This is a genomic window from Halomicrobium sp. HM KBTZ05 (assembly GCF_041530035.1).
In the GTDB taxonomy this organism is placed as follows: Archaea; Halobacteriota; Halobacteria; order Halobacteriales; family Haloarculaceae; genus Halomicrobium.
This window is the reverse complement of the sequence record NZ_CP168057.1, coordinates 1-52,930: the sequence shown is the minus strand read 5'-3', so window position 1 is coordinate 52,930 and position 52,930 is coordinate 1. Positions and strand designations below refer to the sequence as shown.

The following is a 52,930-nucleotide window of genomic DNA, read 5'->3' as shown; positions in this document are numbered from 1 at the left end:
TGGCGGCCGTCGGGCGCACCGCCTTCACGAACTACCTGTTCCAGACGGTCCTCGCCACGTCGATCTTCTACGGCCACGGGCTGGGGCTGTTCGGGCGGCTCGACCGCGTCGAACTGCTGGGCGTGGTCGTCGTGATCTGGGTCGTCCAGATCCTGCTGTCGGTCGTGTGGCTCCGATTCTTCCGCTTCGGTCCGGTCGAGTGGTGCTGGCGGACTCTGACCTACGGCGAGCGCCAGCCCGTGTGGCGCGGCGAGTGAGCGACCGCCGGAGTCTCACAGGAACCGGTCGAGTCCCGACTGTCGACGCGCTCGCCCCTCCGGCTCGGGGTCCCAGGGCGTCCGCTCGGCCCGCAGTCGGTCGGCGTCGGCCTCGGGGGGCTCGGCGGGCTCGAACCCGCCACAGTCGCTGTCGCACTCGCTGTTGGCGTGGACCGGTCGCTCTTTCCACTCGCAGTAGGGCAGGCCGTCGTCGTCGGGCGAACAGCGCGCACACGGCGGCAGGTCGTAGGACCGCCATCCCTTCCCGTAGGCCCGCTCGGCGATGCGACGGCGCAGTCGCGCCTTCTCGGCGGCGCTGACGATCCGGATCTCCGTCCGTCCGGGCTCCTGGGCGACGAGTTCGACGCCGGGCTCGTCGACCGGGAGCTGGGCGGGCTCGCGGCGCACCTCGCGGTCGCCGGTCTCGGGATCGAACCGCCAGACGCCGACTTCCGCTGGCAGTCGGTTGAGGTGGGCGCGGGTGACGTGGGAGGCCGTCGCGAGGACGACCGCGTCGACGGCCGCCAGCGACACGTCGGTTCGCAACTGGCGCTCAAGGTCGCCCGGCCGATCGAGGTCGGGCTTGTTCTCGACGGCGACGAGACGGTCGAACCAGTCGGGATAGCGCGTCGTCTGGCGGACGTACGTGCGACCGTTGCGTCGCTCGCGCTCGAAGAAGCCTCGCTCGCTCGCCAGTTCGAGGGCGCGCTCGGCCCGCTCGGGATGGCAGTCGAAGGCGTCTTTCCAGTAGCGGGCCCGGCCCGGCCCCACGTCGGCCTCGACGGCCGCGCTCGGGAGGCGTTCGGGCGTGATCGCCACGCGCTCTTCGAACGCCGGACCGGGCTCGACCTGGACGACATCGAGCACGCGGCGGCCGTGGACGCTCGCCCCGAGCTGGCGGGCCACGATCCCGTCGCGCTCGATCGCCCGACAGAGCCCGACCTCGAAAGCAAACTCGCGCACACCGTCGTCCAGGGCGGCGACGGTCAAAAACGGCGCGGCGACCGCTCCACGCAGCATGGTATTTTATACCGTGGCGGAGAATAGATGGGGGGAGATGGCACCCGTGGGTGACGGCGGTGGGAACGCGAGCGCGATCGACGTACTGGTGGTCGACGACGAGCCACAGATGGCAGAGCTGGTCGGGACCTATCTCGAACGGACCGGCGACGACCTCGACGTAGCGACGGCGACCAGCGTCGGCCAGGGGCTCGACGCGCTGGACGACCGCTTCGACTGCGTGGTCAGTGACTACCACATGCCACAGATGGACGGGCTGACCTTCCTCGAACGCGTCCGCGAGCGGCTCCCCGACGCCGTTCGCATCCTCTATACGAGCGACGGCGACGCCGAGTTGATGATCGAGGCACGCGACGCGGACGTCGACTACGTCCACAAGCAGTTCTCGACCAAACAGTACGCGGCGATGGCGACACACATCCGTCGGCGCACGGCCGCCGACTCCGTCTGACAGCCACGTCCGGTCGAATCGTGCGTCGTGCTCCCAAGCGACCGTTGTGTGGCCGAAACAGTAGGTTTATCACTCGCAGGGGGCGAACCACTACCAAGATTACTCCCGAGATGACATCGCACAACCAACCGGAGGTGAACATCGGACTCGTCGGCCACGTCGACCACGGAAAGACGACGCTGGTCCAGGCTCTCTCAGGCGAATGGACGGACCAGCACTCCGAGGAGATGAAACGTGGTATCTCTATCCGTCTGGGCTACGCAGACGCCACGTTCCGTCGCTGTCCCGATGCCGACGAACCCGACGCGTTCACCGCGGCCGAGCACTGTGAAGAACACGACGTCGACACCGAACCGTTGCGAACGGTCTCGTTCGTCGACGCGCCGGGTCACGAGACGCTGATGGCGACGATGCTGTCGGGTGCCGCCATCATGGACGGTGCCGTCCTCGTCGTCTCCGCGACCGAGGACGTGCCACAGGCACAGACCGAAGAGCACCTGATGGCACTGGACATCATCGGCATCGACAACATCGTCATCGCTCAGAACAAGGTCGACCTGGTCGACCGCGAGCGCGCCCAGGACAACTACGAGCAGATCAAGGAGTTCGTCTCCGGCACCGTCGCCGAAGACGCACCGATCGTCCCGATCAGCGCGGGCCAGGAAGTGAACCTCGACCTGCTCATCGACGCGATCGAACGCGAGATCCCGACGCCGGAGCGTGACCCCGACGCCGACGCACGGATGCTCGTCGCACGGAGCTTCGACATCAACCGTCCGGGAACGACCTGGGAGAACCTCAAGGGCGGCGTCCTCGGTGGTTCGCTGGTCGACGGCCAACTCGAAGCCGACGACGAGATCGAACTCCGTCCCGGCCGCGAGGTCGAGGAAGGCGGCCAGAGCGAGTGGCAGCCCGTGACGACCGACGTGCGATCGCTCCAGGCCGGCGGCGAGTCGGTCGACGCCGCCACCCCCGGCGGACTGCTGGGTGTCGGCACCGGACTCGATCCGTCGATCACGAAAGGTGACGCGCTGGCCGGTCGCGTGGCCGGACCGCCCGGCACGCTCCCGCCGACCCACGAGCGCTTCGAGATGGACGTCGATCTGCTCGAACGCATCGTCGGCGAGGACGGCGGCGAGGTCGAAGCGATCTCGACCGGCGAACCGCTCATGTTGACGATCGGGACCGCGACGACGGTCGGCTCGGTCACGAGCGCTCGCGGCGGCGAGTGCGAAGTCGCACTCAAGCGGCCGGTCTGTGCCGAGGCCGGCGCGAAGATCGCGATCAACCGACGTGTCGGTGCCCGATGGCGGCTCATCGGCGTCGGCACGCTCCGGGAATGATCCTCCTGGACACGAACGCACTCATGATGCCGGTCGAATGCAACGTCCGTCTGTTCGCGGAACTCGATCGCCTCGGATTCGACGAGACCGACTGTCTCGTCCCTCGGTCCGTCCTCGCCGAACTCGACAAACTCTCGGTGGGCGCGGGGGCGGAAGCGACCGCGGCCAGCGTGGGCCGGGATCTCGCGGACCGCTGTTCGGTCCGGGAGGCGGCGGCCGACTACGCGGACGACGCGATGGTCGAACTGGCCGGCGACGACGACGTGACACACGCCGTGACGAACGACGCACCCCTCAAACGACGGTTGCTGGACCGTGGCGTTCCAGTAATTAGTTTAAGGGGCCGGAACAAACTCGCCATTACTCAACCATAACATGTACAAACGGGTTCGACTCCGCGACACGGTCGAAGTGCCCCCGCGGCACCTCGCAGACGTGTCTCCGGATCTGGTCAAGAAGCTCCTGCAGGACAAGCTCGAAGGACGAATGGACGAAGACGTGGGTTCGGTCGTCTCCGTCATCGACGTCAAGGACATCGGCGAGGGGGCGGTCCTCCCGAACAAGCCCGGCGTCTACTACGAGGCCGAGTTCGACGCGCTCACCTTCGACCCACAGATGCAGGAAGTCGTCGACGGCGAGGTCGTCGAAGTGGTCAACTTCGGTGCCTTCGTCGGCATCGGGCCGGTCGACGGCCTGCTCCACGTCTCCCAGATCAGCGACGAGTATCTGGCCTACGACGAGGAGGGACAGGCACTCGCCTCCCGGGAGTCCAACCGGACCCTGGGGACCGGCGACGCCGTCCGCGCACGCATCGTGACCAAGAGCATCGACGAGCGCAACCCCCGCGACTCCAAGATCGGCCTCACGGCCAAGCAGGTCGGTCTGGGCAAGCACGGCTGGCTCCAGGAGGAACGGGAGAAACGCGCCGCCGAGGCGGAAGCCGGTGATAGCTGATGGCTGATCGCCTCGTCTGTCGTGACTGTCACCGCGTCCAGCCCTCGGAAGCCGAAGAGTCCTGCGAGATCTGTGGCTCGACGTCGCTGACCGAAGACTGGGCCGGCTACGTCGTCATCGCCCACCCCGAGACCTCTGAGATCGCCGCGGAGATGGAAGTGACCGAGCCCGGCCAGTACGCACTGAAAGTCCGCTAACGTGTCTTCGCTCCGCCTCGACCTCCCGTCGTCGCTGCGCCACGAACTCAAAGAGCCGCTGGGTCCGATCTACACCGACGCCGACGAACTGCTGACGGCCGCCGCCGAGCCGATCGTCGCCGTCGGCGACATCGTCACCTACCACCTGCTGGAGGCCGGCTACACGCCAGCGGTCGCGTTCGTCGACGATCGCACCAAGCGCGCCGCGGTCGATCCGGAAGTTCGAGACGCCGTCGGCGGATTCGACCACTGCCGGACCGTCGACAACCCGGCGGGGACGATCACCGGCTCCCTGATCGGCGCGCTCAGCAGGGGGCTCGGCGAGGACGGGACGACGCTGATCCGGGTCGACGGCGAGGAGGACCTGGCGGCGCTGCCGGCCGTGCTCGCGGTCCCGGAAGGCGCGAGCGTCGTCTACGGCCAGCCAGACGAGGGGATGGTGCTGGTGACCGCCGACGCGGCCGCTCGCGAGCGCTGCCGGGACCTCATCGGACGGATGGACGGGCCCGCCGACGAACTGCTCGCGGCGCTGTCCTGACCGCCGTCGCTACTCTGCGTTCGCCGCGTGGACGGCCCGCATCGCCCCGCCACACGCCTCGCACTCCTGGGGTGCGTGTTCCGTCTGGACGCGTCGATCACAGCGGCGACACTCGTAGACGTGGTCGCCGTCGTCGTGTGGTGTCGACCAGAGTGGCATGTGTGCTAGTCTGTAACACGCGAACGCAGAAGGATCTGACGGTCGCCTCACTATTTTCGGCCGCCGGACCGAATCAGACCAGCACGTGAATATGCCGAACCAGTGAGCGATGCACTCGACGCTCGAAGCGGTCCTCGACGGTCCAGCCGGCCGCCTCGGCGGCGTCTTCCCACGAGCGGTCCGCGACCAGCACGGCCCGCGGGGCGATCCGCTTGGCCTCCGTGAGCGCACCCGAAACGACGGCGTCCAGTTCGCCCTCGATCTTAGACTGGCGGCCGTAGGGGGCGTCGAAGACGACGGCGTCGGCGGCGTCGTCCCGGAGCGGGAGGGCGGTGGCGTCGGCACGGGCGACGGCGAAGTCGTCGAGGAAGGCGTCGAGGTTCTCGCGCGCTCCCCGAACCATCTTCTCCTGTGCGTCGGTCCCGACCACGTCGGCACCCGTCAGGCCGGCCTCGATGAGGATGCCGCCGGTGCCACACATCGGGTCGACGACGCGCCGGCCCGCCCGCGCACCGGCGATGTTGACGATCGCACGGGCCTCCATCGGGTCCATACTGCCGGGCTGGGTGAAGGGGCGATCCATCGGCGCGCGCTCGCCGTAGTCCCGGACGGAGGCGCTCTCCAGCCACGCGAGCGCACAGACGCCGTCGGCGTCGGCGGCGACTTCGCTGGCGTCGGTGGCCTGCTGGTGGCCCGCCGAGAAGAGCGCCCGGAGCTCGTGGTCCGGATCGTCGAGGTCGACGGTAAAGCCCCGTTCGACCAGTCGTTGGCCGAGCTCGCGCTCGGCGCGCTCGGTGTCGATCCCGGTCGTCGATCGCACGTCGACCGCGCGGACGGCGACGCTGCCGGTGCGGTCGACGTTCGCGGCGTCGAGGGTCACGCTGGCGCTGTCGACGGTCGGCTCGCAGGTGGCGAGCAGTTCGCTGGCTCGCCGGGTGAACGCCAGGGTGCGCACGCGGTCGGTGATCCCGCGCGCGGTCGCCAGTCCGGGCGCGCGGAGGCTCACGTCGGTCGCCGCGCTGGCCGCTTCCCTGGCTGCGAAGCGATCGTCCTGGCCGGCGAGTTCGAGGACGTACACGCCCGACGGTGGGTGCCAGTGGGGTTTCAGGGTGCCGATCCGTTCGCTCTCGAAGCGACGGCGAGACGGTCGTGTGCTCGCTCCAGTGTGGGATCTGTCAGTCCATGCCATCAACCTTTATAAGTCTTAAATACGTGTTTTAAGTCGAGACATGGTTGACCCCAAGGAAACCATCAATATCGAAAACGTCGTCGCCTCGACTGGCATTGGGCAAGAACTCGACCTCCAGAGCGTGGCGATGGACCTGGAAGGGGCGGACTACGATCCCGAGCAGTTCCCGGGGCTGGTCTATCGGACCCAGGACCCCAAGTCGGCAGCGCTGATCTTCCGATCGGGGAAGATCGTCTGTACCGGTGCGAAAAGCACCGACGACGTCCACCAGAGTCTGCGCATCGTCTTCGACAAGCTCCGCGATCTGAACATCCAGGTCGACGACGACCCGGAGATCGTCGTCCAGAACATCGTCACGTCGGCCGACCTCGGTCGGACGCTGAACCTCAACGCGATCGCGATCGGGCTGGGGCTGGAGAACATCGAGTACGAGCCCGAGCAGTTCCCCGGCCTCGTCTATCGGCTCGACGATCCCGACGTGGTCGCCCTGCTCTTCGGTTCGGGGAAACTCGTCATCACGGGTGGGAAAGAGCCCGACGACGCCAAGGAGGCCGTCGACAAGATCGTCTCCCGACTCGAAGACCTCGGCCTGCTGGAATAGCGCGACGACGCCTCTCGTCTTCTCTCTGGCCGGCACGCCTTCGATGCATCCTTTAGCGGGCCAGCCGTACCGTCGGCTATGTTCGGCCTCCTGCAGACGGGTATCGCTGGCGGCGGGCTGGTAGCGATCGCCGTGACGCTGCTCGTGACCTGGCTGTTCTACGGCGTGACCCTCCACCTGGCGGCCGTGTTCTTCATCGGCGACGTCCCGAGCCAGCGGGCCGCCTACGCGGCGATCGCACCGGCAGTCGTCTCCCTGCTCCTCCAGCAGTACACCGGCACGGGCCTGCTCGTCCTGGTGACCGTCGCCGCCACGCTCGCGACCGATCTGTTCTCGATCAGCTACGTCTACCGCCTCAAGTGGCGCTCTGCCATGCCCCTCGTTGCTCTCCACTTTGCCTTCGCCGGAGTGCTCGGGTTCGCGTTCAACAACATCTTCGGGCTGGTCTGATACGCGCGGCCGTCGTCGAGACCGAAAGCGAGCCGATTCGGAAACGCTTAACCGCGCCGACGGGAATGGACGCGTATGGCTAAGTTCGAAGAAGCGTCCGAGCGACTCCTCAACAAGCAGATCTGCATGCGGTGTAACGCTCGCAACCCGGCCCGAACAGAGAAGTGCCGCAAGTGTGGCTACAAGAAGCTCCGACCGAAGGCCAGCGAACCCCGCTCGGCCTGATCGGCTCTTCTCTCCGCGTTCACCGACCGGTAGTCATACGACCGTCCCGGTTGAGACGATCGTATGGTCTCGCTCCCGTTGCTGGCGGCCTTTACGACTGGCTTGGCCGTCGCTGGCTACGGACTGGCCCGATACTTTCGACGGGCGCGACGCGACCCCTACGACGCGACGACGACCGGCACGGTCGTCGAGTCGGACCTCGACGCCGAGACGAGCGCCCGGCGTGGGGACTACACGCCCGCGGTCAGCTACGAGTACGTGGTCGACGGCGTGACCTACCGACACGACCACGTGCGGGCCAACACCGACCCGCTCTCGCGCCGCGGCGCCACCGTGTTGCTCGGCGAGTTCCACGAGGACGCCGAGGTGACCGTCCACTACGACGCCGACGACCCCGAGCGGGCGGTCCTCGTCCCGCCCGAGGGCGGTCAGTCCTGGCTCGTACTCGTCGTGGCCGGCTTCCTCGTGGCCATCGCCGCCGCCGCGCTCGCTGTGGCTGGCGTCTGATACGACCGACTGTACATCTGTGACCGATTTCGCCACCCCGGGGCGGCGAAGATCTTCACGAAGGTACAGCCAGCAGTATGAACGACGAGCGCTTTTGTCCGTCCCGCCATAGGGCCGAGTATGGAGCAGATGGACGGGCTGCAGGTGATCGACTGTGAGCGCTGTGGCGACCTCGTCGACTCCCGGTCTCGGATCGTCGACGGGACCGGACCGCCGGAGGCAGACCTCCTGTTCGTCGGCGAGGCCCCCGGCGCGCAGGAAGACGCCGACGGGGAGCCGTTCGTCGGTCGCAGCGGCGACGTACTGGACGACGCCCTGCGCGAGGCGGGACTCGATCGGGGCGACGTACGCATCACCAACTGCGTGCGCTGTCGCCCGCCCGACAACCGCGACCCCCGGCAGGCGGAGCTGGCCAACTGCCGCCCCTATCTCGAACGCGAGATCGAACTGGTCGACCCGGAGCTGATCGTGACCCTGGGGAAGGTGCCGGCCGAGCACCTGCTGGAACGGGACGTGGCCGTCACGAGCGAGGCCGGCGACGTGTTCGACCCCGAGATCGGCGGCCAGCGCCGCGAACTGCTGGTCTCGGTCCATCCGGCGGCGACGCTGTACGACCGGAGTCAGGCAGACACCTTCACCGACGCCATCGCGACGGCCGCCGACTACACGGACGAGGACAGTGGGCAACGGCGGCTCGGTGATTTCTAGCGAGGGGCAGCCCGAACGAAGTGAGGGCTGGCCCTCGATATGCGAGCGGTGACGAGCGGAACCGCGAGCAGCGGTGTCGAACGAAGTGAGGGCTGGCCCTCGATATGCGAGCGGTGACGAGCGGAACCGCGAGCAGCGGCGTCGAACGAAGTGAGACGGACAGTTGTAGCCGTCTGCCAGTGATCGCCGACGCGGCTGGCGATCACTGGCGAGCACGTACGACTGTTCGTCTGTGACTGGCCCTCGATATGCGAGCGGTGACGAGCGGAACCGCGAGTAGTCGAGGCGCAAGGTTCGACGGAACAGGAAGCGACTTAGGAGCGTCTCGCGAAGGCTACGTATGGCCACGAAACAGACCGCCGCCGAGGTGGTCGTCGTCGACTACGGGCTGGGGAACCTCCGGAGTGTCACCCGCGGGCTCGAACGGGCCGGTGCGGACGTGACTCTCTCGGCGGACCCCGCCGAGTTCGCCGCGGCCGACGGTATCGTTCTGCCGGGCGTCGGCGCGTTCAGCGAAGGGATGGACAACGCCGGTCCGTTCCGCGAGGCACTGGTCGAGGAGGCCGAGGCCGGGACGCCGCTCTTTGGCATCTGTCTCGGGATGCAGATGCTCCTGACGACGAGCGAAGAGGCCGACCACGAGGGCCAGGGCGACGCCGAGGGGCTCGATCTGGTGCCGGGAAAGAACGTCCGCTTTCGGACCGACCAGACCGTCCCGCATATGGGCTGGAACGAGCTCAACGTCCAGCGCGATCACCCGCTCGTCGAGGGCGTCGACAGTGTGGAATCGGAGATGCCACAGGCAGACGGACCCGCGAGGGGCGGGTCCGTCGACGGCGAGTACGCATACTTCGTACACTCGTACTACGCCGAACCGGACGACGACGACGCCGTCGTCGCGACGACCGACTACGGGACCGACTTCGCCAGCATCGTCGCCAACGAGGCCGGTAACGTCTTTGGCACCCAGTTCCACCCCGAAAAGTCGGGAGAGACGGGACTCCGGATCTTGCGCAACTACGTGGACATCTGCGCAGAGTAGCGTCGCCGCGTCCGGCCGCGCCGTCGGCGTGGCCGTTCACCAAGTGGTCAGGCCGATTCCCCGTCGACCGTGACGAACCGGTCGTGGTCGACGGTGACCGTGTGGCCGTCGACTGTGATCGTGAGCTGCCACTCACCGTCGTGGCGACCAAGCTGGTCCAGCGCTTCGGTGTGTATCTCGTCGTACAGGACGAACTCCAGATCGAGGGCCGAGACGCCGCGATAGCGGGCGATCGCCTCCAGCACGACAGTCGAGAGCGGCTGCCCGCCGGTGCTGGGCGACCCAGCCAGTGCGTGGTCGGTCACCCGGGGGCCCCGTCGAGTTCGACGATCGTCGCTTCCCAGTCTGGCCCGCTGTCACTGGTTCGACAGAGCCACGGTCGCCCGACAGTGAGATCGTTGTCGTGGGCTCGCTGCAGCAGTGCTGTGAGTGCGGCCTGAAACTCCGCGTCGGTCGTAACGTCTCCTTGATATGGATTGTCTCGTGTCATAATAATCCTCGGACTGTCTGCAGATACGATCCAACTGATTCGGGACTCCCGAATCGTGGGATCTGCACACGGTTGTCCGTACAGGGTCAAGCCGTGCCAGCTTTAAAAACCCCCGAGAACACCATGGTATGCCATGCATGTAATTCCGACATGACATTCAATCCAGCCTACAACTCTTTGCGCGTCCCCGTGTCACTCCAATAATGAGCGTCATTGCTGATCTGCGGGTTCCCGCGACGAAGTTCGAGCTCGGGCGCATTCTCGCGATGGAACAGCCGGTCTCGGTCGTGCTCGAGACGATGGTGCCGATGGGCCAACAGACGGTCCCGTTCTTCTGGGTCCACGACCACGACCGCGATGTCTTCGAGGAGGCGGTCCGGGAACACCACGCCGTCGAGCGTCTGCGCGAGGTCGAGGTCCACGAGCACCGCGTCCTCTACGCGTTTCGCTGGCGAACTGACAGCGACGAGCTCTTCGCCGCTTTTGCCGAGGCCGACGCCCAACTGCTGGAGGCGACGGGCCACACCGACATCTGGGAGTTCGAACTGCGCTTTCCGGACCACGAGCACCTCTCGACGTTCAAAGAGTACTGTGACGACGCCGATATCGACCTCGACGTCCGTCGCATCTACAACCCGACCAAACCCGAGAGCGGCCCCTACTACGGGCTCTCTCACGCCCAGCGTGAGGCTCTGTCGACGGCAGTCTCGGAAGGGTACTACTCGATTCCACGGCGCATCTCGACGAAAGAGCTTGGCGGCCGGCTGGGCATCTCCGACCAGGCGACGACCGAGCGACTCCGCCGGGCGATCATCACGCTGACCGAACACACGCTACTGACCGAGGACGACGGCGAGTAGACGACCGGCGCTGTCAGTCGACGGTCACCGAATCGGTCGGTGCTGTCTCGCAATCGCTCCACGCCTCGACCTCGTCGCCGTGGAACTCGACCAGCGGTTGGATCGTCTCGAACTGCGGTCCCCGAGAGACGCGCTCCGCATCTTTGTTCCACTCTGCGTATCCCATCTGCTCTAGCAGGGGGAGATGCTGGTGGTGGAGACTGATCTGTCTCAGTGGCTCGGCTCGGTCGCCGATCAGTACGTCGATGTCGACCGTCGGTTCGTCGAGGAGTGCCAGGAGGACCCCTCGTCGCTGCTCGTCGGCCAACGCCAGGTACGCCTCATCGTCCATACCGTCATTCGCTCTCCCAGCCGGATCACCATTCGCCATGGTGAATCATGTCCCGCAAAAGTTGGGGGACAGATCGTCGCCGAGAACCTGCCAGTAGCTCAGGCCGCCGACTGCTCGCCGTCTGCTTCGACCGGGACCCACAGCCGTGCGGTCGTGCCGTCGTCGACCTCGAAGTCGAGGTCCCCGCCGAGCCGGCGGGTCGCCCACGAGGCCAGCCACAGCCCCAGTCCCGTCGAGTGTTCGAGATCCGTCTCCTCGCCCGCCGCCAGCACGTCGCGTTCGTGTTCCGGGAGTCCCGGACCGTCGTCCGCGATGGCGATCTCGACGCCGCCGTTCCGGACCGTCGCGGTGACCCGGACTGGCGCAGTCTCGTCGGGCTGGGCGGTGGCGGCGTCCCGACGAGTATGGGAGTCGGGGCTCGTGGAGCCATGCTCCGCGGCGTCCTGGCGACCGTAGGAGCCAGGGCTTGTGGAACCGTGTTCCACGGCGTCCCGAGGAGTGCGCGACTCGGGGCTCGTGGAGCCATGCTCCGCGGCGTCCTGGCGACCGTGGGAGCCAGGGCTTGTGGAACCGTGTTCCACAGCGTTTTCCACGAGTGCGACACACAGTACCCGGAGCGTGTCGGCGTCGACCGTCACGGTCACGTCGGGCACGTCCGTGGCGATGGGCACGTCGGCGTCCACGTCGTCGACGGCGTCGGAAAGGAGCGCGGGGAGTTCGACGGTGGTCGCTCGCCGATCGGCACCGAGAATCCCCTCGATGGCGCGGGCCTTCTCGCCCAGATCGACGAGGTCGTCGGCCTTGCCCTCGACGGTGTCGAGCAGCTCCGAGACTTCGGTGTCGTCGGTCGCCTCGTTCGCGGCCTCGGCGAACCCGCGGACGACCGTCATGTCGTTGCGGAGGTTGTGCCGGACGACGCGGTTGAGCACCTGGAGTCGCTGCTCGCGCTGGATCTCCTCGGTGATGTCCTGCAGGACGATCGTCGATCCGAGCCGGTCACCGCTGGCGGTCAGGGGCGTCGTCGCGAGGCTGTAGGTTCGTCGCCGACCGTCCGTGTCGACGGTCACGCGGTCCGTCTCGTCGGGGCCTGCGAACGTCTCGTCTGTCAGAAAGGCGGCCAGTGGCTCCGTCAGCGCCCGCGCCTTCCCGACGCCAAGCACCGACTCGGCCGCGGCGTTGAGCGTCACGATCCGGTCGTGTTCGTCGACGACGACGACGGGGTTCCCGAGGTCTTCGATGGCCGCGCGTTCGCCCTCTCGGCGGGTCGCGGGGTGGAACTCGAACATGTCGCTGCGGACGAACGCGTAGGCGTCGAGCGCGATGTGGGGCAAGAAAAGCACCGTCGCGAAGTTCAACTCGGGGACCGGGCCGATCTCGTAGAGCCAGACGATCACCGCCGACAGGGGCGGCACCGTGCTCACGCCGACGGCGATCGCCTCTCGGCGGTAGAGTCGCCCGTAGCTGGCGACGGTGTCGAACAACACCAGACTCCCGAGCAGCGCGATCAGGACGCCGCCGGTGGCGACCACCACCGCCCACAGCCGCAGTTCGTAGGCCGTCCCCGCCAGTCCGGCTACCGCGACGACGGAGAACTCGTCCCAGACGAGCCCGTGCCAGGGGTTGGTGCCGAGCAAGACGACGGCGACGGCCGGCAGCGTCAACAGGGCGCGGTACCACGGCGTCTCCACGAGGTGGCCCCGCCCGGTGTAGGCCAGCGCGAACGCGAGAAAGTACACCGCGATCCCGGCCAGCAGCGCCCAGCCAAGCACCTCCAGGGCCAGCCGCACGGTCTCGTCGAACACCAGCAGGGAGACGGCGTAGCTGACGCTCCACAGCGCCTGGCAGGCCAGCGACAGCAGGAACCACTTCGCGCCCGGCTTCTCGCGGTAGCGCCAGAGTCGGCCCAGCAGGGTCAGGGTCCCGACCCCCGAGGCCAGCGACGCGACGACGATCCAGCTGCCGGCGATCATCTACAGACAGGAGGACAGCGAGTCACTTACCGGTGCTGGTCGTTCGGCTCTCGGTTCGTACGGAAAGCTGTCGTCGCGTACCGGTGCGCGTCGCCACGGGGGAGACGCTCACCGGCAAATCGCGACAACCGTCCGTCTCATACGGAAAGTTGTAGTTACTTACCGGTGCGCGTCGCCACGGGGGAGACGCTCACCGGTAAATCGCGACAACCGTCCGTATCAGAGGAAATCGCGCACGTCGGAGTACCACATGTCGTGGTCGTCGGTGGCCTCGATGGCCTCGGCGATCCGGACCGCGATCGCGTGCCAGCACAGCTGCTCGGGGTCGGTGGCGTCGAGGTTGTACTCGCTGTCGGCGCAGGTACAGCCGCCGTCTTCGACGACGTACTCGTCGTCGTGGCCGACGACGATCGTGAAGTCCCGGTAGGCCTTGACCCGCTGCTCGCCGACAGCTTCGATGGCCTGCTGGCCGCGGTCACCGTGGACCGAGACGATGCGGTCGACGGCGTCGGGGGTCAGCTCTCCCGCGGCTTCGAGCATCGACACCCACTCTTCGACCGCGCTCATTGGCCCCACTTGCGTGAGACGGGTGAAAACACCGTCGGTGAGCGCCCGATGCGTGGCGCTTTTCGCTCCCCGCCTTCCAGTAGCGGTATGCGCGTCACAGAGGGGCAGGTCACCGTCGAGGTACCGGAGCAGGCCGACGCCGGCAAGGGCGAGAACGTCTTTTTCAACCCCGTTCAGGAGCTGAACCGCGACCTGACGATCGCCACGCTGCGGGCCTTCCGCGAGCGCGAGCCCCGCGCCGAGCACTATCTCGACGCGACGGCGGCCAGTGGCGTCCGCGGCGTCCGGGCCGCCGCCGACGGCTGGGAGGCGACGCTGTGTGACGTGGATCCCGACGCCGTTGCCCTCTGTGAACGGAACCTCGACCGCAACGACCTCTCGGGGACGGTCCGCCACGAGGACGCCAACGTCGCGATGCACAGCGATCCCTGGGACGTGGTCGACATCGACCCCTTCGGGACGCCCATCCCCTTCGCCGACGCCGCCTTTCAGGGGACCCGCGATCTCGTCTGCGTGACCGCGACCGACACCGCACCGCTCTGTGGCGCACACTTCGAGAGCGGCGTCAGGAGCTACAGCGCCGTTCCCCGAAACACGGAGTACCACGCCGAGATGGGGATGCGGATCCTGCTCGGTGCGATGGTCCGGACCGCCGCCCGCTACGACGTGGCCGCTCGCCCGATCCTCAGCCACGCGACCAAGCACTACGCCCGGACGTACCTCGAACTGGACCACGGCGCGACCGTGGCCAACCGCGCCCTCGACGAGATCGGCCACGTCTACCACTGCCAGCAGTGTCTCTACCGGACCCACGAGGCGGGGCTCCACGCCGACGCGCCCGACGCCTGCCCGAACTGCGGCCAGCACCTCCAGACCGCCGGCCCGCTCTGGCTGGGTGGGACCTGCGAGCCCGACTTCGCCGCGGCCGTGAGCGAGTACCTCACCGAGGACATGGGGACGGCCGAGCAGGCCGCCGAGCTGCTGGCGACGCTCGCTGCGGAACTCCCGACGCCGACTCACTACGACCAGCACCGTCTGTGCAAGCGCTGGGGCGTCGGCGCGCCCGCGATGGACGACTTTCTGGACGCGCTGCGGGCGGCCGGACACGACGCGTCACGCACTCACTACGGCGGCACGACGTTCAAGACCGCCGCCGACGTGACCGAAATCAGGGACGCCACGGTCGACTCTTTCTAGGCCAGCGTCTCGACGAATCGCGTCACGAGCGAGTAGCCGGCGTGGTACACCGGCCGGAGAAAGTAGTTGACCATGCCGACGAACCCGAGCAGGCCGCCGACCGTCTGGATCTCCGCGGGCGTCGCCCCGAAGACGAACGCGCTCGCGGCCGCTGCCAGTGCCGGCCCGATCCAGAGGTCTCGAACGTAGCGGTCGAGGTCCTGGCCGAGTCGCCGACCGGGCCGGGGGAGGCGCTCTCTGCCCGCGGCGAGCGTGACAGCGATCAGCGTCAGTACCGCCACCAGTGGGACGCCACCGCCGATGCCGGCGAGGCTGGCTCCGATCAGGAGCACGCTGGCGACGAGCAAGAGCGCGGTCGCCTCCATCGCTCGCTCGTCGAACACGCGTTGCATGTCCGGCCGAAGGAGGGCCCCCACAATATGGGTTCCGCCTCCCGGGCCGGCGGCCACGAGAATCTGGACCGGCAGCTACAACAGGCCGCCGCCCACATCGGTCCAACGATGACAGCCGACGACGGGGAGACGCCCCCACCGGACGCGGGTGACGGGGACGACGCCGACAGCACGCCGTCGAGCGAGCGCCACGCGGCTGGCAGCGGCGGCGAGACGCCCCCGCCCGACGATCCCGCGCGGCGGGACAATCCGACACAGGAAGAACTCGACGAACTGCGCGCCGAACTGGAGTCGTTCCGCGAGGACGTCGAGGACCGGACGCTCCATCGCGACGAGGTCAAAGACGACCTCCGCCGGTACGTTCGCCGCGAACTCCGGCGGGGCCACGCCCGTGGCTGGGGGCCGTATCTCGTCTTGCTGTACGGCACCGCCATGACCCTCGGTGCCTTCTACTACCTCCAAGACCAGGGTCTGTGGGCCGTGCTGGCGATGATCGTGATCTGGCTCTCGACGCTCGGGCTCTACGTCGTGATGCTCGTCACCGGTCTGGGGATCGGTGCCGCGGGCATCCCGCGACGCCTGCTCGATCGGCTGCGGGGCTGACCGTGCGCGCCATCGGCGTCACCGAGTGGCTCGGCGAGGCCCTCGGTCCCGCGGTCGTTCCCTTCGCCGTGGTGACCCAGCTCGGTGACCTCTGGTTTCTCACAGTCGTCGTGGGGCTGCTCTACTGGTTCGGTCGGTCCACGCCACAGGTCGGCGCGGGCGTCGACCGCGAGCGGGCGGCGACGGTCGTGGCGCTCCTGTTCGGGACCGTCGCGTTGCTCACGACGCTCAAGCCGCTGTTCGGCCTGGCCCGGCCGCCGGACGCGGGCGTGGCTCCCCAGGCCGCGCTCGTCCCGGCGGCCCTGGAGGGGGTGTACGCGTGGCTGGCGACCGGCGACGGCTTCGGCTTCCCCAGCGGCCACGCGCTGGGGACGACAGTCGTCTTCGGCGGGCTCGCGTGGGCCGTCCGCGTGGGTCCCCTCCGGCGACGCGCCGCGCTCGCCGCCGGCCTCGTCGCGCTCGTCTCCCTCTCTCGGCTCGCGCTCGGCGTCCACTACCTCGTCGACGTACTCGCCGGGGCGGGGCTGGGTCTCGCGTATCTCCTCGTCGTGGTGGGTGTCCTGGGGACGCCCCAACGGGCCTTCGGCCTCGCGACGGCAGTGGCGCTGCTCGGCCTCACGGTCGTGGGCCTCCATCCGGAACTGGTCGCCACCGTCGGGCTGTGTGTCGGCGGGACGGCGGCCTGGCTGATCGCTGGCGATCGCCTCCTGGCGCTTTCGGATACCCGTCGTGGCGGTGTCCTCGCTACGCTCCTCGGCCTCGCGGTCGCGGGGCCGGCGCTCGCGGTGACCGGCCTGCTGGCCCCGTCGGTCCCGCTCGCGCTGGCGGGTGGACTGGTCGGCGGCGTCGTCACCGTGGCGGCACCGCTGGTCGGTCACGGCGTCGATAAAAAAGGCGCGTAGTCGGCGGTCGTCGCGGGCCTGTGCTTGCTCTCGCCGGCCCGTCCGAAGCGACGGTCGACGAGACGACTGGGTGCCGTGGCCTCATACTGCCGGCTGTACCTTCGTGACGATCTTCGCCACCCCGAGGTGGCGAAATCGTTCACAGATGTACAGTCGGTCGTATCAGAACTTCTCGAGGTAGCGGTCGAGCTCCCAGTCGGAGACGTCGACGCGGAACTCGTCGTACTCCTGGGTCTTGGCGTCGACGAAGTTCTCGTAGACGTGCTGGCCCAGCGCGTCCTGGACGACCTCGTCGTCTTCGAGTGCGTCGACGGCCTCGCCGAGGTTCGACGGCAGCGTGGTGATGCCGTACTCCTCGCGCTTTGCCTCGTCGAACTCGTAGATGTTCTCGCGGACGGGGTCGTCACAGTCCAGTTCCTTCTCGATGCCGTCCAGCCCGGCGTGGATGAGCGCCGCGAAGGCGAGATACGGGTTACAGGACGGGTCGGGGAAGCGGGCCTCGATCCGGCTGGCCGCGGGCGTGCGGGCCGCGGGCTTGCGGATCAGCGCCGAGCGGTTGCGGTCGGACCAGGCGACGTAGACGGGTGCCTCGTAGCCCGGGACGAGTCGCTTGTAGGAGTTGACCGTCGGGTTCGACACCGCGGCGATGGCCTCGGCGTGTTCGAGGATGCCGGCGGTGAACTGCTTTGCCGTCTCCGAGAGGTCGAACTCGTCGTCTTCGTCGTGGAACGCGTTCTCGCCGTCTTCGAACAGCGAGAAGTGCGTGTGCATCCCCGAGCCGTTGATCTTCGGGATCGGCTTGGGCATGAACGTCGCGTGCAGGTCGTGTTCGGCCGCGATGGCGCGAACGACCGCACGGAACGTGGCGACGTTGTCGGCCGTGCTCAGCGCGTCGTCGTAGGTGAAGTTGATCTCGTGCTGGCCCTCGGCGACCTCGTGGTGGGAGGCTTCGATGTCGAAGCCCATCTCTTCGAGGCCGAAGATGATGTCACGGCGCACGTCGGACGCGAGGTCCTTGGGGGCGAGGTCGAAGTAGCCACCGGCGTCGTTGGTCTTGGTCGTCGCACGTCCCTCTTCGTCTTCCTCGAACAGGAAGAACTCCGGCTCGGGGGCCGCGTTGACCGTGTACCCCATCTCCTCGGCGCGCTGGATGGCGCGCTTGAGGACGCCACGCGGGTCGCCAGCGAAGGGCTCGCCAGTCGAGGTGTCGATGACGTCACAGATGAGGCGCGCCGCGGCACTCTCGTCGTCGTTGCGCCACGGGAGCACGGAGAACGTCTCCGGGTCCGGGTCCAGGCGCATGTCCGACTCCTGGATGCGGACGAAGCCGTTGATCGAGGAGCCGTCGAAGTAGATGCCCTCGGTGAAGGCCTTCTCTGCCTGATCGGCCGGCACGGAGACGTTCTTGATCGTCCCCAGAATGTCTGTAAACTGCAGGCGCAGGAAGTCGACGTTCTTCTCTTCGATCTCTTCCAGTACGTCTTGTGCTTCCGCCGAGAGTTCGCTTGTCATTTTTGGACACCCGAGAGGAACACTGCTATCACTAAAATCCTGCTGCTTTGCGCAAAGCTTCCGGGCCTACGGGAAGGAATTGTATATTCGTAAAATTCTAATCCCTGGGGATCGTTCCACGATGTAATGACGTACGAAAATTTGGACCGGAAGCTAGTGAATGAACTTCTGGGCGACGGGCGGGCCAGCCTGCGGAGCCTCGCCGAGGACCTCGACGTCTCGGTCACCACCGTCTCCAACCACCTCTCAGATCTGGAAGACCAGGGCATCATCCAGGGGTACACGCCGAAAGTCGACTACGACGAACTGGGCTACGACGTGACCGCCATCGTCCAGCTCAAGGTCGAGGGCTCCTCGCTGCCCGAGGTTACGGAGTCGCTCCGAGAACACAAACAGATGATCTCCGTCTACGAGGTCACCGGCGACTACGACATCATCGCGGTCGGGAAGTTCTCCGACACCGACGGCATGAACGCCCAGATCAAGGAGCTGCTGACCGACCCCGAGATCAAGGAGTCCAACACCAGCGTCGTGCTCAACGCCGCCAGCGAACACGAGCAGTTCGACCTCGAACTCGAGGAGTAAGCGGCCGTCGCCGTCGCGGTTCGGCCCTCGCGAAATCGATATCCAAACATTCTTGACTGAATGGTCAGTTAATAGCTGTAATGACAGTTACCGCCCAGCCCCCGGTCCCTCCCTCGCAGTCCCCATCGTCGCCCAGACGGGGAGTGATCGGGACGTGACGCTACTCGACGAACTGCGGCGTGCCTTCTCCGTGGTCTTTCGGGGCCCGGAAGAGCTGGAGCTGACCAGCGGCTCGATCGGGACGCCGCTCTTTTTCCTCTCCTTGCCGATCATCATCACGAACCTCCTGCAGGTCGCGTACAACCTCGCCGACACCTTCTGGCTCGGCCAGTACAGCACCGAGGCGCTGGCGGCGATCTCCTTTGCCTTCCCGATGGTCTTTTTCCTCATCTCGCTGGCCATGGGGATCTCCGTGGCCGGCAGCGTCCTCGTGGCCCAGTACACGGGCGCGGACGAACCCGAGAAGGCCCAGTACGCGGCCTCCCAGACGGTGACCTTCGCCGTGCTGGCGTCCGTCTTCTTCGGCGTCACCGGCTACTTCTTCATCGAGGACTTCCTGCGGTTCGTCGGCGCTTCGGAGTCGGTGCTGCCCGGCGCGACGGCGTACCTGCAGGTGATGGCACTGGGACTGGCCTTCCTCTTTGGCTTCCTCGTGTTCATCTCGCTGATGCGGGGCGCTGGCGACACCGTGACCCCGATGCTCGTGATGTTCGGGACAGTCGTGCTCAACGTCGTGTTGGACCCGTTCCTCATCTTCGGGTGGACGCTTGTCGAGTCCGCGCCGGTGGTCGGTACGATCGCCTTCCCGGAGCTTGGCGTACAGGGAGCGGCGATCGCGACGATCTTCTCCCGCGGGGTGGCGATGGCCGTCGGCCTCGCCATCATGCTCTCGGGGACCCGCGGCGTCAAGATCTCCCCCAGCGAGATGGTCCCAGACCCCGCCTACGTCCGCAAGCTGTTGCGCATCGGCGTGCCCGCCTCCGTCGAGGGGACCGGCCGCTCGATCTCGGTCAACCTGATGCTGATCGTCGTCGGCACGTTCTCGACGCCGGTCGTCGCCGCCTTCGGCGTCGGCACCCGGATCTTCTCGCTGATCTTCATGCCCGCCATCGCCGTCGACCGCGGCGTCGAGACGATGACCGGCCAGAACATCGGCGCAGACAAGCCCGAACGGGCAAACACCGCCAACCACTTCGCCGCGAAGGCCTCCTTCCTCATCCTCGCCGCGGTCGGCGTCGTCGTCTTCTTCACCGCCCCGACGATCGTCAACGTGTTCAGCCCCGACCAGGAGGTCGTCCGCATCGGGGCGGAGTTCCTCCGCTGGGTCGCCCCGACCTTCGGCTTCATCGGCGTCGTCAGGTCCTACTCCGGGGGCTTCCGTGGCTCGGGCAAGACGCTCACCGCCGCCGCGCTGGCGATCCTGATGCTCGGGTTCATCCGCCTGCCGGTGTCGTGGGTCGCGTCCCGCGTCGTCGACGTTTCGACTCTCTCGCTTTCGGTGCCCGGATTCGGCACCTTCACGACCGACATCCTCGCGGGGACGCTGGTGGCCGACGCCTTCGCGTACTCGCTTGGCTCTCGGGGGATCTGGCTCGGCTTCGCCGTTTCGAACCTCCTCGCGGCGGTCCTCGCGTGGGCGTGGTTCTCGCGGGGCACCTGGCGCGAGGCCGACCTCACCGACGAGCCCACCGCCGCCGTGGCCGACGACTGACGGCCACTGCCCGGTTCTGTGTTCGTGTGGGCAGCGACCGCCAGCGACCGATGATGCTCCCGGCGTGGGGATTATAGTCACAGATCACTAACCCACGGCCGTGAACACGCGTACCGGGGCGCTCGACGCGGTTGTCTTCGGTGTCGACATCCAGAGTGGCGACGTGCGCGGGGACGCACCCTCCTACGCGCTGGTCGTGTTCGACGGCGAGGCAATCGAGCGCGACGTGGTGAGTCTCCGCAAGCTCCGGCGGCTGATCGACGACGTGGAGCCGTCGATCGTCGCGACGGACAACATGTACGAACTGGCCGAGGACAAGGACGCGCTCGTCCACTTCCTCGGGACCCTCCCCGACGAGACCACGCTCGTTCAGGTGACCGGTGCCGAGCAGCCCGAACCCCTCTCTCGGGTGGCGTCTCGCCACGGGGTCCCCTACGGGAAGGAGCCGATGAAAGAGGCGGAAGCGGCCGCACGGCTCGCCGCGGCCAACGTCGGCCAAGAGGTGTCGGCTTTCACCGACACGACCGAGGTGAAGGTCGCCCGCGGTCGCTCGACGGGCGGCGGTGGCGGCTGGTCCGAGGACCGCTACACTCGCCGGATCCACGGCTCGGTCAAGCAGCGCGCTCGCGCGGTCGAGTCGGAACTGGACGACGCCGGCCTCGACTACGAGCGCGAGGTCACCGAGAAGTACGGCGGCTTCTCGCAGGCGCTCTTTACCGTCTCGGCCCGCCCCCAGGACATCCCCGTCTCGCGGATGCGCTCGGGCGACGTGCGCGTCGAGATCGAACGCGAGCGCCGCGACGGGATCGAGTTCCGGCCACTGGCCAAGCGACGCGACCACGTCGTCGTCGGCGTCGATCCCGGGACGACGACGGCCGTCGCGGTCGTGGGACTCGACGGCGAGGTCCTGGACGTGTACTCCTCGCGGACCGTCGACGCCGCGGGCGTCACCGAGTGGATCGTCGAGCGGGGCCGGCCCATCGTCGTCGCGGCGGACGTGACGCCGATGCCAGAGACCGTCGAGAAGCTGCGTCGCTCGTTCAGCGCCGCGGGGTGGACGCCCGACAGCGACCTCGCGATCGACGTGAAACAACACCGCACTCGCGAGGAGGGGTACGACAACGACCACGAGCGCGACGCGATGGCGGCGGCGCTGGGGGCCTACGACGACCACGCCGACCAGTTCGAGCGCATCGCCGAGAAGGTGCCGCCCCGCGAGGACGTGGGCGAGGTGACCGCGCGGGTCGTCGCCGGGGGCGAGTCCGTCGAGAGCGTCCTCGACGATCTGGCCGACGACGGCGGCGACGGCGACGAACAGACCGAACACACGCCCCGCGAACTCACCGAGGAGGAGAAAGAGATCAAACGGCTCCGGGCCCGCGTCGAGCGCCTGGAAGGCCACGTCGACGATCTGGAGGCGACGATCCAGCAGAAAGACGACCAGCTCGCGGAGAAAGAGCGGGAACTCTCACAGGCCCGCAGCGAGGAACGTCGCGAGGTGCGCAAGGACCGCGAGGTCACGCGCCTCCAGCGGGAAAACGAGCGCCTCGAACGCGAACTCGAAGCCGAACGCGAGGACCGCGAGGCCCTCGAATCGAAGCTCGAACGGCTCAAGGGGCTGTGGAAGCTCGACCACTCGAACTTCGCGGACGTGTCGGAGAAACAGGAGGGGCTGGTGTCGGTGAAAGTGATCGAGCAGTTCACCAGCGACGCGATCGCGACCGCCGACGAGGCCGTCGGCCTCGTCGAGGACGACGTGATCTTGCTGCGGGACGCCTCGGGCGCGGGCCGGTCGACCGCCCAGCGGCTGGCAGCGGTGAACCCGCGGATCGTCCTGCGCAACGGCGGGCTCTCGGACGTGGCCGACGAGATCCTCTTCGAGCACGACGTTCCCGTCGCGCCCGCGGAGATGGTGACCGTCCAGGAGGTCGACGAACTCGCGGTGGCTCGCGAACACGAGGTCGAGGCCGCCATCGAGGACTGGGAGGAGCGCGCCGAAGCACGGAAACGGGAGCAAAACGCCGAGCTGGTCGACCAGATCATCAGCGAACACCGCGCGGATCGACCGGAGAGCTAGGGGAGCCCGCCCGCACCGAGGCCGAAGGCAGTCATGAGATTCTTTACCATCCCGTAGACGATCAGTCCGAGACCGGCGACGACGAAGGCGATGCCGGCGGCGACGATGGGTGCCACCCACGCGACCAGCGCGATCCCGCCGAGCATCACGACCACGCCGAGGATCCCGGCGATGCCGAGTTTGTCGAGCATACTCCGACTGGTGCGAGGGAGGGAGGTAAGGGCTGTGGTCCGACTCGACGTTCACACTGCCGGCTGTAACTGTTTCAAGAGATTCGCGACCCCGTGGTCGCGAACATCTTCACAGACTTACAGCCGGCAGTATCAGTACGCGAAGGTCGTCTCCACGTCTCGGGCCGCCTGGACCAGCGCTGCGACGGCCGCCTGGCGCTGGAGCAACTCGATCGTGTTCCCCTCGACGGTGAAGGGGCCGTCCATGACGGCCTCGGCCGCGTCGAGTTCGCCCCGCAACATCGCTTTCCAGGCCTCGTAGGGGCCACGGAGCGCGAAGTCGTAGTCGAACTCCGTCGCGAGTTCCGCGACGGGACACGCCCCGTCGTCGACGACCAGTCGGACGACGATCGGATCGCCGTCGTACGCCTCGTCCGGCGTGATCTCGAAGCGGAAGGTCGCGGCGAAGTCGGCGGCCGCCTCGGCGAAGGCCGGTCGGTCGGCCAGCGCACCGTGCCACTCGGTGACCCACTCGTCGGCGTCCTCGGGCAGCGTCGTACTCATCGCCCGGTCGTAGGCCCAAGGGGAACTTGGGCGTTGCCACTCGCTGGACCGGTCGATTCGGTCAAAACCGTACAAGCCTTAAACCGTTCGCCATCAAAAGGTGGCGTATGAGCGACAACGAAGGCCGCAAGAACCTCCGGATGCCCGAAGACGACGAGGTGTTCGCCATCGTCACGAACATGCTCGGAGCCAACCGCGTGAAAGTACGCTGTATGGACGGCGTCGAACGCACCGCGCGCATCCCCGGGAAGATGCAAAAGCGCATCTGGATCCGGGAAGACGACGTTGTCCTCGTCGAACCGTGGGACTGGCAAGACGAGAAGGCCGACATCACCTGGCGCTACGACAAGCAGGAGGCCGACCAGCTCAAAGAAGAGGGGCACATCCAGGAGTAACGATGGCCACGCACACATGACGCCGCCACCGTTCGGGGGCGACCGATGAGCGACGACGGCGACTTCGGGCTCGTCGACACTGAGGAGGCCGACGGCGTCGGTGACGAGTGGGAGTCGATCGACGTTTCTGACACCGAGGCAGACGAGATCGCGCGGACGCGCGACCGCGAGTTCAGCGAGTTTCGCAAGCGGATCAAGAACACCGAGCAGTTCAAAGTGACGGCGTCGGTGTTCGACGACGCCACGTACGGCGCGCTGTACAAACTGGTCCAGGACGGACACATCGACGCCTTCGGCGGCCCCATCTCGACGGGCAAGGAGGCGAACGTCTACACCGCACTGGCCGGCGACAGCGAGGCACGCAGCGCCTCGGGACAGTCGGGCGGCGACGGGGCACCACGGGACGAGGAGGTCGCGGTCAAGATCTACCGGATCAACGCCTCGGACTTCCGCGACATGCGGGGGTATCTCGACGGCGACCCGCGCTTCGAGGGGATCGGCTCGGACAAGAAGAAGGTCGTCACCGCGTGGGTCCGCAAGGAGTTCGCGAACCTCCAGCGGGCACGTAAGGCCGGCGTCCGCGTGCCCGAACCGATCGCCGTCCAGCGCAACGTACTGGTGATGGAGTACATCGCGACCGAGGACGGCCGTGCCAAGCGGCTCAACGAAGTCCACATCGAGAACCCCGAGACGGCCTTCGAGGTCGTCAGGGAGTACATGCGCCGTCTCTACGACGCGGGGCTCGTCCACGGCGACCTCTCCGAGTACAACATCGTGTTCCACGAGGGTCAGCTCGTCGTCATCGATCTGGGTCAGGCGGTAACGGTCCACCACGGCAACGCGCGGGACTACCTCGAACGGGACTGTGAGAACGTCGCGAACTTCTTCGCACGACAGGGCGTGGACGTGACCGCCGAGGACCTGCTCGCCACGGTCACGCGGGCCGACGAGGCGGCCGACGAGTAGCTGACGGCCACAGACGAACGCTTAACTGTCCGGATACAGTAGCTCGCAACATATTATGCAACACGTGAAGATTCCGCAGGACCGCATCGGCGCACTCATCGGCGAAGGGGGTGAGACCATGCGCGAGATCGAGGACCGAGCCGAAGTTCGCCTCGATATCGACTCCGAATCCGGCTCGGTGGAAGTCGAGTCCGTCGGCGACCCGATCACGGGACTGAAAGGTCCCGACATCGTGAAGGCGATCGGTCGCGGCTTCAACCCCGAGGACGCGCTCGCCCTGCTCGACGACGAGATGATGATGTTCGACGTGGTCGACATCGACGCCGCCTCCCGCAACCAGAACGACTTCACCCGCCAGAAGGGACGCCTCATCGGCGAGGGTGGTCGGACCCGGGAGCTCATGGAGGAACTCACCGGCGCGTCCGTCGTGATCTACGGCTCGACGCTGGGGATCATCGGTGGCCCGGAACAGGTCGACGCCGTCCGTGAGGCCGCCGAGATGCTGCTCGAAGGCGCACCACACGGTTCGGTCTACTCGTTCCTCGAACGCAAGCACAACGAGATGAAACAGAAGGGACTGAACTACCACCAGTTCCACGGCTGACCCCCGCGCCGTTTCTCCCGGTCTCGACTGTGCCCAGCCACAGCGCCGCTACGAGGCTCGCTCGTGGCCGCTCGTAATATCGTATTTAAAACCACCGTGACAAACTTTGTCAAATGCGGGCTGGGCTGTCTCTCCGGCGGTCTGGCTTCCGGGTCCACAATCTTTATATAGAAGCACATTCAATCAATCGGACGTATGAGTCAGCGCCAGATGCAGGGTCAGCCCATGATCGTGCTGGGAGAGGACTCCCAGCGAACCTCCGGAAAGGACGCACAGTCGATGAACATCACGGCCGCACAGGCCGTCGCGGAGGCCGTACGGACGACACTCGGCCCGAAGGGCATGGACAAGATGCTCGTCGACGACTCCGGCGGCGTCGTCGTCACAAACGACGGTGTCACCATCCTCGACGAGATGGACATCGAGCACCCCGCGGCCAACATGATCGTCGAAGTCGCCCAGACCCAGGAAGACGAGGTCGGCGACGGCACGACGACCGCGGTCGTCATCTCCGGTGAACTTCTCTCGGAAGCCGAGGACCTCATCGACCAGGACATCCACGCCTCCATCCTGGCACAGGGGTACCGCCAGGCCGCCGAGAAGGCAAAGGAGATCCTCGAAGAGCAGGCCATCGAGGTCGGCCCCGAGGACACCGAGATGCTCGAGAAGGTCGCCGCGACGGCGATGACCGGCAAGGGCGCAGAGTCCTCCAAGGACGTCCTCGCCGATCTCGTCGTTCGCGCCGCACAGTCCGTCGCAGACGACGGCGAGGTCGACACCGACAACATCCAGCTCGAGGTCGTCGTCGGTGGCTCCACCGACGAGTCCGAGCTCGTCGAGGGCGTCATCATCGACAAGGAGCGCGTCCACGACAACATGCCCTACGCCGTCGAGGACGCCGACATCGCGCTGCTCGACACCGCGATCGAGGTCCCCGAGACCGAACTCGACACCGAAGTCAACGTCACCGACCCGGACCAGCTCCAGCAGTTCCTCGACCAGGAAGAGGAACAGCTCAAAGAGATGGTCGACGACCTCAAAGCGGCCGGTGCCGACGTCGTCGTCGCCCAGAAGGGCATCGACGACATGGCCCAGCACTACCTCGCACAGGAGGGCATCCTCGGCGTCCGCCGTGCGAAGAAGTCCACGATCAAGGCCCTCTCGCGCTCGACCGGCGCTCGCATCGTCTCGAACATCGCCGACGTGACCGAGGACGACCTCGGCTTCGCGGGCTCGGTCGCACAGAAGGACGTGGCCGGCGACGAGCGCATCTTCGTCGAGGACGTCGACGAGGCCAAGTCCGTCACGATGATCCTCCGCGGTGGCACCGAACACGTCGCCGACGAGGTCGAGCGCGCCATCGAGGACTCGCTCGGCGTCGTCGCCGCCACGCTGGAGGACGGCAAGGTCCTGCCCGGCGGCGGTGCCCCCGAGACACAGCTCGCACTCGGTCTGCGTGACCACGCCGACTCCGTCGGTGGCCGCGAGCAGCTGGCCGTCGAGGCCTTCGCCGACGCCATCGATGTCGTCCCGCGCACGCTCGCCGAGAACGCCGGTCTCGACCCGATCGACTCGCTGGTCGACCTGCGCAGCAAGCACGACGGCGGCGCGACCACGTCCGGTCTCGACGCCTACACTGGCGAAGTCGTCGACATGACCGAGGACGGCGTCGTCGAGCCCCTCCGCGTCAAGACCCAGGCCATCGAGTCCGCCACCGAGGCGGCCGTGATGATCCTGCGCATCGACGACGTGATCGCTGCCGGCGACCTCAAGGGTGGCGGCAGCGACGACGACGAGGACGACGCACCCGGCGGCCCCGGCGGCGCGCCCGGCGGAATGGGCGGCGGCATGGGCGGCATGGGCGGCGGCATGGGCGGCATGATGTAAAACGACCGTTTTCCGCTTCGCACGCGCCTTCGGCGCACCACTCGCGCAAAAACGTCCTCAGAAGTCGAAGACTTCTGATGGGCTGCGATAGAGCTCCGCTCTATCGAACGTCGATGAAAAAGGCCGAGCGCTTCGCGCTCGGTGAATCGCTCGAACGAGCAGTCCGAAGGACCCGCTCGTTCGCGCGAATGCTCGCGGTATGCTTGCTTTCACTTTCACCCCGGCAGGACGATGTATTTATACAGTCGTTCTGAAACAATCGGTGTATGCAGTCGCCACTCGAAATTACAGACGAGGAGCAGTACTGGCTCCGCAGCCGGGACGTGAGCGACTCGCCGACGGTCGCTGGCGACGTCTATTTTTCGGAGTACGATATCGCCCGCGCTGACGAGACGACCGTCGAAGCCCTCCCGCCAGCAGACAGCGACACTGTTCGGGGGATCGACCGCGAGGCACTCGATCAGGACTTGCTCACCGGTAAGTGGCAGATCACGGGGTCGCCAGAGCGGGTCGAAGACCTGTTTCCGAAGCTCGTCGCCGACGCCGAGGACGGGATCGTCTGGGCGGTCAAGGCCATGACGACGTTCGGCTTCGAGAACCTCTCTATGTACGACGAGTACCTCCTGACTGTCTACACGCCGAATTACTTCGACCGTGCGGACATTCACCGCGTCAGGGACTACCTCCGCAGGGAGTACGGTGAGAACGGGGAGCTGTACTACAAGCCCGACATCTACACGAAGAAGGGAATCGACGCGACCACGGTCGCGGAGTTCGGGCTCTCGGCTCCCGCACGATACGTCGAGTGAGAGCGATTCGATGACTACCGACTACGAGATCCGACCGGCCACACCGTCCGACGCCGAGGCGATGCTCGTCGTCCACGTCGCGGCCATCTTCGAACGTGGTTCCGACGCGTACGCCGACCGGCCGGTTTCGGTGTAGCTGCCCAAACGGAGTGGGTGGGTGTGTCGAGGCAATCGAGACGGCGAAGTGTCGATCGTCTGGATGGCACCTCTCTAATTACATTTAATTAGATTTTAGTGTCGGCGGTCCAAACGGTTTTCCCGTGATTCGTTTTCAGTGCCTACTGTCGGCGACGGACCGGTTGCGATCACGCTCCGTGATCTGGGAGGTGTGACACCGTGGAGACCCACCGTCGATCGATCGTGAAGGCTGCCTCTTATCGCCTGTTCGCCACGAGCGTGGTCTTCGCGGTCGCCTTCCTCTTTACCGGCGAGTTCGGAGCCTCGGCGAAGATCGGGCTCTCGGCGGCGGTCGCGAAGACGGTGCTGTACTACGTCTGGGAACGACTGTGGAGCAACATCGAGTGGGGGCTGGCCGAACCGGAGTGACCGGTGTCGAAAGGCGAACCGACCCTCGGCCCGTGGCGAGACATCCGGGAGCAAGACGGGGATGAAGCGACCAAACGCCGCCGACGGTCGGACCGTCGGACTCCTGCTCGACAGTGGCGCTCTTTTCTGTCAGGTGGGGAGTGCGAAGACGACGCCGAGCAACACGAGCGGAACGGCAAACACCAGCGCGTACCAGACGCCGCCAACCGCCAGCAACAGCCACGTCGACGCCCCGTAGCCGGTGGGGTCCCAGTCCAGGCCCGCTCGTGGGAGCCCGAGCGCGGCGACGACCGGGAGGCCAACGGCGTAGCCGACCGTTCCGACGATCGCGACGTCGATCAGACTGTTGCTCAACTGTGCACCCGTCTGGGGGTCGTTCGACGCACCGCTCGCGAACACGGCGAGGAGTCCGCCGACGAACGGCAGCGACCCACAGAGGCCGGCGAGGACGTACGACGGGAGCAGCGACTCCGTCGGCGGGAGCGTCCAGAACAGCGAGCGAACGCGCTTTGCGACGAGAAAGGGCGTCCAGAGAACGGTCGCGACGACGCCCCGGTCGGGCTCGGCTACGCGTCGACGGCTTCGACCTTCGAACCGCCACAACTGCGACACGTCGCAATCTCGGTCCCGGGGTCGTCGTAGTACTCTTCGCCACAGGACGGACACTGATGGGACGGTTGCGCTCGCTCGTCGAGCCCGCCGGTGATCGTCACCGGGATCGCGGCATCGAGCATGACTGCCTGACTGACGCTCCCGAAGATCAGCGAGCCCAGCGGCGATCGCTTCCGACCGCCGAGGACGATCTGGTCGGCCCCGATCCGACTGGCCGCATTGAGGATTTCGCTCGACGGGTCGCCGCTGGTGCTCGCCGTCTTGACGGTGATCCCACGGTCGCGGAACCACTCCTGGACGTTGCGACCGGCCGTGATCTGCGTCGGCGACGTGTTCTCGGCGACGTTCTCGTCGTCGAAGACGTGCAACAGCGTCACCGTGATCTGGTCGCGGGCGGCCGGCAACTCGCTGACAGCCCGGGCTTGCCCCATCGCACGCCCCTCGTCGCTGTCGATCGGCATGAGGACATTGTACATTGCTATCGAACCTCACGAAAACTCCCGGCGGGCGAGCGTATAGTAAGTCGTTCCGTACCGCCAGATTCGCCCAGTGACTAAGTGAGAGGGGGACACAGGCACACGTATGCAGACCTTACTACTCGGTCCGGATACCGTCGACGAACACACACCGCTCGCAGACGTGATCGCCGCCGTTTCCGACGCGTTCGGTGCGTACGCACGCGGCGACGTCGTCATGCCGTCCAAGTCCTACGTCGATCTCCCACAGTACGACGGTGACTTTCGGTCCATGCCGGCCTACGTCGCCGCCGACGAGTGGGACGCCGCGGCGCTCAAGTGGGTCAACGTCCACCCGAACAATCCCGACTCGTACGACCTCCCGACAGTACTGGGGACGCTGATCTACTCCGATCCCCGCAACGGCTTCCCGCTGGCCGTGATGGACGGGACACTCCTCACCCAGAAGCGGACCGGCGCGGCGTCGGCGGTCGCGACCGACCACCTCGCGGTCCCCGACGCCTCGTCGATGGGACTTGTCGGTGCGGGCGTGCAGGCCTACACCCAGCTCGAAGCCATCGCCGAGGTCCGTGACATCCAGACGGTCGTCGTCGCCGATCAGGACGAGGCGGCGGTGCAGGCGTTCGTCGATCACTTCGCGGACCGCTTCGACGTGCGCGGCGGGACGATCGAGGAGGCCGCCGCCTGCGACGTGCTCTCGACGGTGACGCCCGTCTCGGAGCCGATCATCCACGCCGTCGGCGACCGGACTCACGTCAACGCGATGGGGGCCGACGCCGCCGGGAAACACGAGATCGCCGACGAGGTGTTGCTCGACGCGACCATCGTGATCGACGACTACGAGCAGTGTACCCACTCGGGCGAGATCAACGTCCCCTGGAGCGAGGGGCGACTGGACGACGACGATATCCACGCCGAACTCGGAGATCTCGTCGTCGGCGACCGACCCGGTCGAGACGGGATCGACGGCGTGACCGTCTTCGACTCGACCGGGCTGGCGATTCAAGACGTGGCCTGTGCCCACGTCGCCTACGAGAACGCCAGCGACGGGGGGTCGGGGACCGACTTCGAACTCGTCGGGACCGACCTCAGTTCGTGAGCTTGTCGACCAGCCAGATCAGTGCGAGGATCGGCAACACCGGGAGCATGACCACGAGCATGCCGGCGAAGATGAGCCAGCCGATCGCGTTCATCTGACTGTCGTCGCTCTCGTCGGCCAGTGGCGTGACCGTCCGGAGTCCAGAGCCGCCGTCGGTTTCTGCTGCCATGTCTCGACGTTCGACGCCTGCGTTGATAATGCTCTCGGGTTCTATCGACGACACGCCGCCAGTCTGTGGTAGTCACTCACAAACAATTATGTAGTTTCGACCACATGTGTACGGTGTGAGTGATCGACATCCGAGCCACGGTCGCGGTCCCGCGCGCCCCCCCGAGTCCCAGTCGCCGGTCCCCGGCTCGCGGGTGGTCTGGCGGACGGTCGCACTCTTGCTCGCCGCGTTCGTCCTCGTGAGCGTGTTCGGACAGATCGCCCCGATCAGCTACGTCAACAGCGGGAGCATGGACCCGGCGCTGTCGACCGGTGACGGGTTCGTCGCGGTGCCGGCGGCCGTCGCCGACGATCCCGAGCCCGGCGACGTGATCGTCTATCGCTCCCAGGAGATCGAGGCCGGCGGACTGGTCACCCACCGGATCGTCGCCCGGACCGACGAGGGGTTCGTGACGAAAGGCGACGCGAACCCCGTCACCGACCAGCAGGCCGGCGAACCGCCGGTCTCGCGTGACCGCATCGTCGCGCAGGTGTTCGCGGTCGACGGGCGCGTGGTCTCACTGTCGGGGCTCGGGACCGTCTCGATGACGATTCGCGGCACCATCCGGACGAGTCCCGTCGGCCTCCCGCCAGCGTCGATGGAGTTGCTGGTCCTGGCCGCCGGTGCGGTGTTGTTCTGGCGCGGGCGGTGAGCGTCACTCGGCGGGATCGACGAGGCCGAGTTCGGCCAGATCCCGGAGCACGTCCCGAGCGTGGCCGTCCGGTCGGACGCCCTCGTAGAGGCCGACGACGCGCCCCGCGGCGATGACGAACGTCGTCCGGACCGCGCGCCCGTCGTCGAGGGGCACGTCGAAGGCGTCGGCGATCTCGCCGTCGGGATCGGCCAGCAGGTCGAACGCGAGGTCGTGGTCCTCGGCGAACGCGCGATGGCTGTCCACGTCGTCGGTCGAGACGCCGTAGACGGGAATGCCGGCGTCGCGATAGGTGTCGTAGTGGTCGTCGAACTGGCGAGCCTGAGTCGTACAGCCGTCGGTGTCGTCTCGCGGATAGAAGTAGAGCACCGTCGCACCGCCGAAGTCGGGTTCGACGCGCTCGCCCCGCTGGTTCCGGGCGCTGATCGCCGGGGCGTCCGAGCCCGTGTCGAGCACCATCGTCACTCCACCGTGATCGACGTGCCGCCGTCCGTGGACTGCTTGCCCAACTCGACGGTCAAGACGCCGTCGTCGTAGCTGGCGGTCGTCGCCTCGGGAGCGACGGCCTCCGGGAGGCGCACCGTCCGACGGGCGGCCTGCCGGGGTCGTTCCCGCTTCACGTAGCGACCGTCCCGGTCGGGCTCGTCGTCGGCCGCGCTGATCGTCAGCAGCGTGTCGTCTTCGAGAGTCACGTCGATGGCGTCGCTCGACCGGCCCGGGAGGTCGGCGCGGACGACGATCTCGTCGCCCGTATCGAGCACGTCGACGGGGACGCCCGTGCGCTTGGTGCCGAACTGCTCGCTCACGAGGTCGAAGGCCCGTTCCAGCTCTTCGAATGGGTCTGTCGGTTTCGAGTCGTCCATGTGTCACCGTAGGTCGGGAGCCGGGATAAAAGCGGTCGCCGGCCGTCCTCACAGAGTGTCGTAGACTTTCACCAGACCAACCCCACGCCACGGGGAGACTCGCTCCGTCGTCTCCCGGGCCGTCCACACAGCGTCGGCCGGACGCCGTGGTCGACCGGGCAAACGGCGACGGCGATCCGTCTCGTACTGCCGGCAGTATCAGTTCAGGACGGTCTCGGAGTCGTACGAACCCAGCCGCTTCACCCATCCCTTCTCGGCGATGGCTTCGATGTCTGCCAGTGCCTTCTGGGTCCGTTCCTCGTAGAGGCCGGCCTCCACGTCGACGTGGAAGACGTAGTCGCCCAGTCGCTCGCCGCTGGGGCGAGACTCCACCCGAGTGAGGTTGATGTTGCGGTCGGCGAACGGTTCCAGCATCTCCAGCAACAGTCCGGGGTAGTCGACGTTGGGGTAGACGATCAGCGACGACTTCGAGCCGGCGTCGGACCGCTCGGCAAGCGGCGCGACGACCACGAAGCGCGTAGCGTTCGAGGACTGGTCCTGGATGTCTTCGGCAAGCACCTGCAGGTCGGTGCCCTCGCCGCCGTTGTCCGGGTGGCCGATACCGGCGACCGACGGGTCGTCGCGGGCGCGCTCGACGCCGCGAGCGGTGGAGGCGACGGCCTCCAGTTCGGCGTCGGGGTAGTTGGCGTCCAGGTAGGACCGACACTGGGCCAGCGCCTGTGCGTGGCTGGCGACCAGTTCGAAGTCGTCGCGCTGGGCCAGCAGCGCGTGACGGATCGGCGTGATGATCTCCTTGACGACGGCGACCTCGTAGCCCGCGAAGGCGTCGAGGCTCTCCGTGACCGAGCCCTCGATGCTGTTCTCGACGGCGACGACGCCGCGATCCGCCTCGCCGTCTGCGACCGCTTGGACGATGGCTGTCGGCGACTCTCGGAACTCGATCTCGTCGTCGTCGGCGACCGAGCGGGCTGCCCGGTGGGAGTAGGTTCCGGCCGGCCCCAGCGTGAGCATCTTCATACCAGCCGGTACAGCGCTCGACGTGAAAAGAATCGTGGTCGCGTGGCTACAGTCGGCGGAAGCGACGGTCGACGTACCAGTGTGCCACGAGGACGACGGCGCTGGCAGACAGCGCCCCGATGCCGACGGAGCCAAGCGACAGCCCGTACACCGAGCCCGCGAGGGGATTCTGTCCCATGGTCGCCACGTACGACCCGACGGCGTCGCCGCCGAACAGCCCCATGGCGATCGAGCCGGTCGTGATCGCGATCGCGAACCCGCCCATCGCGAGGCTGACTCCACCGGCGAAGTCCTCGAGGGTGAGGACCTGGTAGGCCTGCTGTTCGGTCAGGGGCGCGTGCTCGACGCGGTACAGCGCCGCCCCGAAGAGCAAGGCGGCAGAGAAAAGCACCATCGTCCCGCCGAACGCGCCGAGCAGCGCGACCCTCGGCGTCGCGGTCATCGGGTCGGTCGTCGTCAGATAGCCGGCGACGCTGTCGGGATAGAGCCAGTAGAGCGGCACCGTCGCGGCAAGCACCGCGAGCAGGAGTCCCTGGACGCGCAGCTTCCAGGGGATCGGCTGTGTGAAAAGGGAGTCCCGCAGGACGCGCACCCGCTCGTAGGCCGAATCCGAGAGGACGGCGTCGGTGATTCCGTCGCTGCGCTGTTGTTCCGGTGACATCTGTCGTCTCGTTAGGCATGCCTTTCTTAATCTCAGCCTTAACGCTTTCCCTTCAATATTCGCCGGTTGTTGCCGAAAGAATACAGGTACAGGCCAGTTCAAGTGGCTTCGTCACCGCGTGTGGATGGCTTCGCCGCGGGCCGCCAGCGCGGCCTCGTGGACGGCCTCCGAGAGCGTCGGGTGGGTGTGGATCGTGCCGGCGATGTCTTCGAGCGTCGCGCCCATCTCGATTGCCAGGCCGACCTCGGCGATGGACTCGGAGGCCTCCGGGCCGACGATCTGTGCGCCCAGGACGAAGCCGGTCTCGTCGTCGGCGACGATCCGGGCGAACCCCTCTTTCTCGTCGATCGTCAGCGCGCGACCGTTAGCCCGCATCGGCATCTGGCCGACGACGGGGTCGAACCCGGCGTCGGCGGCTTCCGCTTCGGTCATGCCGACGGTCCCGATCTCCGGTTCGGTAAAGACCGCGGCCGGGACCGCCTGGTGGTCCAGTGCGGCTGGCTCGCCCGCGGCGACCTCCGCGGCGACCTCGCCCTCGGCCATCGCCTTGTGGGCCAGCATCGGCTCGCCGGCCACGTCGCCGACGGCGAAGACGTGCTCGGCGTCGGTCCGGGCCTGCTCGTCCGTCGCCAGAAACCCGTCCTCGTCGGGTTCGATGCCCAGCTCGTCCAGTCCCAGCCCGTCCGTGACCGACTGGCGACCGACCGCGACGAGTGCCTTCTCGGCGTCGAACCGCGTCAGATCGCCGTCTTCGTCTTCCGTGTGGACGACGATCTCCTCGCCCGCCTGCTCCCAGCTGTCGGCCGCCTCGCCGAAGTAGAAGTCGACGCCGATCTCCTCGGCCCGTTCCCGGACCAGCGTGGCGATGTCGTCCTCGAAGCCCGGCAGCGCCTCGTCCAGCATCTCGACGACGGTCACCTCGCTGCCGAGCTTCTGGAACACCGTCGACAGCTCCATACCGATGTAGCCTGCGCCGACGACCAGCAGCCGCTCGGGCAGCGACTCCAGTGCGAGTGCCTCCTTCGAGGAGAGGATCGGTTCGGCGTCGAACTCGAAGCCGGGGACCTGGATCGGGCGGCTCCCCGTGGCGACGACCGCGTACTCGAACTCGACGGACTCCGACCCCTGCCCGTCGCCGCCGTGGGCGATCCGGGCGGTGTGTTCGCCAGTGAAGGTCGCCTCGCCCTCGATCAGCTCGACGCCGGCCGACTTCGCCAGCGACTCGACGCCCCGCGTCAGCCGGGTGACGACGCCGTCTTTCCACTCGACCATCCCGGCCAGGTCGACAGCGGGGTCAGCGTAGACGCCCATCTCCTCGGCCTGGCCGGCCCGGTGGGCCACGTCTGCCCCCGAGATCAGCGCCTTCGAGGGGATACAGCCGTGGTTGAGGCAGGTCCCACCGTAGGCGTCTCGCTCGACGAGTGTGGTGTCGACGCCGAGCTGAGCGGCCCGGATGGCGGCCACGTACCCGCCCGGCCCGCCGCCGACGACCAGCAGTTCCGTTCCTGTCGTTACGTCTCCGACGACCATACCGACGCCTCGCACGGCCGCCTGAAAAAGACGACTGTCCCCGGCCAGCCCTCGCCCGACACCGCTGGCGTCGACGCCCGTCGCTGCCGCCCTGTCAGCAGTCCGAAGGCTCATGTCTCTCAGACCCCGACTTCGAGGCGATGAACGAGTCGATCGAGTCGAACGCTACGACGCTGTCGGTCGACGGCGGCGACGTCACCGTCCGATATCTCACTGCCGGTGACGGACCGCCACTGCTCTTCTTGCACGGGATCGGCCTCGACGCGGCGGCGGTGTCCGGCAAGTACGCACTCCCCGCACTGGCCGAGGAGTACACCGTCTACGCGCTCGATTTCCCGGGCCACGGCGAGAGCGAGAAACCCCGCCGAACGTATACGACGGACTACTACGTAGACACGCTGTCGGCGTTCGTCGACGAACTCGCCATCTCCGGCGCGAGCGTCGTCGGTGTGTCGATGGGCGGTGCGGTCGCGCTCGGCCACGCGCTCGACGGCGGTCGTCCGGTGCGGCTGGTGCTCGTCGACAGCTACGGCCTCGGTGCCGACGCCTACTGGCGGACCGGTGCCAGTCTCGCCCTCCGGGTCCCGTTCGCGGACAGCCTGCTCTGGGGGAGCATGGGCTCGCGCGCGGCGGTCCGGACCAGTCTCCAGACGATGTCCGGGGCGACGCTGCCGGACGAACTGGTCGACGACGTGTACGAGACAATCTCACCGGCGACCATGCGGACGCTCCGGAGCTGGCAGCGCCACGAGTTCCAGGCCGACGGCCTCCGTACCGACTACACGGCACGGCTCTCGGAGCTCGACGTTCCGACGCTGCTCGTCCACGGCTCGGAGGACCCGCTGCTCCCGGTGTCGTGGTCGGAACGAGCGAGTGAGCTGTTGCCAGACGGGCAGTTCCTGGCGGCGAAGGGGTGTGGGCACTGGCCCCACAGGGAACGACCCGAGCGGTTCAATCGGGCGGTAACGTCGTTTCTCAATAGTAACAATTGAAACGATTTACACACCGATCGCACTGCTGTCGTGCGATCGGGTGTGCATTGACTTTCAATTGCTACTCTAGCTTTCGTCGGGCATCTCGTCGATGAGGACGACGGCCTCGCCGTCGATGACCACGTCGCCGTCGTCGACGACGCGGGTCGTCAGGCGGTACTGGTCGTCGCCCAGATCCTCGACGATCTCGATTTCGGCCGTCAGGCGGTCGTCGATGCGGACCGGGTTGTGAAACTCCAGATCCTGCGAGAGATAGATCGTCAGCCCCGGCAGCCGCGCGAGGGCGGCGCTGATGAGTCCGCCGACGAGCGTGCCGTGCGCGATCCGGCCGCGGAACCGGGTCTGCTCGGCGAAGTCGTCGTCGAGGTGGAGGGGGTTCGTGTCGCCGCTGGCGGCGGCGAACTGCTTGACGTCGTTGTCGGAGATCCGTTTCGTGAACTCGACGCGATCACCGACTCCGAGCCGGTCGGGGTTGTCGGCGCTCAGTTCGACGTGCCACTCGGGGAGGTCCTCGTCGGCCTCGATGCGTTCTGCCGGGAGTGGCTTGCCGTCCCCGTCGTCGTCCGGTCGGACGCCAAACGCCGCGAACGCTGCCCGATTGGCCGCCACCACGCTGTTGAACATGTGTGAGGACGTTTCTGTCCACGTGTCCAGCAGCGGGTTGTCGTGAGATTCAGAACTCATTGCTGGAAAAGCATTGGTTCCACCGATATTAAAGGGTGGTGGTAGCCGCTGTTCGTCGTTCAGACGCCTCCTACTGCCCGACAACGGCGCATTTCCGCCCACGAATTCCCGTCTCGCTGCCAGATCGGCTGCCAACCGATGACATCTGATGGTAACAGATGGTGATGAGCGGAAGCTTTATGTCGTTGAAAGGAATAGAGTGTAGTACCCGATGACCGACGAGAACGATGTCACGATGTGGCCCCCGATGTTCAAGGGGATGCAGGAAGCGAGCGAGCAGGCGATCGAATCCCAGCAGGAGATGCTCCAGCAGATGCTGTCTGCCGGCAGCAGCATGCCCGGCTTCGACATGAACCAACTCGGCGCGATGAGCCAGATGGCGACGTTCAAGACCCGCGTCCAGAGCGGCGGACGCATCTCCATTCCCGACGCCGAGCGAGAGGCCCTCGACATCGAGGAAGGCGACATCGTCCAGACAGTCGTTCTCCCGGTCAAGCGGAACCGCACGGAGTAACCCATGAGCCAGTACACAACCCCAGTCACCACGGCGTTCGAGATGCAGCGCGCGACGATCGAGCAGAGCCAGAAGGCGCTCAAACAGAGCATCGAGTTCCAGAAGAACATGAACGAGGCCATGCTCGGCAGCCTCGACAGCCAGGAGTCGGCACAGCGACGCGGCGTCGAACTCGCACAGACGGCCGTCCACAACTACCTCGACACCATCGAGTCGACGGTCCCCGGCGTCGCACCCACCGTCGAGGAGATCCGAACGACCGTCGACGAGCAGTACGAGTTCCTGCTGGAGAACCACGCCGAACTCTTCGAGAACGTCGAGGCGGAGTTCCACGAAGGCGCGGAGACCTACGACGAGATGACCGGCGACGTCGTCGCCGCGCTGGACGAGCAGATCGACCTGCTCGTCGAGGCCCACGAGGACCTCGAAGACCAGTCCGTCGAGGCCGTCGAGCAGTGGGGCGACCAGCTCGAAGACCTCCAGGACCAGGTCGAAGAGGTCCAAGAGCAGGTCCGCGAAGTCCAGGAACAGGCCGCCGACGCCGTCGAGGCGTAAATCGCCGCACCTTTTCGTTCTGAATACTAACAACTTACCATGAGTGATACGAACCAGATGCAAGACGAGTGGACGGAGATGGTCGAACAGATGAACGAGGCCGTCTCCGAGTCGGTCGAACAGAACATGAAGGCACAGGCCGCCTTCGTCGAGTCGTGGGCCGACGCGGTCGAAGACTCGATCCCCGAGGAGGAAAACGTCACCGAGGGCATCCAGGGGTACAACCAGGCCTACGAGGAGTGGATGAACGCCGCCGAGAAGATGCTCGAACGCACCGGCGACGCCGCCCAGGGCGAAGACGTGGACCCGACGGAGTTTCGCGACATCTGGCTCCAGTCGGCAAACGAGGCGTTCAAGCACGTGATGGGTACCTCCGCCTTCGCCGCCGCCAACGGCCAGCTCGTCGAGACCATGATGGAGATGCGCCAGCAGGCCGACGACATCGGGCAGGACTCGATCGCCCAGATGGGCTTCTCGACGCGTGAGGACGTCGAAGAAGTCGGCGAACGGCTCGTCGAGCTGGAGCGTCGCCAGCACGAGGTCGAACAGAAACTCGATCAGATCCTCGACCACCTCGAGGAATAACACATGACGCCCGCAAATCCCTTCACGGCAGCACTCGACTGGCAGCGCCAGTCCCTGGAGGCGATGACGGAGGCCACCGACCAGGCCAGCGTCGCGCCCGAACGCATCGAGACGATGCAGTCCGTCGAGGTCGGCGAGACGCCAAGCGACGTGGTCTACGAGGAGAACAAACTCCAACTGCTCCACTACGACGCCGAGGCCGCCGGGATCGACGTTCCCGAGGAGGACAAAGAAGAGATTCCGATCCTCATCATCTACGCGCTGATCAACCGCCCGTACATCCTCGACCTCCAGAAGGAACGCTCCGTCGTGCGCCGCCTGCTGGAGGCGGGCCACGACGTGTACCTCATCGACTGGAACGAGCCCTCCCGGCTCGACCAGCACCTCACGCTCGACGACTACGTCAACCGTTACATCGAGAACTGCGTCGACGAGGTCTGTGAGCGCTCGGGCCAGGACGCCATCAACATCCTGGGGTACTGTATGGGCGGGACGATGTCGGTCATCTACACGGCGCTGAACCCCGAGAAGGTCAACGCGCTGGGGCTGATGGCCGCCGGGCTCTGTTTCGACCACACTGGCGGCGTCCTCGAAGAGTGGGGCTCCGACGAGTACTACGACCCCGAGGACGTGACCGAGACGTTCGGCAACGTCCCCTCCGAGATGCTCGACGTGGGCTTTGCCCTGATGGACCCGGTCGACAACTACGTCTCGAAGTACATCCGCCTGGCCGAGAACATCGAGAACGAGGGGTTCGTCCGGAACTTCGGTCGGATGGAGCAGTGGCTCTCCGACGGCGTCGACGTGGCCGGCGAGGCCTACGTCGAGTTCCTGGAGAAGATCTATCAGGACAACGACCTCTACAACAACCGACTGGAGATCGGCGGCGAACAGATCGACCTCGCGGACATCGACATGCCGATGCTCCAGTTGATGGGCGAGTACGACCACCTCATCCCGCCGGAGGCCTCCAAGCCGTTCAACGAGGTCGTCGGCTCTGAGGACGTGACCACGATGGAGTTCTCGACGGGCCACATCGGCCTCTCGGTCTCGTCGAGCACCCACGAGAACCTCTGGCCCGACGTGTGTGACTGGTACAAGGAACGCAACCGACAGGCCGAAGCGGCGGCCGACGAGAGCGAAGAGGCCGTCCCGATCGACGTGGAGTCGCCGGCAGACGACGCCACCGAGAGCGACGACGAGGCGGCGGCCGATGAGAGCGAGGACGCTCCCGACGTGGCGTCTGTCGACGGCATCGGTCCGACCTACGCCGACCGCCTGCGCGAGGCCGGCATCGAGACCGTCGACGACCTCGCAACGCACGACGCGGCCGAGCTGGCCGAGATCGCCGAAACGACGGAGTCTCGGGTCCAGGACTGGCTCGACCAGCTGTAGCCGGACGCGTCGCTCGAAACCATCTTTCCTTCGTCGGCACGGTCCGGCGGACCGCTTTTCACGACTGGGTGTGAACTGGCTGATATGCTCGACGGACAGACCTGTCTGGTGACCGGCTCCTCTCGCGGGATCGGACGCGGGATCGCCACGGACGTGGCGGCCCACGGAGCGACCGTGGTCGTCAACTACCGTTCCTCCGAACAGGCCGCCGAGGCGGTCGTCGACGAGATCGAGGCCGCTGGCGGCGAGGCGGTGGCCGTCCAGGGCGACGTGTCGGCGTACGACGCCGTCGAACGGATGCGCACGACGATCCACGACGCCGTCGGCCCGGTCGACGTGGTCGTCAACAACGCCGGGATCACGGTCGACCGGACCTTCGGGGAGATGACCCGCGAGGACTGGGAGGCCGTCATCGACGTGAACCTCGGCGGCGTGTTCAACGTCAGCCACTGCTTCTACGACGACATCCGCGAGGCCGAGGACGGCCGCCTGATCAACGTCTCCTCGGTCGTCGGCCAGCAGGGCAACTACGGGCAGGCCAACTACGCGGCCGCAAAGTCCGGCCTGTTCGGGTTCACCCGGACGCTGGCCCTGGAGATGGCAGCCACCGGGTCGACGGCCAACTGCGTCGCGCCGGGGTTCGTCGCGACGGACATGCTCGACGAGGTCCCCCAGCGCGTCCAGGAGCGGATCCTCCAGCGGATTCCCCTGGACCGGTTCGCCACGATCGAGGACATCGCCCCCGTCGTTCGCTTCCTCGCCAGCCCCGAGTCGCGCTACATGACCGGGCAGGTCATCGGCGTCAACGGCGGGATGGACTGGTAGCGGGCCGACGGTGTGACCACCGAATTTATTCGCCCCCGCGTGATAGGGACGGGCGATGCAACCGCTCCACGCGCGCTACCCGTTCTTGCAGTCGGCCCGCGACGCGGTCGAGGAAGCGGCGGTCGATCTGGGCGAGGTCGTCGCCACCGACGAGGTCGTCGTCGAGCGCGCCCGCGAGCGCGTCGAGTGGGCGATCACCGATGGGAGCGTCGGGGACCCCCACCGGCGCACGCGCGTGGAACTGCTGTCGTACCCGGTCGCGCGGGTGCTCGTCTCGCTCGTGGACACGCCGGTCTGTACGCGCAAGTACGCACAGGCCGAGGCCGAGGCCGCACGCGAGCGGTTCGTCGACGAGTTCACCGCCGGGGAGTCGTTCAGCTACGGCGACACCGAGTCGCTGTCTCTGCAGGCCCTGCTCGCGGAGTTCGACCTCACCGCCGCCGTCCACGAGACCGCGGACGGCTACCGGATCGACGTGGGGACGTACCTCGAACTGGCGGCCGATCAGTGGGGCGACGAGTGGCGACTGGTCAACCGCGCGCTGACCGACGGCGAGGTGCCGGTGACGACCGGGGAACTTCACACGCTGCTCAAGCAGGCGATTCGCCACCGGATCGACGACGGCCTGCCCTTCGACGTGCCGGACGCCATCGCGGACGAACTCGACGCGGAAGTCGAGTCTATCCAGACGACGCTGTCGGAGATGGATCTGACCCGCGAGATCGACACGGTCGTTCCGGACCTGTTCCCGCCCTGCATGCAGCATCTCCTCGACGCGGTTCAGAAGGGCGAGCACCTGGAGCACCACTCGCGGTTCGCGCTGGCGGCCTTCCTGACCTCGATCGGGATGACGACCGACGAGATCGTCGAACTGTTCCAGGTCAATCCGGGGTTCGGCGAGGAGGCCACCCGCTACCAGGTCGACCACATCCGGGGTGACACGAGTCCCACGGAGTACTCGACGCCCTCGTGTGCGACGATGCAGTCCTACGGCGACTGCAAGGGGAAAGACGACATCTGCGAGGACGAAATCAACGAGTCACATCCGCTGAACTACTACGAACACCGACTCGACGAGACCGACGACGAGGAGATCGAAGACTGGCGCGAGAACGGCGAGGAAAGCGAGGCCTGACGGCGCGGCCGACGGCGATCGGCGTTCAGAACTCCCGGCGCTCCAGGAAGAGACCGGCCGCAAGCATGACGACGACGAACGCCGCGATGGCTGCCACGAGTGCGATGCCACCCTCCTGCGTGAGGTCGCCGTTCGCTCCGTAGTTCGTACTCACGACGACCGTACCGGCGATGAACAGCAAGACGGCGACGGCCGACAGCGCGATCTGCGTGACCGTCTCCCGATCGAGGGACATGCTCGTCCGTATCCCCGGGGCCGGCAAAAGCGCTTCGAAGCCCGCGCCGCCCGGCTCACAGTTCTTTGACGACCGTCGCCGGATTGCCGGCCACGACCACGTCCGACGGCACGTCGTCGGTGACGACGGCTCCGGCGGCCACGACCGCACGGTCCCCGACAGTTACCCCCGGCGTCAGGACGGCCTGGCCGCCGATCCAGACGTGATCGCCGACGGTCACGGGCTCTCCCATCTCCAGTCCGTCGGCGCGCTCCGCGGCGTCGAGCGGGTGCGTCGCCGTGTACACGTGGACTGCGGGTCCGAGCAGACAGTGCTCGCCGAACGTGATCTCACACACGTCCAGCAAGACGCAGTCGAAGTTCGCGTAGAAGCCGTCGTCGACGTGGACGTTGAAGCCGTAGTCACACCGGATGGGGGGTTCGACCGTCGCCTCGCCGACCGTCCCGAACAGCTCATCGAGCAGTTCCTGGCGGCGCTTCCCGGCGTCGGGCGGCGTCTCGTTGTACGCCCGCGTCAGTTCGCTGGCCCGGTTTCGGCCGGCCACCAGCTCGGGATCGCTGGGGTCGTAGGCCTCTCCGGCGAGCATCTTCTCTAGCTCCGACGTCATCAGTACTCGTCGTCCAGTCGCCCCTCTCGCTCGTCGATCTCGTCTAGGATGTCCAGCGTCTTGCGAACGGACGCTCGGATCGCCTCGCTGCGGTTGACGAACTTCCCCTCGTCGCCGACGTGCTTGTCCAGATCGTCCAGTAGCTCCGCGGGCACTTCCACGCTGATCTTGGGCATAGCTAGGGTAGGGACGCCGCCGCACATAAAAACAGGTTTCCGGCCCGGCTCGCTGCGGCGTCGGGTGACGTGTTCGCCGACGCGTTTCCTGTCGTCGGTCTCATACTACCGACTGTACATCTGTGAACGATTTCGACACCCAGAGTGGCGAAGCTCTTCGCGAAGTGACAGCCGGCAGTATCAGTCCGCCGGCTCGGCACCCTCGGGTGCCCGTCTGCCACCGAGGGTGTAGAGCCACAGCACCCCGAGACCGACGAGGAAGGCGATCGTCACCGGGATCGAGACGAGGAACATCGTGAAGATGCCCTTCGGCGAGAACAGGGCTCCGGCGACGAACACCCCGAGCGTGACGGTCCGCCAGCGGTCCTGGACCGACTGGAAGGTGATGATGTTCCCGCGGTGGAACAGCAACATCGTCACCGGGATCTCGAACAGCAGTCCGATCCCGACCGTCAGCGCGAGCACGAGCCAGCCGAACTTGGCGACGCGATACGAGATGATCATCCCCGACTGGAGCACGTCGAAGGCCAGCCAGGAGATCACCGTCGGCGCGACGTAGGTGAACCCGACGAGGCTCCCGCCGATCATCGACGCGATGACGGTCCCGCTCCAGATCCCGAGCACGCCCCGCTGGCCGCCGACGAAGCCCCGTTCTTTCAGCGCCGGCCAGGCGAAGTAGACGATCAGTGGCAGTACCGCCACCGCGCCCAGGATCGCGGAGAACTTCACGATGAAGATCAGGTGCTCGACCGGGTGGAGGTTGACGAACGTCACGTCGGCCCGCATCGACGGCGGGAGGTTGCTGACGAACGTGTTCCGGATGTCTCCGATGCCACCGGAGTACAGGAAGACGAAGGCGGCCCCGGAGATCGCCATGAACGTGCCGACGAACCAGATCGCCTTCGAAGTCAGCGAGTCGAGGATGAAGGCGATGTCGTGGTAGTAGCCGCCGATGTCGTCCTCGGTGGTCTCCTCTTCGGTGAAGGCGTTCATCACACCGGCCGTCGTCGAGGTGACCACGTCGGCGTCCTCCTCGTCCTCGTCGTCGGCTGCCTCACCCGTGCCCGCCATCGTGTCCTGAGCGAAGTCCCAGCGGCCCAGAATCGCCTCGGCTTTGTCCGGATTCCCGTCGTCCATCGCCGACTGGGCCAGTTCGAGCGCTTCCTGCTCTTCCATCTCCTGGAACCGCTGGACCGGCGCGCTCCGGACGGCACCGGCGCTCAGCGGTTCGATGTCGATGGCCGTCGGATCGCCGTAGTTGCCCGCCTCGGCGGCCGCCACGTCGAGGGCCTGGATCATGTAGTAGTACAGGACGACGATCGCGGCCACGACGCCGAACACGGCGGCGATGGCGATCGCGGTCGTCTCCGTTCCCAGTCCGAGCAGGTCCGGGCGAGCGATGTCGCCGGTGAGCCGGTCGGAGGGGAACCACGCCGCGAACGCCTGGATGTACTGGAACGCGGGCGTCGCGAGCAGGTAGTACACCGCGCCGCCGGCCACGACCGCTCCGGCCGCGAGCTTGTTCCAGCGCGTGCGCGCGACGGTGGCAGCACCGACCTCCTCGCCGGCCCGCTTGGTCAACACCAGTATCTTCGAGATACCGAGGCTGACGACGTACAGCCCGACGAGTGGCAGCGCCCACATCACCTGCGTGAACGGGTCCGGCGGCGAAAACAGCGCACCGAACCCGAAGATCAGGACCACCGCGACTCGCCAGCGGTCACGGAACGTCTCGTAGGGGACGATGCCGGTGTAGCTCAGCGCGCTCATAAACAGCGGGAGCTGCGCCGCCAGCCCGAACGAGAAGCCGAGCAAGGCGACGAAGCCGACCCACTTGGTGATCGAGTAGTCCGGCCGGAAGCCGGCGGCGTCGGCGTTTTCCGCCAGGAAGTCGAACATCAGCGGGAAAAAGAGGTTGTACGAGTAGAGGATCCCGCCGGCGAACAGGCCGATAGCGATCAACAGCAGACTCCAGAGCTTCCACAGTGGCACCCTGTCGGCGGGCCACAGATCCCGCTCGCGCAACGCGTCGCGGCTGTAGTAGATCAGGAAGGGGAGCGCGAGGAGGATACCGATGACCGCCCCGATTTTCACCTGCAAGAGGATCACGTCGAAGGGCGTGACGGCGACGATGTCGGCCTCTTCGGCGGTCCGTTCGATCATGTCCGCCTTCAAGCGATCCCACAGGAACTCCTGGAGCGCGTAGATCGTTCCGACGAGGCCGACGACCCAGACGATGAACACCTTCTGGAGGTGTTTTTGCGCGGCTCTGAGCATCGAGCCCATCGTCTCGCGGCCGCTCTGGACAGACCGCATCGTGTCTTCGTCGAGCCCCGTAGACATCTGGTCGGAGACTTGCCGACTCTGCGTTATCAATTTGTTCATCGCGCGAACGCTCCGGTCGGGACTGCGAAAAGAAAGTTTACAACAACGAGCAGCCAAGGGGGCCACAGATGGGCGACCGCGACGGCGACGACGAGCGAGCCAGCGAGGAGCCGGCCGACTCCCACTCGGAGGAGTCGCCGGCCGACGAGCAGCAGGTACCCTCGTCGACCGCCGTCGACGCGAAAGCCGACGACGCGTCCGACGCGACGGAGGACTCGGCGGACGACCCGGCAGACGACGACCGCGAGAGAGCGGACTCGGACTCGTCAGCCGACACGGAAGACGAAGACGGAGCCCCCGACTCGGAGGAAGACGAAGACGGAGCCCCCGACTCGGAGGAAGACGAAGACGGAGCCCCCGACTCGGAGGAAGACGAAGACGGAGCCCCCGACTCGGAGGAAGACGAAGACGGAGCCCCCGACTCGGAGGAAGACGAAGACGGAGCCCCCGACTCGGAGGAAGACGAAGACGGAGCCCCCGACTCGGACGACGATCCACAGGAGTGGTGGAAAGACCACGACCCCGCGAACGACGTCGACGAGTCCGGCGACGACGAGTCCGACGACGACGAGGAGCTGCCGCCGGCCGCCCGCCGAGATCAGACGCAGGCACGCGGCGACGCTCGCCGGGCCGACGACACCGGCCACTCGTCGGACACCGACGATTCCGAGGACGGTGACGCCGACACGGCGTCGGACAGCGACGACGGTGACAGCGACGACTCGGAGGAGCCAAAGCAGGTCCACGCGCCAGGCCCGTCGCCGAAAGGCGGTGGCACCGCGGCCAGTGCGACGGCGCGGCCGACGCGCGATCGCGAACCGCCGTCCCCGCCGGACGATGTCGGGCCGTCGACGGCTCCCGACGACGAGGAGATGCCCCTGACCGAACACGTCGAGGAGATGGCGCTGCGGTTCCTGGCGGTCGGACTCGTCATGTTCGGCGTCGCCGGGATCGTCGTGTTCTACGCCAACGACCTGATCAACTTCCTGTGGTACTCGTTCCTGGGCGACCCGGCGCTCTGTCCCGGCCCGGACTGTGGCGTCAAGCCTCGCGTCTACCACCCGCTCTCGCTGGTGCTTGCGCGTCTGAAGGTGTCGACGCTGGTCGGGCTGATCATCGCACTGCCGGTCGGCGTCTACCAGACCTATCGGTTCATGCGCCCCGGCCTCTACCCTCGCGAGCGACGCTACTACCTCGCGGCCGTCCCTACGAGCCTCGTGCTGGCGGCCGTCGGGGTCAGCTTCGCGTACTTCGCCGTCCTCCCCTCGCTGTTCGCCTACTTCACGGAGTACAGCGAGCAGGCGGCGACGACGGCCTTCGGTCTGACCGAGACGTTCAACCTCATCGTCCTGATGCTCGGCTTCTTCGCGCTCGTCTTCCAGATTCCGCTGCTGGTGATGCTGGCGATCATGATGGGCGTGACGACCCGCCAGTGGCTCGAAGACCGGCGGCTGTACTTCTGGGGTGGCTTCGCTGCCGTCGCCTTCCTCTTTAGCCCGGACCCGACCGGGATGGCACCGCTGATCGTCGCGGTGACGATGATCTTCCTGTTCGAGGGGACGCTGGCGCTGCTTCGCTGGACCGGCACCGGTTCGCCGGTTCCGACGGCCGAGGAGGCGGCCGACCGCCGACCGGTCGCCTACCTCGCTGCGGCGCTCGGCGGCTACGTCGCCAGCAGCGGCCCGATCCCGCCGGGCTACTACGACGCGCTGCCCCAGATCGTGATCGACCAACTCGCGAGTGCGGGTGGACCGATCGCGACACCGGCGATCATCGCGGGTGCGCTGATCGCGCTGTTCGAGATCGGAGCCTTCCTGCTCCGGCGTTACGGCCGCTCGCGGCGGGCGCTCAAGGCACGGCTCGCGGTCGAAGACGCCCGGATTCCCGTCTGGCTCGGTGCGGTCGTCGTCGGCTACTTCGGGAGCCCGACGCCGACGCTCGTCACCGCTGCTCGCGATCTGGCTCTCTCGCCGATGCGGGCGGCGCTGGTCGGTGTCGGCCTGGTGGTCCTGTACGAACTGTTCGTCGCCGTGCTCCGCTGGCGTGAGGGCGACGACGCCGCCGAGACGCCGACGACAGAAGAGGCCTAGGCGTCTTCGAGCGACGAGATTCCGGACACTTCGAACCGTGTTCCTGACGGTTCTCCCGCCGACTGCTGGTCCGTGACCGCGATCGACCAGCCGTGTGCGTCGACGATCTCGGCGACGATCGCCAGCCCGAAGCCGGTCCCCTCGTCGCTCGTCGTGTACCCCCGCTCGAAGATCCGGTCGCGGTCGGCCGGGCCGATTCCGTCGCCGTCGTCGGCGACGTAGAAGCCGTCGCCGTCGGGGAGGAGCCCGACCGTGACGGTCACGTCGTCTGTGGCGTGGTCGACGGCGTTGACGAAGAGATTCGAGAGCAGCCGGTCGAGCCGTCCGGGCGTGGTAGTGAGCGTCGCATCGGCACGGACCCGAAGTCGCGCTCCGCCGGTGTCGATGCCGCGCCAGGCGTCTTCACACACCGACGCCAGCGACACCCGCTGGGGCTCGTCGACGGTGTCGCCCTGTCGCGCCAGGGTCAGGAGATCGTCGATCAGGCGTTGCATCCGCTCGTGAGCGTCTGCGAGCCGATCGAGGTGGGTCTCGTCGCCGGTCTCTCTGTACAGTTCGAGCTGCGTGATCGCGAGCTGGATCGGCGTCTGGAGGTCGTGTGAGATGCTGCTGGTGAGCGTGTCCAGTCGCTCGCTCTGGCGTCGCAGTTCTCCCTGCTCGTCGACCGTTTCGAGACTCCCGTCGGCGAGCGTATCGACGTGGTCGGCAAGCGCCGCCGTGGGATCTCCGTCGACGGCGACGCGCTCGTCGACGACGCCGTCCGGGAGGTCGCTGGTCTCGGCGGCCAGCACCGTCACGGGGGCATCTGCCAGGCGTGTCGCGTCCACCTCGCCGACGGCATCGACGACCACGAAGGACGTGCGGGGATCGTCGAGGACGCGCTCGTCGGGCGTCTCCACTGCGAGCACCGACCCGGTGACGGCACGCTCGAAGGCGAGGCCTCGCTCCTGTGGACCGACGTAGACGACCGGGGGCATATCCTGTCCGAGGTGACGCCGGTGCTAAATGATTGGCGGTTTAATCTCGCATTTCTCTTGTAGGAAATCTAAACCGCTCGGCGAGCCCGTCTCACTCCCCGGTCGGGTACTCCGTCGAGAACACGTCTTCGACGACGGCGTCGTCGTCCTCGGACTCGTCGTCGGGGCTCACGCTCCCGGTCTGGTAGCCGTGGAGATCCAGCGTCACGTGGTCGAAGCCCAGATCCGCGACGTGGTCGCGGGCGGCCCGGACGAAGTCGGGATCCAGTGCCACGTCGAGTTCGTCGTCGCCGACCTCGATGCGGGCGAGCCCGTCGTGGTCGCGCACGCGGAACTGCTCGAAGCCCCAGGTCCGCAGGAGCTGTTCGGCCTTCTCGACGCGAGAGAGTCGGTCCTCGGTCACTTCCATCCCCGTCGGGATCCGGGAGGAGAGACAGGCCATCGAGGGCTTGTCGGCCACGGACAGGTCGTACTCGCGAGCGATCTCGCGGACCTCCTCTTTGGTGATGTCGTGTTCCAGCAGCGGCGAGTAGGCGTTCAGCTCCTCGACGGCCCGGAGGCCGGGACGGTGTCCCTCGCCGGGGTCCGAGGCGTTGGTGCCGTCACAGACCACGTCGATGTCGAGCCGGCGGGCCTCGTCGTACATCGCCGAGAGGCGCATCGAACGGCAGTGATAGCACCGTTCGTCGTCGTTGGCGACGAACGCCTCGCTGTCGAGTTCGCTGAACTCGACGATCTCGTGGCGAATCCCGATCTCGTCGGCGACGCGGTTGGCGTCGACCAGTTCGGCTTCGGGAAGCGTCTCGCTCTTTGCGGTACAGGCGACGGCGTCGTCGCCCAGCGCGTCGTGGGCGAGTGCGGCGACGACGCTGGAGTCGACGCCACCCGAGAAGGCGATCAGGACGCCCTCTCGGTCGGCCAGATCGGCCCGTGCGGCGTCGAGCTTGGTCTCGACGGCAGTCATGCACCGTCGTTCGGTGCGGACGGGCAAAAGCCCGTTGCGTTAGCCGTTCACAGGGCCGATCGCTGACACGACCGAGGGTAGCACCGCTGACGCTTCGGTGGGAGTTTCACTGCGGCGGGTGAGTGCTCGCTTCGGTCATCGGGACGCCGACCGACCGGACCGACTCATTTATGAGCGACCACACCGCCTAGGGGAGCGTGCGCGTCGAGAACAGTTTCATCGGGGTTCGCGGTGTCGGCGAGCAGACCGAACGCACTCTGTGGGAGGCCGGAATCACCCACTGGGACGCCTTCGAACCGGACCCGGTCGGGCCGACGACGGCCGACCGGATCGAGACGTTCATCGACGAAGGCCGCCGTCGGCTCGCGGACGACGACGTGGCGTACTTCGACGAGCAGTTCCCCTCCGGCGAGCGGTGGCGCGTCTACGAGACCTTCGCCGATCGGGCCTGCTTCTTCGACATCGAGACCACCGGGCTGGACCAGCAGCGCAATCAGGTGACGACGGTGAGTTTCCACCGGGACGGCGACACCGAGACGCTCGTGGCGGGCGACGATCTGACCGCCGAGCGCTTGCGGGCGACGGTCGGCGACGCCGACCTGCTGGTGACGTTCAACGGCAAGCGCTTCGACGTGCCCTTCCTCGAAGCCAACTTCGACGTGGATTTGGACCGACCCCACCTCGACCTGATGTACACCTGCAAGCAACTGGGTCTCAGCGGCGGCCTGAAACAGATCGAGCAGGACATCGGCATCGAGCGAGACCGTCCGGACATCTCCGGCGAGGACGCCGTCCGTCTGTGGCGCGAACACGAGCGGGGCGAGGACGGTTCCCTGGAGACGCTCGTCTCCTACAATCGGGAAGACGCCGTCAACCTCCGGACGCTGGCCGACCGGGTGACGACCCGCCTCGACGAGCGAGTGTTCGTCGACTCGGCCAGCCAGTAGCGCCACCCCTCTCTTTCGAGTGCAGAACCCACCGACACACATCGAGTGCCGTCGGTAGCTGCGGGGATGGTCGACTGGTCCAGTCGACCCCCGCTCGTACCGCACTCGCAGCCGTCTCGTACTGCCGGCAGTATCACGCTGGCTCTGGCTGGGCTCCCTTCTGCCGTGGGCGCAACACGTGGACGCGGCCGGCCACCAGCCCCAGCAACAGACCGGTGAAGTGCGCGACGAGCGCGACCTGTGGCCGGGCCGTGGCCAGCGTGACGATGATCGCGATCGCCGCGAAGGCGGCCAGTTGTAGCCTGGGGCTGAGCTGAATCGTCCCGACGACGCGATCCGTGAGTCGGTTGCTGGTCAGCAGGTACCCCGCCAGTGCGAAGACCGCCCCGCTCCCGCCCAGTACGCTCACCTGGCCCGCGCCGCCCAGCACCGCGCCGATCAGCGGTGCGAGCCACACCTCGGCGAGCCCCGAGAGCGCCCCCGCGACCACGAAGAAGGCGTGAAAGCGGGCCGGCGTCGTCTGGCGTTCCAGCAAGATTCCGACGACCGCCAGCGCGACCGCGTTCGCGATCAGGTGCGAGACGCCGCTGTGGGCGTAGACGCTCGTCACGACCGTCCAGGGGTTGTGAGTCACCGGCGTCGTCAGCACGAACAGCGACTGCATCGCGACGCGGCCGGCGACCAGCGACACGAGTTCCTGACAGAGAAACACCGCGAGGAACGCAGCCAGCGTCATCACCGTCGGACTCCCCAGGAGTCGTCGTCGCATTACAGTTCGTACGGACTGTTGGCACAAAAAATGGCGGTCTGGACTGGGGGTCGACGTACAGCCGGGGGTATCAGAGCCGTTCGAGGACGGCCTCGGGGTCGTACTGCAGCGTGAGTTCTCGCGAGCGCCCGCGGCCGTCGACGTTCGTGTAACTGGCCTCGATGACGCCCAGCTGATCGAGCTTGTTGATGATCTCGGAGTAACGGGTGTAGCCAAGATCGGTCTGGTCGTTGAACACGTCGTAGATCTCGCCGGCTCGCTGGCCGTCGTGCTGGGCGATCACCTCCGCGAGTGCGGCCTCGGAGTCCGACAGTTCCCGCAGGCGTCGCGAGAGGTGGACGTACTTGGACTTGTCGTAGGCCGCTTCCACGTCTTCGCGCTCGACGGTGCGGGAGGCTCGCATCTCCGCGTTCATCCCCGCCCGACGCAGCAGGTCGATTCCCACGCGGAGGTCCCCACCCTGCTTGGCGGTGAGTTCGGCGACGCGGTCGAGCACCGTCGTGTCGACGACGCCGTCGTGGAACCCGCGGTCGGCCCGCTCTCGCAGGATGCCGACGATCTCGGGCTCGTCGTACCTGTTGAAGTAGATCTCCTCGGGCCGGAAGACGCTCTGGACGCGCGTATCGAGCGCGTCGATCACGTCCAGATCGAGGTCCGAGGAGATACAGATGACGCCGATCTTGGCTCCGGAGTGGGCCTCGTGGGCGCGCAACAGCGAGTACAGCGTGTCGCTGGCTTCGGACTCGTAGAAGAGGTAGTTCACGTCGTCGAGCGCCACCACCAGCACCTCCTCGCGCTCGACGAGGCGGTCGGTGATCTGGGAGAACAGCTTCTTGAAGGAGATGCCAGAGGAAGGGGGTTCGTAGTCGAAGATTTCGGCGAACAGCCGCGAGAAGACGGCGTAGCGCGTCGAGTCGACCTGACAGTTGACCCGCACCGCCTGCACGTCGGTCTGGGCGGTCAGTTCGTCGAAGAGGATCTGGGTCGCCGTGGTCTTGCCCGTCCCCGGCGGCCCGCGTGCGATGACGTTCAGCGGCCGGGAGCCACGGACGGCGGGCCTGAGCGCGTACTTCAGGTTCTCCATCTGGCTCTCCCGGTGTTCGAACGTCTGGGGGACGTAGTCGATCTCGAAGACGTGTTCGTCCCGGAACACGGACTCGTCCCAGGAGAGCATCCCCTCCTCCGGGTCGTCGCTCAT

At 66.8% G+C, this 52,930-nt stretch carries 67 protein-coding genes (1 of these 67 cut by a window edge); 38 read left to right on the top strand and 29 right to left on the bottom strand.

The genetic code is table 11. The features are described from left to right. On the top strand, positions 1-257 hold the 3' end of the coding sequence (locus ACAH01_RS00335) for a DUF418 domain-containing protein (RefSeq protein ID WP_372479862.1). 946 nt of this gene lie to the left of the window's left edge; 257 of the gene's 1,203 nt are visible here — the last part of the coding sequence; its start codon lies beyond the left edge, outside the window; its stop codon occupies positions 255-257. Between the two features lie 15 nt (positions 258-272). On the opposite strand, the gene ACAH01_RS00330 is transcribed toward ACAH01_RS00335, so the two are convergent. Then, positions 273-1,220, bottom strand: coding sequence for a DUF5787 family protein (locus tag ACAH01_RS00330; RefSeq protein ID WP_372479861.1), 948 nt, complete (start codon positions 1,218-1,220; stop codon positions 273-275). Between the two features lie 94 nt (positions 1,221-1,314). On the opposite strand from ACAH01_RS00330, the gene ACAH01_RS00325 reads away from it, so the two are divergent. The 6 genes from ACAH01_RS00325 to ACAH01_RS00300 all read left to right on the top strand — a co-directional run bounded on the left by ACAH01_RS00325 (position 1,315) and on the right by ACAH01_RS00300 (position 4,760). After that, positions 1,315-1,728, top strand: coding sequence for a response regulator (locus ACAH01_RS00325; RefSeq protein WP_153554805.1), 414 nt, complete (start codon positions 1,315-1,317; stop codon positions 1,726-1,728). Between the two features lie 110 nt (positions 1,729-1,838). Further along, the gene (locus ACAH01_RS00320; RefSeq protein ID WP_153554804.1) at positions 1,839-3,071 is read left to right on the top strand and encodes a translation initiation factor IF-2 subunit gamma; all 1,233 of its coding nucleotides are present in this window, start codon (positions 1,839-1,841) and stop codon (positions 3,069-3,071) included. Further along, complete coding sequence (locus ACAH01_RS00315; protein ID WP_153554803.1) at positions 3,068-3,445, top strand: DUF188 domain-containing protein; 378 nt, start codon at positions 3,068-3,070, stop codon at positions 3,443-3,445. Before ACAH01_RS00320 ends, ACAH01_RS00315 begins: the two co-directional genes overlap by 4 nt. A gap of 1 nt (position 3,446) precedes the next feature. Continuing rightward, entirely contained in the window at positions 3,447-4,025 is a 579-nt protein-coding gene (locus ACAH01_RS00310) for a DNA-directed RNA polymerase (RefSeq protein ID WP_153554802.1), read from the top strand. After that, positions 4,025-4,222, top strand: a complete 198-nt coding sequence (gene spt4 / locus ACAH01_RS00305) for a transcription elongation factor subunit Spt4 (protein WP_206039116.1) — start codon at positions 4,025-4,027, stop codon at positions 4,220-4,222. Before ACAH01_RS00310 ends, spt4 begins: the two co-directional genes overlap by 1 nt. Before the next feature lies 1 nt (position 4,223). After that, positions 4,224-4,760, top strand: a complete 537-nt coding sequence (locus ACAH01_RS00300) for a GTP-dependent dephospho-CoA kinase family protein (protein ID WP_170093138.1) — start codon at positions 4,224-4,226, stop codon at positions 4,758-4,760. 9 nt (positions 4,761-4,769) lie between these two features. Here ACAH01_RS00300 and ACAH01_RS00295 read toward each other — a convergent pair whose 3' ends face one another. After that, on the bottom strand, positions 4,770-4,919 hold the full coding sequence (locus tag ACAH01_RS00295; protein WP_153554800.1) for a rubrerythrin-like domain-containing protein: 150 nt from the start codon (positions 4,917-4,919) through the stop codon (positions 4,770-4,772). A 73-nt stretch (positions 4,920-4,992) separates the two neighbouring features. Beyond that, positions 4,993-5,997 (bottom strand): methyltransferase domain-containing protein, encoded by a 1,005-nt coding sequence (locus tag ACAH01_RS00290; protein WP_372480815.1) that lies wholly within the window; start codon positions 5,995-5,997, stop codon positions 4,993-4,995. Between the two features lie 151 nt (positions 5,998-6,148). Here ACAH01_RS00290 and ACAH01_RS00285 point away from each other — a divergent pair, with 151 nt between their 5' ends. The 6 genes from ACAH01_RS00285 to hisH all read left to right on the top strand — a co-directional run bounded on the left by ACAH01_RS00285 (position 6,149) and on the right by hisH (position 9,641). Continuing rightward, positions 6,149-6,709: a TATA-box-binding protein gene (locus ACAH01_RS00285; RefSeq protein ID WP_015761700.1), complete on the top strand. Its 561-nt coding sequence runs from the start codon at positions 6,149-6,151 to the stop codon at positions 6,707-6,709. 78 nt (positions 6,710-6,787) lie between these two features. Continuing rightward, complete coding sequence (locus ACAH01_RS00280) at positions 6,788-7,159, top strand: hypothetical protein (protein ID WP_372479860.1); 372 nt, start codon at positions 6,788-6,790, stop codon at positions 7,157-7,159. 75 nt (positions 7,160-7,234) lie between these two features. Next, positions 7,235-7,384, top strand: a complete 150-nt coding sequence (locus tag ACAH01_RS00275; RefSeq protein ID WP_015761698.1) for a 50S ribosomal protein L40e — start codon at positions 7,235-7,237, stop codon at positions 7,382-7,384. Positions 7,385-7,447: 63 nt separating this feature from the next. After that, positions 7,448-7,891, top strand: coding sequence for a DUF3592 domain-containing protein (locus ACAH01_RS00270; protein WP_372479859.1), 444 nt, complete (start codon positions 7,448-7,450; stop codon positions 7,889-7,891). Between the two features lie 120 nt (positions 7,892-8,011). Continuing rightward, the gene (locus tag ACAH01_RS00265) at positions 8,012-8,599 is read left to right on the top strand and encodes a uracil-DNA glycosylase family protein (protein WP_372479858.1); all 588 of its coding nucleotides are present in this window, start codon (positions 8,012-8,014) and stop codon (positions 8,597-8,599) included. 340 nt (positions 8,600-8,939) lie between these two features. Continuing rightward, positions 8,940-9,641: an imidazole glycerol phosphate synthase subunit HisH gene (gene hisH, locus ACAH01_RS00260; protein ID WP_372479857.1), complete on the top strand. Its 702-nt coding sequence runs from the start codon at positions 8,940-8,942 to the stop codon at positions 9,639-9,641. A 47-nt stretch (positions 9,642-9,688) separates the two neighbouring features. Here hisH and ACAH01_RS00255 read toward each other — a convergent pair whose 3' ends face one another. Together ACAH01_RS00255 and ACAH01_RS00250 are read right to left on the bottom strand one after the other, a co-directional pair. Next, positions 9,689-9,946, bottom strand: a complete 258-nt coding sequence (locus ACAH01_RS00255; protein ID WP_372479856.1) for a HalOD1 output domain-containing protein — start codon at positions 9,944-9,946, stop codon at positions 9,689-9,691. After that, positions 9,943-10,131: a hypothetical protein gene (locus tag ACAH01_RS00250; RefSeq protein ID WP_372479855.1), complete on the bottom strand. Its 189-nt coding sequence runs from the start codon at positions 10,129-10,131 to the stop codon at positions 9,943-9,945. Before ACAH01_RS00250 ends, ACAH01_RS00255 begins: the two co-directional genes overlap by 4 nt. A 203-nt stretch (positions 10,132-10,334) precedes the next feature. Between ACAH01_RS00250 and ACAH01_RS00245 the strand changes: the two genes are divergently transcribed. Further along, entirely contained in the window at positions 10,335-10,991 is a 657-nt protein-coding gene (locus ACAH01_RS00245; RefSeq protein ID WP_372479854.1) for a helix-turn-helix domain-containing protein, read from the top strand. A gap of 13 nt (positions 10,992-11,004) precedes the next feature. Here the strand turns inward: ACAH01_RS00245 and ACAH01_RS00240 are convergent, their stop codons facing one another. From ACAH01_RS00240 to ACAH01_RS00230, 3 genes are all read right to left on the bottom strand, one after another. Continuing rightward, positions 11,005-11,322, bottom strand: a complete 318-nt coding sequence (locus tag ACAH01_RS00240) for an ArsR family transcriptional regulator (protein WP_372479853.1) — start codon at positions 11,320-11,322, stop codon at positions 11,005-11,007. Positions 11,323-11,420: 98 nt separating this feature from the next. Then, positions 11,421-13,292, bottom strand: a complete 1,872-nt coding sequence (locus tag ACAH01_RS00235) for a histidine kinase N-terminal 7TM domain-containing protein (protein ID WP_372479852.1) — start codon at positions 13,290-13,292, stop codon at positions 11,421-11,423. 219 nt (positions 13,293-13,511) lie between these two features. Next, positions 13,512-13,859: a hypothetical protein gene (locus ACAH01_RS00230; protein WP_170093143.1), complete on the bottom strand. Its 348-nt coding sequence runs from the start codon at positions 13,857-13,859 to the stop codon at positions 13,512-13,514. Between the two features lie 87 nt (positions 13,860-13,946). Between ACAH01_RS00230 and ACAH01_RS00225 the strand changes: the two genes are divergently transcribed. After that, positions 13,947-15,056 carry a tRNA (guanine(26)-N(2))-dimethyltransferase gene (locus tag ACAH01_RS00225; RefSeq protein ID WP_372479851.1) on the top strand — a complete coding sequence of 370 codons (1,110 nt, stop codon included), beginning with the start codon at positions 13,947-13,949 and terminating at the stop codon, positions 15,054-15,056. On the opposite strand, the gene ACAH01_RS00220 is transcribed toward ACAH01_RS00225, so the two are convergent. Then, positions 15,053-15,448: a hypothetical protein gene (locus ACAH01_RS00220; RefSeq protein ID WP_170093145.1), complete on the bottom strand. Its 396-nt coding sequence runs from the start codon at positions 15,446-15,448 to the stop codon at positions 15,053-15,055. The genes ACAH01_RS00225 and ACAH01_RS00220 overlap by 4 nt on opposite strands. Positions 15,449-15,475: 27 nt before the next feature. Between ACAH01_RS00220 and ACAH01_RS00215 the strand changes: the two genes are divergently transcribed. Further along, positions 15,476-16,051, top strand: a complete 576-nt coding sequence (locus ACAH01_RS00215; RefSeq protein ID WP_170093146.1) for a ribonuclease BN — start codon at positions 15,476-15,478, stop codon at positions 16,049-16,051. Positions 16,052-16,053: 2 nt separating this feature from the next. Beyond that, complete coding sequence (locus tag ACAH01_RS00210; RefSeq protein ID WP_372479850.1) at positions 16,054-16,953, top strand: phosphatase PAP2 family protein; 900 nt, start codon at positions 16,054-16,056, stop codon at positions 16,951-16,953. A gap of 162 nt (positions 16,954-17,115) precedes the next feature. On the opposite strand, the gene glnA is transcribed toward ACAH01_RS00210, so the two are convergent. After that, on the bottom strand, positions 17,116-18,465 hold the full coding sequence (glnA, locus tag ACAH01_RS00205; RefSeq protein ID WP_170093148.1) for a type I glutamate--ammonia ligase: 1,350 nt from the start codon (positions 18,463-18,465) through the stop codon (positions 17,116-17,118). A 126-nt stretch (positions 18,466-18,591) separates the two neighbouring features. Between glnA and lrp the strand changes: the two genes are divergently transcribed. The 3 genes from lrp to ACAH01_RS00190 all read left to right on the top strand — a co-directional run bounded on the left by lrp (position 18,592) and on the right by ACAH01_RS00190 (position 22,838). After that, entirely contained in the window at positions 18,592-19,050 is a 459-nt protein-coding gene (lrp, locus tag ACAH01_RS00200; RefSeq protein WP_170093149.1) for an HTH-type transcriptional regulator Lrp, read from the top strand. 154 nt (positions 19,051-19,204) lie between these two features. Next, positions 19,205-20,761 (top strand): MATE family efflux transporter, encoded by a 1,557-nt coding sequence (locus tag ACAH01_RS00195; protein WP_372479848.1) that lies wholly within the window; start codon positions 19,205-19,207, stop codon positions 20,759-20,761. Between the two features lie 100 nt (positions 20,762-20,861). Next, a complete protein-coding gene (locus ACAH01_RS00190; RefSeq protein ID WP_372479847.1) occupies positions 20,862-22,838 on the top strand; it encodes a DUF460 domain-containing protein in 1,977 nt (658 codons plus the stop codon). Here ACAH01_RS00190 and ACAH01_RS00185 read toward each other — a convergent pair. Both ACAH01_RS00185 and ACAH01_RS00180 read right to left on the bottom strand, forming a co-directional pair. Further along, positions 22,835-23,029, bottom strand: coding sequence for a hypothetical protein (locus tag ACAH01_RS00185; RefSeq protein ID WP_153554781.1), 195 nt, complete (start codon positions 23,027-23,029; stop codon positions 22,835-22,837). The genes ACAH01_RS00190 and ACAH01_RS00185 overlap by 4 nt on opposite strands. A gap of 132 nt (positions 23,030-23,161) precedes the next feature. Further along, complete coding sequence (locus ACAH01_RS00180; protein WP_153554780.1) at positions 23,162-23,572, bottom strand: SCP2 sterol-binding domain-containing protein; 411 nt, start codon at positions 23,570-23,572, stop codon at positions 23,162-23,164. A gap of 107 nt (positions 23,573-23,679) precedes the next feature. Here ACAH01_RS00180 and eif1A point away from each other — a divergent pair, with 107 nt between their 5' ends. From eif1A to ACAH01_RS00145, 7 genes are all read left to right on the top strand, one after another. Further along, complete coding sequence (gene eif1A, locus ACAH01_RS00175; RefSeq protein WP_015761681.1) at positions 23,680-23,967, top strand: translation initiation factor eIF-1A; 288 nt, start codon at positions 23,680-23,682, stop codon at positions 23,965-23,967. Positions 23,968-24,012: 45 nt separating this feature from the next. Continuing rightward, on the top strand, positions 24,013-24,933 hold the full coding sequence (rio1, locus tag ACAH01_RS00170; protein WP_170093152.1) for a serine/threonine-protein kinase Rio1: 921 nt from the start codon (positions 24,013-24,015) through the stop codon (positions 24,931-24,933). Between the two features lie 55 nt (positions 24,934-24,988). After that, positions 24,989-25,537 carry a KH domain-containing protein gene (locus tag ACAH01_RS00165; RefSeq protein ID WP_153554778.1) on the top strand — a complete coding sequence of 183 codons (549 nt, stop codon included), beginning with the start codon at positions 24,989-24,991 and terminating at the stop codon, positions 25,535-25,537. Between the two features lie 210 nt (positions 25,538-25,747). Then, positions 25,748-27,424: a thermosome subunit alpha gene (gene thsA / locus ACAH01_RS00160; RefSeq protein WP_170095316.1), complete on the top strand. Its 1,677-nt coding sequence runs from the start codon at positions 25,748-25,750 to the stop codon at positions 27,422-27,424. Between the two features lie 266 nt (positions 27,425-27,690). Next, complete coding sequence (locus ACAH01_RS00155) at positions 27,691-28,233, top strand: putative phosphothreonine lyase domain-containg protein (RefSeq protein ID WP_372479845.1); 543 nt, start codon at positions 27,691-27,693, stop codon at positions 28,231-28,233. A gap of 10 nt (positions 28,234-28,243) precedes the next feature. After that, positions 28,244-28,369 (top strand): hypothetical protein, encoded by a 126-nt coding sequence (locus ACAH01_RS00150; RefSeq protein WP_277347266.1) that lies wholly within the window; start codon positions 28,244-28,246, stop codon positions 28,367-28,369. A 200-nt stretch (positions 28,370-28,569) separates the two neighbouring features. Further along, positions 28,570-28,779: a DUF2061 domain-containing protein gene (locus ACAH01_RS00145; protein ID WP_170093154.1), complete on the top strand. Its 210-nt coding sequence runs from the start codon at positions 28,570-28,572 to the stop codon at positions 28,777-28,779. Positions 28,780-28,908: 129 nt separating this feature from the next. Here ACAH01_RS00145 and ACAH01_RS00140 read toward each other — a convergent pair whose 3' ends face one another. Further along, complete coding sequence (locus tag ACAH01_RS00140) at positions 28,909-29,391, bottom strand: hypothetical protein (protein ID WP_372479844.1); 483 nt, start codon at positions 29,389-29,391, stop codon at positions 28,909-28,911. Further along, positions 29,346-29,867, bottom strand: coding sequence for a universal stress protein (locus ACAH01_RS00135; RefSeq protein WP_372479843.1), 522 nt, complete (start codon positions 29,865-29,867; stop codon positions 29,346-29,348). Before ACAH01_RS00135 ends, ACAH01_RS00140 begins: the two co-directional genes overlap by 46 nt. 106 nt (positions 29,868-29,973) lie before the next feature. On the opposite strand from ACAH01_RS00135, the gene ACAH01_RS00130 reads away from it, so the two are divergent. Further along, positions 29,974-30,966: an ornithine cyclodeaminase family protein gene (locus tag ACAH01_RS00130; RefSeq protein WP_170093157.1), complete on the top strand. Its 993-nt coding sequence runs from the start codon at positions 29,974-29,976 to the stop codon at positions 30,964-30,966. Here ACAH01_RS00130 and ACAH01_RS00125 read toward each other — a convergent pair. Then, complete coding sequence (locus ACAH01_RS00125; protein WP_170093158.1) at positions 30,956-31,135, bottom strand: hypothetical protein; 180 nt, start codon at positions 31,133-31,135, stop codon at positions 30,956-30,958. The genes ACAH01_RS00130 and ACAH01_RS00125 overlap by 11 nt on opposite strands. A 115-nt stretch (positions 31,136-31,250) precedes the next feature. Between ACAH01_RS00125 and ACAH01_RS00120 the strand changes: the two genes are divergently transcribed. Further along, positions 31,251-31,826: a signal peptidase I gene (locus ACAH01_RS00120; RefSeq protein ID WP_372479842.1), complete on the top strand. Its 576-nt coding sequence runs from the start codon at positions 31,251-31,253 to the stop codon at positions 31,824-31,826. A gap of 3 nt (positions 31,827-31,829) precedes the next feature. Here ACAH01_RS00120 and ACAH01_RS00115 read toward each other — a convergent pair whose 3' ends face one another. From ACAH01_RS00115 to lpdA, 5 genes are all read right to left on the bottom strand, one after another. After that, complete coding sequence (locus ACAH01_RS00115; protein WP_170093159.1) at positions 31,830-32,285, bottom strand: peroxiredoxin; 456 nt, start codon at positions 32,283-32,285, stop codon at positions 31,830-31,832. Positions 32,286-32,287: 2 nt separating this feature from the next. Next, the gene (locus tag ACAH01_RS00110) at positions 32,288-32,689 is read right to left on the bottom strand and encodes an Hsp20/alpha crystallin family protein (RefSeq protein WP_170093160.1); all 402 of its coding nucleotides are present in this window, start codon (positions 32,687-32,689) and stop codon (positions 32,288-32,290) included. A 198-nt stretch (positions 32,690-32,887) separates the two neighbouring features. Then, positions 32,888-33,706: a prephenate dehydratase gene (pheA, locus tag ACAH01_RS00105; RefSeq protein WP_170093161.1), complete on the bottom strand. Its 819-nt coding sequence runs from the start codon at positions 33,704-33,706 to the stop codon at positions 32,888-32,890. 46 nt (positions 33,707-33,752) lie between these two features. Further along, positions 33,753-34,367: a hypothetical protein gene (locus ACAH01_RS00100; protein WP_372479841.1), complete on the bottom strand. Its 615-nt coding sequence runs from the start codon at positions 34,365-34,367 to the stop codon at positions 33,753-33,755. Positions 34,368-34,478: 111 nt separating this feature from the next. Further along, positions 34,479-35,897, bottom strand: a complete 1,419-nt coding sequence (lpdA, locus tag ACAH01_RS00095; RefSeq protein WP_170093163.1) for a dihydrolipoyl dehydrogenase — start codon at positions 35,895-35,897, stop codon at positions 34,479-34,481. A 140-nt stretch (positions 35,898-36,037) separates the two neighbouring features. Between lpdA and ACAH01_RS00090 the strand changes: the two genes are divergently transcribed. Then, positions 36,038-36,889, top strand: coding sequence for an alpha/beta fold hydrolase (locus ACAH01_RS00090; protein WP_372479840.1), 852 nt, complete (start codon positions 36,038-36,040; stop codon positions 36,887-36,889). A 66-nt stretch (positions 36,890-36,955) separates the two neighbouring features. On the opposite strand, the gene ACAH01_RS00085 is transcribed toward ACAH01_RS00090, so the two are convergent. Continuing rightward, positions 36,956-37,513 carry a MaoC family dehydratase gene (locus ACAH01_RS00085; protein WP_174259131.1) on the bottom strand — a complete coding sequence of 186 codons (558 nt, stop codon included), beginning with the start codon at positions 37,511-37,513 and terminating at the stop codon, positions 36,956-36,958. A 271-nt stretch (positions 37,514-37,784) separates the two neighbouring features. Between ACAH01_RS00085 and ACAH01_RS00080 the strand changes: the two genes are divergently transcribed. The 6 genes from ACAH01_RS00080 to priL all read left to right on the top strand — a co-directional run bounded on the left by ACAH01_RS00080 (position 37,785) and on the right by priL (position 42,582). Then, complete coding sequence (locus tag ACAH01_RS00080) at positions 37,785-38,087, top strand: AbrB/MazE/SpoVT family DNA-binding domain-containing protein (protein WP_170093166.1); 303 nt, start codon at positions 37,785-37,787, stop codon at positions 38,085-38,087. A gap of 3 nt (positions 38,088-38,090) precedes the next feature. After that, positions 38,091-38,642, top strand: coding sequence for a hypothetical protein (locus ACAH01_RS00075; protein WP_170093167.1), 552 nt, complete (start codon positions 38,091-38,093; stop codon positions 38,640-38,642). Between the two features lie 39 nt (positions 38,643-38,681). After that, complete coding sequence (locus tag ACAH01_RS00070; RefSeq protein WP_170093168.1) at positions 38,682-39,227, top strand: poly(R)-hydroxyalkanoic acid synthase subunit PhaE; 546 nt, start codon at positions 38,682-38,684, stop codon at positions 39,225-39,227. Between the two features lie 3 nt (positions 39,228-39,230). Further along, a complete protein-coding gene (gene phaC / locus ACAH01_RS00065; protein WP_372479839.1) occupies positions 39,231-40,622 on the top strand; it encodes a class III poly(R)-hydroxyalkanoic acid synthase subunit PhaC in 1,392 nt (463 codons plus the stop codon). Between the two features lie 84 nt (positions 40,623-40,706). Next, positions 40,707-41,447 carry a beta-ketoacyl-ACP reductase gene (locus ACAH01_RS00060; RefSeq protein WP_208627608.1) on the top strand — a complete coding sequence of 247 codons (741 nt, stop codon included), beginning with the start codon at positions 40,707-40,709 and terminating at the stop codon, positions 41,445-41,447. Positions 41,448-41,502: 55 nt separating this feature from the next. Further along, complete coding sequence (gene priL, locus ACAH01_RS00055; protein WP_372479838.1) at positions 41,503-42,582, top strand: DNA primase regulatory subunit PriL; 1,080 nt, start codon at positions 41,503-41,505, stop codon at positions 42,580-42,582. A 25-nt stretch (positions 42,583-42,607) separates the two neighbouring features. Here priL and ACAH01_RS00050 read toward each other — a convergent pair whose 3' ends face one another. The 4 genes from ACAH01_RS00050 to ACAH01_RS00035 form a co-directional block, all read right to left on the bottom strand. After that, a complete protein-coding gene (locus tag ACAH01_RS00050) occupies positions 42,608-42,817 on the bottom strand; it encodes a hypothetical protein (RefSeq protein WP_153552197.1) in 210 nt (69 codons plus the stop codon). Positions 42,818-42,872: 55 nt separating this feature from the next. Continuing rightward, a complete protein-coding gene (locus ACAH01_RS00045; protein WP_170093172.1) occupies positions 42,873-43,424 on the bottom strand; it encodes a maltose acetyltransferase domain-containing protein in 552 nt (183 codons plus the stop codon). Then, on the bottom strand, positions 43,424-43,600 hold the full coding sequence (locus ACAH01_RS00040) for a ribbon-helix-helix domain-containing protein (protein WP_015761970.1): 177 nt from the start codon (positions 43,598-43,600) through the stop codon (positions 43,424-43,426). Before ACAH01_RS00040 ends, ACAH01_RS00045 begins: the two co-directional genes overlap by 1 nt. A 180-nt stretch (positions 43,601-43,780) precedes the next feature. After that, the gene (locus ACAH01_RS00035; protein WP_170093173.1) at positions 43,781-45,943 is read right to left on the bottom strand and encodes a twin-arginine translocase subunit TatC; all 2,163 of its coding nucleotides are present in this window, start codon (positions 45,941-45,943) and stop codon (positions 43,781-43,783) included. Between the two features lie 110 nt (positions 45,944-46,053). Here ACAH01_RS00035 and ACAH01_RS00030 point away from each other — a divergent pair, with 110 nt between their 5' ends. Next, a complete protein-coding gene (locus ACAH01_RS00030) occupies positions 46,054-48,075 on the top strand; it encodes a twin-arginine translocase subunit TatC (RefSeq protein WP_372479837.1) in 2,022 nt (673 codons plus the stop codon). Here the strand turns inward: ACAH01_RS00030 and ACAH01_RS00025 are convergent. Continuing rightward, on the bottom strand, positions 48,072-49,052 hold the full coding sequence (locus ACAH01_RS00025; RefSeq protein WP_170093175.1) for a HAMP domain-containing sensor histidine kinase: 981 nt from the start codon (positions 49,050-49,052) through the stop codon (positions 48,072-48,074). The two genes, ACAH01_RS00030 and ACAH01_RS00025, sit on opposite strands and share 4 nt — an antisense overlap. A 91-nt stretch (positions 49,053-49,143) precedes the next feature. Continuing rightward, entirely contained in the window at positions 49,144-50,016 is an 873-nt protein-coding gene (gene larE, locus ACAH01_RS00020; protein WP_372479836.1) for an ATP-dependent sacrificial sulfur transferase LarE, read from the bottom strand. Between the two features lie 197 nt (positions 50,017-50,213). Here larE and ACAH01_RS00015 point away from each other — a divergent pair, with 197 nt between their 5' ends. Then, entirely contained in the window at positions 50,214-50,963 is a 750-nt protein-coding gene (locus tag ACAH01_RS00015; RefSeq protein ID WP_372479835.1) for a ribonuclease H-like domain-containing protein, read from the top strand. 133 nt (positions 50,964-51,096) lie between these two features. Here the strand turns inward: ACAH01_RS00015 and ACAH01_RS00010 are convergent, their stop codons facing one another. After that, positions 51,097-51,732, bottom strand: a complete 636-nt coding sequence (locus ACAH01_RS00010; protein WP_372479834.1) for a rhomboid family intramembrane serine protease — start codon at positions 51,730-51,732, stop codon at positions 51,097-51,099. 70 nt (positions 51,733-51,802) lie between these two features. Continuing rightward, positions 51,803-52,930, bottom strand: coding sequence for an ORC1-type DNA replication protein (locus ACAH01_RS00005; protein WP_208627616.1), 1,128 nt, complete (start codon positions 52,928-52,930; stop codon positions 51,803-51,805).

What these genes read in the sequence shown, in the direction of transcription:
- ACAH01_RS00320 (WP_153554804.1), top strand. Translation starts at nt 1,839, where the DNA reads ATGACATCGCACAACCAACCGGAGGTGAACATCGGACTCGTCGGCCAC.
- ACAH01_RS00010 (WP_372479834.1), bottom strand. Translation starts at nt 51,732, where the DNA reads ATGCGACGACGACTCCTGGGGAGTCCGACGGTGATGACGCTGGCTGCG.
- phaC (WP_372479839.1), top strand. Translation starts at nt 39,231, where the DNA reads ATGACGCCCGCAAATCCCTTCACGGCAGCACTCGACTGGCAGCGCCAG.
- ACAH01_RS00035 (WP_170093173.1), bottom strand. Translation starts at nt 45,943, where the DNA reads ATGTCTACGGGGCTCGACGAAGACACGATGCGGTCTGTCCAGAGCGGC.
- ACAH01_RS00265 (WP_372479858.1), top strand. Translation starts at nt 8,012, where the DNA reads ATGGAGCAGATGGACGGGCTGCAGGTGATCGACTGTGAGCGCTGTGGC.
- ACAH01_RS00270 (WP_372479859.1), top strand. Translation starts at nt 7,448, where the DNA reads ATGGTCTCGCTCCCGTTGCTGGCGGCCTTTACGACTGGCTTGGCCGTC.
- ACAH01_RS00245 (WP_372479854.1), top strand. Translation starts at nt 10,335, where the DNA reads ATGAGCGTCATTGCTGATCTGCGGGTTCCCGCGACGAAGTTCGAGCTC.
- ACAH01_RS00080 (WP_170093166.1), top strand. Translation starts at nt 37,785, where the DNA reads ATGACCGACGAGAACGATGTCACGATGTGGCCCCCGATGTTCAAGGGG.
- ACAH01_RS00085 (WP_174259131.1), bottom strand. Translation starts at nt 37,513, where the DNA reads ATGTTCAACAGCGTGGTGGCGGCCAATCGGGCAGCGTTCGCGGCGTTT.
- ACAH01_RS00090 (WP_372479840.1), top strand. Translation starts at nt 36,038, where the DNA reads ATGAACGAGTCGATCGAGTCGAACGCTACGACGCTGTCGGTCGACGGC.
- ACAH01_RS00060 (WP_208627608.1), top strand. Translation starts at nt 40,707, where the DNA reads ATGCTCGACGGACAGACCTGTCTGGTGACCGGCTCCTCTCGCGGGATC.
- ACAH01_RS00115 (WP_170093159.1), bottom strand. Translation starts at nt 32,285, where the DNA reads ATGGTGCTCGACACGGGCTCGGACGCCCCGGCGATCAGCGCCCGGAAC.
- ACAH01_RS00215 (WP_170093146.1), top strand. Translation starts at nt 15,476, where the DNA reads ATGGGTTCCGCCTCCCGGGCCGGCGGCCACGAGAATCTGGACCGGCAG.
- ACAH01_RS00295 (WP_153554800.1), bottom strand. Translation starts at nt 4,919, where the DNA reads ATGCCACTCTGGTCGACACCACACGACGACGGCGACCACGTCTACGAG.
- ACAH01_RS00030 (WP_372479837.1), top strand. Translation starts at nt 46,054, where the DNA reads ATGGGCGACCGCGACGGCGACGACGAGCGAGCCAGCGAGGAGCCGGCC.
- priL (WP_372479838.1), top strand. Translation starts at nt 41,503, where the DNA reads ATGCAACCGCTCCACGCGCGCTACCCGTTCTTGCAGTCGGCCCGCGAC.
- rio1 (WP_170093152.1), top strand. Translation starts at nt 24,013, where the DNA reads ATGAGCGACGACGGCGACTTCGGGCTCGTCGACACTGAGGAGGCCGAC.
- lrp (WP_170093149.1), top strand. Translation starts at nt 18,592, where the DNA reads ATGACGTACGAAAATTTGGACCGGAAGCTAGTGAATGAACTTCTGGGC.
- lpdA (WP_170093163.1), bottom strand. Translation starts at nt 35,897, where the DNA reads ATGGTCGTCGGAGACGTAACGACAGGAACGGAACTGCTGGTCGTCGGC.
- thsA (WP_170095316.1), top strand. Translation starts at nt 25,748, where the DNA reads ATGCAGGGTCAGCCCATGATCGTGCTGGGAGAGGACTCCCAGCGAACC.
- ACAH01_RS00180 (WP_153554780.1), bottom strand. Translation starts at nt 23,572, where the DNA reads ATGAGTACGACGCTGCCCGAGGACGCCGACGAGTGGGTCACCGAGTGG.
- ACAH01_RS00150 (WP_277347266.1), top strand. Translation starts at nt 28,244, where the DNA reads ATGACTACCGACTACGAGATCCGACCGGCCACACCGTCCGACGCCGAG.
- ACAH01_RS00005 (WP_208627616.1), bottom strand. Translation starts at nt 52,930, where the DNA reads ATGAGCGACGACCCGGAGGAGGGGATGCTCTCCTGGGACGAGTCCGTG.
- ACAH01_RS00310 (WP_153554802.1), top strand. Translation starts at nt 3,447, where the DNA reads ATGTACAAACGGGTTCGACTCCGCGACACGGTCGAAGTGCCCCCGCGG.
- ACAH01_RS00125 (WP_170093158.1), bottom strand. Translation starts at nt 31,135, where the DNA reads ATGGCAGCAGAAACCGACGGCGGCTCTGGACTCCGGACGGTCACGCCA.
- spt4 (WP_206039116.1), top strand. Translation starts at nt 4,025, where the DNA reads ATGGCTGATCGCCTCGTCTGTCGTGACTGTCACCGCGTCCAGCCCTCG.
- ACAH01_RS00050 (WP_153552197.1), bottom strand. Translation starts at nt 42,817, where the DNA reads ATGTCCCTCGATCGGGAGACGGTCACGCAGATCGCGCTGTCGGCCGTC.
- ACAH01_RS00275 (WP_015761698.1), top strand. Translation starts at nt 7,235, where the DNA reads ATGGCTAAGTTCGAAGAAGCGTCCGAGCGACTCCTCAACAAGCAGATC.
- eif1A (WP_015761681.1), top strand. Translation starts at nt 23,680, where the DNA reads ATGAGCGACAACGAAGGCCGCAAGAACCTCCGGATGCCCGAAGACGAC.
- ACAH01_RS00045 (WP_170093172.1), bottom strand. Translation starts at nt 43,424, where the DNA reads ATGACGTCGGAGCTAGAGAAGATGCTCGCCGGAGAGGCCTACGACCCC.
- ACAH01_RS00040 (WP_015761970.1), bottom strand. Translation starts at nt 43,600, where the DNA reads ATGCCCAAGATCAGCGTGGAAGTGCCCGCGGAGCTACTGGACGATCTG.
- ACAH01_RS00025 (WP_170093175.1), bottom strand. Translation starts at nt 49,052, where the DNA reads ATGCCCCCGGTCGTCTACGTCGGTCCACAGGAGCGAGGCCTCGCCTTC.
- ACAH01_RS00100 (WP_372479841.1), bottom strand. Translation starts at nt 34,367, where the DNA reads ATGTCACCGGAACAACAGCGCAGCGACGGAATCACCGACGCCGTCCTC.
- ACAH01_RS00075 (WP_170093167.1), top strand. Translation starts at nt 38,091, where the DNA reads ATGAGCCAGTACACAACCCCAGTCACCACGGCGTTCGAGATGCAGCGC.
- glnA (WP_170093148.1), bottom strand. Translation starts at nt 18,465, where the DNA reads ATGACAAGCGAACTCTCGGCGGAAGCACAAGACGTACTGGAAGAGATC.
- ACAH01_RS00110 (WP_170093160.1), bottom strand. Translation starts at nt 32,689, where the DNA reads ATGGACGACTCGAAACCGACAGACCCATTCGAAGAGCTGGAACGGGCC.
- ACAH01_RS00130 (WP_170093157.1), top strand. Translation starts at nt 29,974, where the DNA reads ATGCAGACCTTACTACTCGGTCCGGATACCGTCGACGAACACACACCG.
- ACAH01_RS00285 (WP_015761700.1), top strand. Translation starts at nt 6,149, where the DNA reads ATGGTTGACCCCAAGGAAACCATCAATATCGAAAACGTCGTCGCCTCG.
- ACAH01_RS00240 (WP_372479853.1), bottom strand. Translation starts at nt 11,322, where the DNA reads ATGGACGATGAGGCGTACCTGGCGTTGGCCGACGAGCAGCGACGAGGG.
- ACAH01_RS00325 (WP_153554805.1), top strand. Translation starts at nt 1,315, where the DNA reads ATGGCACCCGTGGGTGACGGCGGTGGGAACGCGAGCGCGATCGACGTA.
- ACAH01_RS00185 (WP_153554781.1), bottom strand. Translation starts at nt 23,029, where the DNA reads ATGCTCGACAAACTCGGCATCGCCGGGATCCTCGGCGTGGTCGTGATG.
- ACAH01_RS00165 (WP_153554778.1), top strand. Translation starts at nt 24,989, where the DNA reads ATGCAACACGTGAAGATTCCGCAGGACCGCATCGGCGCACTCATCGGC.
- ACAH01_RS00315 (WP_153554803.1), top strand. Translation starts at nt 3,068, where the DNA reads ATGATCCTCCTGGACACGAACGCACTCATGATGCCGGTCGAATGCAAC.
- ACAH01_RS00155 (WP_372479845.1), top strand. Translation starts at nt 27,691, where the DNA reads ATGCAGTCGCCACTCGAAATTACAGACGAGGAGCAGTACTGGCTCCGC.
- hisH (WP_372479857.1), top strand. Translation starts at nt 8,940, where the DNA reads ATGGCCACGAAACAGACCGCCGCCGAGGTGGTCGTCGTCGACTACGGG.
- ACAH01_RS00135 (WP_372479843.1), bottom strand. Translation starts at nt 29,867, where the DNA reads ATGTACAATGTCCTCATGCCGATCGACAGCGACGAGGGGCGTGCGATG.
- pheA (WP_170093161.1), bottom strand. Translation starts at nt 33,706, where the DNA reads ATGAAGATGCTCACGCTGGGGCCGGCCGGAACCTACTCCCACCGGGCA.
- ACAH01_RS00280 (WP_372479860.1), top strand. Translation starts at nt 6,788, where the DNA reads ATGTTCGGCCTCCTGCAGACGGGTATCGCTGGCGGCGGGCTGGTAGCG.
- ACAH01_RS00225 (WP_372479851.1), top strand. Translation starts at nt 13,947, where the DNA reads ATGCGCGTCACAGAGGGGCAGGTCACCGTCGAGGTACCGGAGCAGGCC.
- ACAH01_RS00220 (WP_170093145.1), bottom strand. Translation starts at nt 15,448, where the DNA reads ATGCAACGCGTGTTCGACGAGCGAGCGATGGAGGCGACCGCGCTCTTG.
- ACAH01_RS00250 (WP_372479855.1), bottom strand. Translation starts at nt 10,131, where the DNA reads ATGACACGAGACAATCCATATCAAGGAGACGTTACGACCGACGCGGAG.
- larE (WP_372479836.1), bottom strand. Translation starts at nt 50,016, where the DNA reads ATGACTGCCGTCGAGACCAAGCTCGACGCCGCACGGGCCGATCTGGCC.
- ACAH01_RS00070 (WP_170093168.1), top strand. Translation starts at nt 38,682, where the DNA reads ATGAGTGATACGAACCAGATGCAAGACGAGTGGACGGAGATGGTCGAA.
- ACAH01_RS00235 (WP_372479852.1), bottom strand. Translation starts at nt 13,292, where the DNA reads ATGATCGCCGGCAGCTGGATCGTCGTCGCGTCGCTGGCCTCGGGGGTC.
- ACAH01_RS00230 (WP_170093143.1), bottom strand. Translation starts at nt 13,859, where the DNA reads ATGAGCGCGGTCGAAGAGTGGGTGTCGATGCTCGAAGCCGCGGGAGAG.